This window comes from Zestomonas carbonaria, from assembly GCF_904061905.1.
GTDB classification, from domain to species: Bacteria; Pseudomonadota; Gammaproteobacteria; order Pseudomonadales; family Pseudomonadaceae; genus Aquipseudomonas; species Aquipseudomonas carbonaria.
On the sequence record NZ_CAJFCI010000080.1, the window covers coordinates 169,115 to 225,077 of the forward strand.

50 protein-coding genes (2 of these 50 cut by a window edge) are annotated in these 55,963 nt (G+C 66.6%); 34 read left to right on the top strand and 16 right to left on the bottom strand.

Going from position 1 to position 55,963, the window contains the following annotated elements:
* On the bottom strand, window positions 1-148 hold the 5' end (the start) of the coding sequence (locus PSEWESI4_RS21785) for a Bug family tripartite tricarboxylate transporter substrate binding protein (protein WP_187673315.1). The gene continues 866 nt to the left of window position 1, outside the view; 148 of the gene's 1,014 nt are visible here — the first part of the coding sequence; the start codon lies at window positions 146-148; its stop codon lies off the left edge, out of view.
* A gap of 344 nt (window positions 149-492) precedes the next feature.
* On the opposite strand from PSEWESI4_RS21785, the gene PSEWESI4_RS21790 reads away from it, so the two are divergent.
* The 12 genes from PSEWESI4_RS21790 to efp all read left to right on the top strand — a co-directional run bounded on the left by PSEWESI4_RS21790 (window position 493) and on the right by efp (window position 15,124).
* Window positions 493-1,818 (top strand): MFS transporter, encoded by a 1,326-nt coding sequence (locus PSEWESI4_RS21790; protein WP_187673316.1) that lies wholly within the window; start codon window positions 493-495, stop codon window positions 1,816-1,818.
* The gene (locus tag PSEWESI4_RS21795; protein ID WP_187673317.1) at window positions 1,811-2,770 is read left to right on the top strand and encodes an amidohydrolase family protein; all 960 of its coding nucleotides are present in this window, start codon (window positions 1,811-1,813) and stop codon (window positions 2,768-2,770) included. Before PSEWESI4_RS21790 ends, PSEWESI4_RS21795 begins: the two co-directional genes overlap by 8 nt.
* Window positions 2,767-3,780, top strand: a complete 1,014-nt coding sequence (locus tag PSEWESI4_RS21800) for a 4-hydroxythreonine-4-phosphate dehydrogenase PdxA (protein ID WP_187673318.1) — start codon at window positions 2,767-2,769, stop codon at window positions 3,778-3,780. Before PSEWESI4_RS21795 ends, PSEWESI4_RS21800 begins: the two co-directional genes overlap by 4 nt.
* 118 nt (window positions 3,781-3,898) lie before the next feature.
* The gene (locus PSEWESI4_RS21805) at window positions 3,899-5,161 is read left to right on the top strand and encodes an OprD family porin (protein ID WP_187673319.1); all 1,263 of its coding nucleotides are present in this window, start codon (window positions 3,899-3,901) and stop codon (window positions 5,159-5,161) included.
* A 518-nt stretch (window positions 5,162-5,679) separates the two neighbouring features.
* Window positions 5,680-7,002: an MFS transporter gene (locus PSEWESI4_RS21810; protein ID WP_187673320.1), complete on the top strand. Its 1,323-nt coding sequence runs from the start codon at window positions 5,680-5,682 to the stop codon at window positions 7,000-7,002.
* A gap of 31 nt (window positions 7,003-7,033) precedes the next feature.
* The gene (locus PSEWESI4_RS21815; protein ID WP_187673321.1) at window positions 7,034-8,209 is read left to right on the top strand and encodes an L-lyxonate dehydratase; all 1,176 of its coding nucleotides are present in this window, start codon (window positions 7,034-7,036) and stop codon (window positions 8,207-8,209) included.
* Window positions 8,210-8,265: 56 nt separating this feature from the next.
* Window positions 8,266-9,261, top strand: a complete 996-nt coding sequence (gene araD1, locus PSEWESI4_RS21820) for an AraD1 family protein (RefSeq protein WP_187673322.1) — start codon at window positions 8,266-8,268, stop codon at window positions 9,259-9,261.
* 144 nt (window positions 9,262-9,405) lie between these two features.
* Window positions 9,406-10,989 carry an aldehyde dehydrogenase (NADP(+)) gene (locus tag PSEWESI4_RS21825; RefSeq protein WP_187673323.1) on the top strand — a complete coding sequence of 528 codons (1,584 nt, stop codon included), beginning with the start codon at window positions 9,406-9,408 and terminating at the stop codon, window positions 10,987-10,989.
* A gap of 147 nt (window positions 10,990-11,136) precedes the next feature.
* Window positions 11,137-13,086 (top strand): DEAD/DEAH box helicase, encoded by a 1,950-nt coding sequence (locus tag PSEWESI4_RS21830; protein WP_187673324.1) that lies wholly within the window; start codon window positions 11,137-11,139, stop codon window positions 13,084-13,086.
* A gap of 63 nt (window positions 13,087-13,149) precedes the next feature.
* Entirely contained in the window at window positions 13,150-13,359 is a 210-nt protein-coding gene (locus PSEWESI4_RS21835) for a hypothetical protein (RefSeq protein WP_187673325.1), read from the top strand.
* 24 nt (window positions 13,360-13,383) lie between these two features.
* A complete protein-coding gene (gene earP / locus PSEWESI4_RS21840) occupies window positions 13,384-14,514 on the top strand; it encodes an elongation factor P maturation arginine rhamnosyltransferase EarP (RefSeq protein ID WP_187673326.1) in 1,131 nt (376 codons plus the stop codon).
* Window positions 14,515-14,557: 43 nt separating this feature from the next.
* A complete protein-coding gene (gene efp, locus PSEWESI4_RS21845; RefSeq protein WP_187673327.1) occupies window positions 14,558-15,124 on the top strand; it encodes an elongation factor P in 567 nt (188 codons plus the stop codon).
* Window positions 15,125-15,510: 386 nt separating this feature from the next.
* Here the strand turns inward: efp and PSEWESI4_RS21850 are convergent, their stop codons facing one another.
* From PSEWESI4_RS21850 to PSEWESI4_RS21860, 3 genes are all read right to left on the bottom strand, one after another.
* Window positions 15,511-16,530: an alpha/beta hydrolase gene (locus tag PSEWESI4_RS21850; protein WP_187673328.1), complete on the bottom strand. Its 1,020-nt coding sequence runs from the start codon at window positions 16,528-16,530 to the stop codon at window positions 15,511-15,513.
* Between the two features lie 38 nt (window positions 16,531-16,568).
* The gene (locus PSEWESI4_RS21855) at window positions 16,569-16,994 is read right to left on the bottom strand and encodes an organic hydroperoxide resistance protein (protein WP_187673329.1); all 426 of its coding nucleotides are present in this window, start codon (window positions 16,992-16,994) and stop codon (window positions 16,569-16,571) included.
* 144 nt (window positions 16,995-17,138) lie between these two features.
* The gene (locus PSEWESI4_RS21860; RefSeq protein WP_187673330.1) at window positions 17,139-17,576 is read right to left on the bottom strand and encodes a MarR family winged helix-turn-helix transcriptional regulator; all 438 of its coding nucleotides are present in this window, start codon (window positions 17,574-17,576) and stop codon (window positions 17,139-17,141) included.
* Window positions 17,577-17,715: 139 nt separating this feature from the next.
* Here PSEWESI4_RS21860 and PSEWESI4_RS21865 point away from each other — a divergent pair, with 139 nt between their 5' ends.
* Entirely contained in the window at window positions 17,716-18,219 is a 504-nt protein-coding gene (locus tag PSEWESI4_RS21865) for an RDD family protein (protein WP_187673331.1), read from the top strand.
* A gap of 3 nt (window positions 18,220-18,222) precedes the next feature.
* On the opposite strand, the gene PSEWESI4_RS21870 is transcribed toward PSEWESI4_RS21865, so the two are convergent.
* Window positions 18,223-19,077: a LysR family transcriptional regulator gene (locus PSEWESI4_RS21870; RefSeq protein ID WP_187673332.1), complete on the bottom strand. Its 855-nt coding sequence runs from the start codon at window positions 19,075-19,077 to the stop codon at window positions 18,223-18,225.
* A gap of 97 nt (window positions 19,078-19,174) precedes the next feature.
* Between PSEWESI4_RS21870 and PSEWESI4_RS21875 the strand changes: the two genes are divergently transcribed.
* From PSEWESI4_RS21875 to PSEWESI4_RS21890, 4 genes are read left to right on the top strand one after another with little or no spacing between them, the layout of a single operon-like run.
* On the top strand, window positions 19,175-19,408 hold the full coding sequence (locus PSEWESI4_RS21875) for a DUF1127 domain-containing protein (protein ID WP_187673333.1): 234 nt from the start codon (window positions 19,175-19,177) through the stop codon (window positions 19,406-19,408).
* A 50-nt stretch (window positions 19,409-19,458) separates the two neighbouring features.
* The gene (locus PSEWESI4_RS21880; RefSeq protein WP_187673334.1) at window positions 19,459-19,929 is read left to right on the top strand and encodes a DUF3291 domain-containing protein; all 471 of its coding nucleotides are present in this window, start codon (window positions 19,459-19,461) and stop codon (window positions 19,927-19,929) included.
* Window positions 19,926-20,849, top strand: a complete 924-nt coding sequence (locus PSEWESI4_RS21885) for a DMT family transporter (RefSeq protein WP_187673335.1) — start codon at window positions 19,926-19,928, stop codon at window positions 20,847-20,849. Before PSEWESI4_RS21880 ends, PSEWESI4_RS21885 begins: the two co-directional genes overlap by 4 nt.
* Window positions 20,850-20,879: 30 nt before the next feature.
* Window positions 20,880-22,088, top strand: a complete 1,209-nt coding sequence (locus PSEWESI4_RS21890) for a winged helix-turn-helix domain-containing protein (RefSeq protein WP_187673336.1) — start codon at window positions 20,880-20,882, stop codon at window positions 22,086-22,088.
* A 369-nt stretch (window positions 22,089-22,457) separates the two neighbouring features.
* On the opposite strand, the gene PSEWESI4_RS21895 is transcribed toward PSEWESI4_RS21890, so the two are convergent.
* The 4 genes from PSEWESI4_RS21895 to PSEWESI4_RS21910 form a co-directional block, all read right to left on the bottom strand.
* The gene (locus PSEWESI4_RS21895) at window positions 22,458-23,804 is read right to left on the bottom strand and encodes a class II 3-deoxy-7-phosphoheptulonate synthase (protein WP_187673337.1); all 1,347 of its coding nucleotides are present in this window, start codon (window positions 23,802-23,804) and stop codon (window positions 22,458-22,460) included.
* 157 nt (window positions 23,805-23,961) lie between these two features.
* The gene (locus tag PSEWESI4_RS21900) at window positions 23,962-24,690 is read right to left on the bottom strand and encodes a sulfite exporter TauE/SafE family protein (RefSeq protein ID WP_187673338.1); all 729 of its coding nucleotides are present in this window, start codon (window positions 24,688-24,690) and stop codon (window positions 23,962-23,964) included.
* A 94-nt stretch (window positions 24,691-24,784) separates the two neighbouring features.
* The gene (locus PSEWESI4_RS21905) at window positions 24,785-25,570 is read right to left on the bottom strand and encodes an SDR family NAD(P)-dependent oxidoreductase (protein WP_187673339.1); all 786 of its coding nucleotides are present in this window, start codon (window positions 25,568-25,570) and stop codon (window positions 24,785-24,787) included.
* On the bottom strand, window positions 25,567-26,904 hold the full coding sequence (locus PSEWESI4_RS21910; RefSeq protein WP_187673340.1) for a flavin-containing monooxygenase: 1,338 nt from the start codon (window positions 26,902-26,904) through the stop codon (window positions 25,567-25,569). The genes PSEWESI4_RS21905 and PSEWESI4_RS21910 overlap by 4 nt, the downstream gene beginning before the upstream one ends.
* A gap of 152 nt (window positions 26,905-27,056) precedes the next feature.
* On the opposite strand from PSEWESI4_RS21910, the gene PSEWESI4_RS21915 reads away from it, so the two are divergent.
* The gene (locus PSEWESI4_RS21915; protein ID WP_187673473.1) at window positions 27,057-27,803 is read left to right on the top strand and encodes a spermidine synthase; all 747 of its coding nucleotides are present in this window, start codon (window positions 27,057-27,059) and stop codon (window positions 27,801-27,803) included.
* Between the two features lie 226 nt (window positions 27,804-28,029).
* Window positions 28,030-30,189, top strand: a complete 2,160-nt coding sequence (locus PSEWESI4_RS21920) for a methyl-accepting chemotaxis protein (RefSeq protein ID WP_187673341.1) — start codon at window positions 28,030-28,032, stop codon at window positions 30,187-30,189.
* Between the two features lie 79 nt (window positions 30,190-30,268).
* Here the strand turns inward: PSEWESI4_RS21920 and PSEWESI4_RS21925 are convergent, their stop codons facing one another.
* Window positions 30,269-31,060 (bottom strand): crotonase/enoyl-CoA hydratase family protein, encoded by a 792-nt coding sequence (locus PSEWESI4_RS21925; RefSeq protein WP_187673342.1) that lies wholly within the window; start codon window positions 31,058-31,060, stop codon window positions 30,269-30,271.
* 353 nt (window positions 31,061-31,413) lie between these two features.
* On the opposite strand from PSEWESI4_RS21925, the gene PSEWESI4_RS21930 reads away from it, so the two are divergent.
* Window positions 31,414-33,075, top strand: coding sequence for a DEAD/DEAH box helicase (locus PSEWESI4_RS21930; protein WP_187673343.1), 1,662 nt, complete (start codon window positions 31,414-31,416; stop codon window positions 33,073-33,075).
* A 120-nt stretch (window positions 33,076-33,195) separates the two neighbouring features.
* Here the strand turns inward: PSEWESI4_RS21930 and PSEWESI4_RS21935 are convergent, their stop codons facing one another.
* Window positions 33,196-33,963, bottom strand: a complete 768-nt coding sequence (locus PSEWESI4_RS21935) for a DODA-type extradiol aromatic ring-opening family dioxygenase (RefSeq protein ID WP_187673344.1) — start codon at window positions 33,961-33,963, stop codon at window positions 33,196-33,198.
* A gap of 100 nt (window positions 33,964-34,063) precedes the next feature.
* Between PSEWESI4_RS21935 and PSEWESI4_RS21940 the strand changes: the two genes are divergently transcribed.
* On the top strand, window positions 34,064-34,723 hold the full coding sequence (locus tag PSEWESI4_RS21940; protein WP_187673345.1) for a thiopurine S-methyltransferase: 660 nt from the start codon (window positions 34,064-34,066) through the stop codon (window positions 34,721-34,723).
* A gap of 49 nt (window positions 34,724-34,772) precedes the next feature.
* Here the strand turns inward: PSEWESI4_RS21940 and htpX are convergent, their stop codons facing one another.
* The 3 genes from htpX to PSEWESI4_RS21955 form a co-directional block, all read right to left on the bottom strand.
* Complete coding sequence (gene htpX / locus PSEWESI4_RS21945; protein WP_187673346.1) at window positions 34,773-35,660, bottom strand: protease HtpX; 888 nt, start codon at window positions 35,658-35,660, stop codon at window positions 34,773-34,775.
* 240 nt (window positions 35,661-35,900) lie between these two features.
* Window positions 35,901-36,350, bottom strand: a complete 450-nt coding sequence (locus PSEWESI4_RS21950; RefSeq protein ID WP_187673347.1) for a hypothetical protein — start codon at window positions 36,348-36,350, stop codon at window positions 35,901-35,903.
* 17 nt (window positions 36,351-36,367) lie between these two features.
* Window positions 36,368-37,579, bottom strand: a complete 1,212-nt coding sequence (locus tag PSEWESI4_RS21955; RefSeq protein ID WP_187673348.1) for a pyridoxal phosphate-dependent aminotransferase — start codon at window positions 37,577-37,579, stop codon at window positions 36,368-36,370.
* Between the two features lie 180 nt (window positions 37,580-37,759).
* On the opposite strand from PSEWESI4_RS21955, the gene msrB reads away from it, so the two are divergent.
* The 12 genes from msrB to fdhA all read left to right on the top strand — a co-directional run bounded on the left by msrB (window position 37,760) and on the right by fdhA (window position 50,781).
* Window positions 37,760-38,161 (top strand): peptide-methionine (R)-S-oxide reductase MsrB, encoded by a 402-nt coding sequence (gene msrB, locus PSEWESI4_RS21960; protein ID WP_187673349.1) that lies wholly within the window; start codon window positions 37,760-37,762, stop codon window positions 38,159-38,161.
* Window positions 38,162-38,428: 267 nt separating this feature from the next.
* Complete coding sequence (locus tag PSEWESI4_RS21965; RefSeq protein WP_187673350.1) at window positions 38,429-38,914, top strand: glutathione peroxidase; 486 nt, start codon at window positions 38,429-38,431, stop codon at window positions 38,912-38,914.
* Entirely contained in the window at window positions 38,911-39,378 is a 468-nt protein-coding gene (locus tag PSEWESI4_RS21970; protein ID WP_187673351.1) for a MarR family winged helix-turn-helix transcriptional regulator, read from the top strand. The genes PSEWESI4_RS21965 and PSEWESI4_RS21970 overlap by 4 nt, the downstream gene beginning before the upstream one ends.
* Window positions 39,379-39,504: 126 nt before the next feature.
* Complete coding sequence (locus PSEWESI4_RS21975; protein ID WP_187673352.1) at window positions 39,505-40,395, top strand: ATP-binding protein; 891 nt, start codon at window positions 39,505-39,507, stop codon at window positions 40,393-40,395.
* Window positions 40,392-40,871, top strand: coding sequence for a GAF domain-containing protein (locus PSEWESI4_RS21980; RefSeq protein WP_187673353.1), 480 nt, complete (start codon window positions 40,392-40,394; stop codon window positions 40,869-40,871). The genes PSEWESI4_RS21975 and PSEWESI4_RS21980 overlap by 4 nt, the downstream gene beginning before the upstream one ends.
* A 473-nt stretch (window positions 40,872-41,344) precedes the next feature.
* A complete protein-coding gene (gene glyA / locus PSEWESI4_RS21985; RefSeq protein ID WP_187673354.1) occupies window positions 41,345-42,598 on the top strand; it encodes a serine hydroxymethyltransferase in 1,254 nt (417 codons plus the stop codon).
* Window positions 42,599-42,721: 123 nt separating this feature from the next.
* Window positions 42,722-43,972 (top strand): sarcosine oxidase subunit beta, encoded by a 1,251-nt coding sequence (locus PSEWESI4_RS21990; protein WP_187673355.1) that lies wholly within the window; start codon window positions 42,722-42,724, stop codon window positions 43,970-43,972.
* A 306-nt stretch (window positions 43,973-44,278) separates the two neighbouring features.
* Window positions 44,279-44,590, top strand: coding sequence for a sarcosine oxidase subunit delta (locus tag PSEWESI4_RS21995; protein ID WP_187673356.1), 312 nt, complete (start codon window positions 44,279-44,281; stop codon window positions 44,588-44,590).
* Entirely contained in the window at window positions 44,587-47,622 is a 3,036-nt protein-coding gene (locus PSEWESI4_RS22000; protein ID WP_187673357.1) for a sarcosine oxidase subunit alpha, read from the top strand. The genes PSEWESI4_RS21995 and PSEWESI4_RS22000 overlap by 4 nt, the downstream gene beginning before the upstream one ends.
* A 63-nt stretch (window positions 47,623-47,685) precedes the next feature.
* The gene (locus tag PSEWESI4_RS22005; protein ID WP_187673358.1) at window positions 47,686-48,318 is read left to right on the top strand and encodes a sarcosine oxidase subunit gamma; all 633 of its coding nucleotides are present in this window, start codon (window positions 47,686-47,688) and stop codon (window positions 48,316-48,318) included.
* A 251-nt stretch (window positions 48,319-48,569) separates the two neighbouring features.
* The gene (gene purU, locus PSEWESI4_RS22010; protein WP_187673359.1) at window positions 48,570-49,433 is read left to right on the top strand and encodes a formyltetrahydrofolate deformylase; all 864 of its coding nucleotides are present in this window, start codon (window positions 48,570-48,572) and stop codon (window positions 49,431-49,433) included.
* Between the two features lie 148 nt (window positions 49,434-49,581).
* Window positions 49,582-50,781, top strand: coding sequence for a formaldehyde dehydrogenase, glutathione-independent (gene fdhA, locus PSEWESI4_RS22015; protein WP_187673360.1), 1,200 nt, complete (start codon window positions 49,582-49,584; stop codon window positions 50,779-50,781).
* 218 nt (window positions 50,782-50,999) lie between these two features.
* Here fdhA and betA read toward each other — a convergent pair whose 3' ends face one another.
* Window positions 51,000-52,700, bottom strand: coding sequence for a choline dehydrogenase (gene betA / locus PSEWESI4_RS22020; RefSeq protein ID WP_187673361.1), 1,701 nt, complete (start codon window positions 52,698-52,700; stop codon window positions 51,000-51,002).
* Between the two features lie 109 nt (window positions 52,701-52,809).
* The gene (betB, locus tag PSEWESI4_RS22025) at window positions 52,810-54,282 is read right to left on the bottom strand and encodes a betaine-aldehyde dehydrogenase (protein ID WP_187673362.1); all 1,473 of its coding nucleotides are present in this window, start codon (window positions 54,280-54,282) and stop codon (window positions 52,810-52,812) included.
* Window positions 54,283-54,565: 283 nt separating this feature from the next.
* Between betB and PSEWESI4_RS22030 the strand changes: the two genes are divergently transcribed.
* A protein-coding gene (locus PSEWESI4_RS22030; RefSeq protein ID WP_187673363.1) for a BCCT family transporter crosses the window boundary here: on the top strand, window positions 54,566-55,963 show its 5' portion. Its footprint extends 195 nt past the window's final position; the window shows 1,398 of its 1,593 coding nt (coding positions 1-1,398); it begins with the start codon at window positions 54,566-54,568; its stop codon lies beyond the right edge, outside the window.

The window sequence follows — 55,963 nt, forward strand, 5'->3', positions numbered from 1 at the left end:
CGGTGCCGCCGCCGGGACCTCCGGCCACGACGATCTCGACGTTCTTGCCGGGTTTCCAGGCATCCGCCAGGGCGGGCAGGGCGCTGGCGCAGAGCAGGGTGCAACCGGCCAGGAAAGAGGAGGCGTAGCGCGCATATGCGGTTCGCATGGGGTGGACCTCTTGTTGTCTTTGTTATGGATGGCCGGAGTGTGCGAAGCGCACCGATAAGCGTCTACTCAAAATAAGGCATACATCGATAGCCCAGGGTTATCGCTGGAAGACCTGGGCTGAATCGACATTCCCAGGCAAGGCACCGCTTACCGTAGGACCACGCACCGTGAGGTTCCGGGTTGAATGTCGAGCCGTCCCGGTGCCTGGTCGAGCGATAACCTCAGGCAATGGCCATATGAGCAGGTTTGATTAGACGGTTATAGATCCACGGCCGGATAGTTCGCCTACCGGACCGGTCGCTCTCGCCGGGACTACAAAAACAACAAGCAGAGGTACTTTCCATGGCACAGGCCAATCCTGCCGTCATACAGGCTCGCCACGCGGATGACCAAGTGGTCGCGGGCAAGGCGAGCAACGTGCGTTGGCGCATCTTCGCCATCATCTTCGCGCTCACGGTGATCAACCTGGTCGACCGTGTCTCGCTGTCCATCGCCATGCCCACCATCGCCGGCGAGTTCGAGCTGACGCCGAGCATGCAGGGGCTGATCCTCAGCAGCTTCTTCTGGGCCTACGCGCTGCTGCAGATTCCCGGCGGCTGGCTGATCGACCGCTACGGGCCTCGCCGGGTGATCGGCTGGTCCACCGGCCTGTGGGGCACTTTCCAGACTCTCGCGGCGTTCGCCACCGGCGGCCTGTCGCTGATGTTCGCCCGTGTCGCCCTGGGCGCGGCGGAGGCACCGCTGTTCCCGTCCGGCGGCAAGCTCAACTCGCTGTGGCTGGGTTCCGGCGAACGCAGTCGCGGCGCCGTGCTGATGGATTGCGGCGGCCCGCTGGGCGTGGCTCTTGGCGGCTTGATCATCGCCTACCTGATCGCGGTGCTCGGCTCCTGGCGCATCGCCTTCTTCATCGCCGGCATCGCCACCCTGGCGATGGCCTGGCTGGCCTGGTACTACCTGCGCGACAACCCGGCCGAGCACCCCCACGTCAATGCCGCCGAGCTGGAGAAGATCAATGACGGCCGCGCCACCCCGCTGGCCGAGTCCGCCCGGCAGCCCGCCAAGGGACTGGGCATCGCCAGCCGCTCGCTGACCGGCATCCTGCTCGGCCGCGCCAGTTGGGCGATGGTGTTCTTCGGCCTGCTGACCTGGGGCCCGAGCTACCTGGCCCAGGCGCGCGGCTTCGACATCAAGGGCATCGGCGCCGCGACCTTCATCATCTTCCTGTGCGGCGCGGCGGGCTCCCTGGTCGGCGGCTTCCTCTGCGACCTGCTGATCCGCAAGGGCGTGGCTCGCGGCCTGGCGGCCAAGGGGCTGCTGACGGTATCCGGACTGGTGGCGCTGGCCGCTTTCCTGCTGCTGCCGAGCCTGGCCAACCCCTACACGGCGGTGGCCCTGCTGTCGCTGACTGCCTTCTTCCTGATGTGGGGCAGCCTGTACTGGAGCTTCCCGGCGCTGCTGGCGGCGCCGGCGCGGGTCGGGCTGGTCGGCGGCGTGATGAACATGGCCGGCAGCCTGGGCGGGATCGCCGTGCCGATCCTGGTCGGCGTGCTGCTCCAGTACCTGGGCGGCTACTCGGCGGTGCTCGGCTTCTTCGCCCTGTGCTCGGCGCTGTTCATCGCCGGCACCCTGCTGATCTCCCTGGACAAGACCGAGGTGAACCATGGCTGAGTTGTACGACGGGCCGATCGTCGATGCCCATCATCATTTCTGGGACCCACAGCGCAACTACCATCCCTGGCTGTCGGGCTGCGAAACCATCCCGTTCCGCTACGGTGACTACAGCGCGATCAAGCGCCGCTACTTCCCCGAGGACTACCTGGCCGATGCCGGCGAGCACCGGGTGGTGGCGACTGTCTACGTGGAGACCGAATGGGACCCGCGCGACCCGATCGGCGAGACCCGCTTCATCCATGAAGTCGCCGCCCGCTACGGCGCACCCAACGCGGTGGTGGCGCAGGCTTGGCTGGACGCCGCCGATGCCGCCGAGGTGCTGGCTGCCCAGGCCGGCTTCGAGCGGGTGCGCAGCGTGCGCCACAAGCCCGGCGGCCCGGCGCGTCCGGACGAAGTGGGGCAGTGCCGTACCCTGATGAGCGACGATCGCTGGCGGCGCGGCTACGCCGAACTGGCACGCCACGGCCTGCACTTCGACCTGCAGACGCCCTGGTGGAACCTCGCCGAGGCCATGGACCTGGCGCGTGACTTCCCCGAGACCCTGCTGATCCTCAACCACACCGGCCTGCCGTCGGACCGCAGCGAACAGGGCCTGGCCGGCTGGCACGCGGCCATGGCGCGCTTCGCCGATTGCCCCAACGTGGCGGTGAAGATCTCCGGCATCGGCCAGGCCGGCAAGCCCTGGCGGGCCGAGGACAACGCCTGGATCGTGCGCGAGACCATCGCCATGTTCGGCGCCGAGCGGGCGATGTTTGCCAGCAACTTCCCGGTCGATGGCCTGTGCGGCTCGTTCGACGACATCTACGGCGGCTTCAAGCGCATCGTCGCCGACTTGCCGAGCGATCGACAGGAGCAGCTTTTCCACGGCAACGCGCGGCGCCTCTATCGCACCGTGCCGGATGCCATCCGCCTGCAAGACGCAGAGACCGACATGAGGACCCCTGCATGAGCAACCAACCCCTACCACGCCTGGCCATGGTGCTGGGCGATCCCGCCGGCATCGGTCCGGAACTGATCGCCCGCCTGCTGGCCGAACCGGAAGTGCGTGGCAAGGCCCATATCGTGCTGATCGCCGATGAAGAGGAAATGCGCCGTGGCATGCGCATCGCCGGCCGCGAGTTTCCCTATCGCCGCATCGACTCGCTGGAGTCGCTGGACTTCGTCGATGACACGCCGCTGTTCCATCCGTACCGGGGCCAGGCCGTGGGCGAGTTCCCGCGCAGCGAGGCGAGCGTGGTCGGCGGCCGCTACAGCCTGGATACCTTGGCAGTGGCGCTGGACCTGACCCGGACCGGCAGGACCGATGCGATCCTCTTCGGCCCGCTGAACAAGACCTCGCTGCACATGGCCGGCATGGCCCACAGCGACGAGCTGCACTGGTTCGCCGAGTACCTGGACTTCAACGGCCCGTTCTGCGAGTTCAATGTCCTCGACGATCTCTGGACCTCAAGGGTGACCTCGCACGTGGCGCTGGCCGACGTGCCAGGCCTGCTCAGCCAGGCGCGGGTGGTGGAGGCGATCCGCCTGATCGACACCGCGCTCAAGCGCAGCGGCCTGGAAAAGCCGCGCATCGGCGTGTGCGGCCTCAACCCGCACAACGGTGACAACGGCAGCTTCGGCCGCGAGGAGCTGGACATCATCGGCCCGGCGGTGCAGACGGCGCGGGAGCAGGGCATCGATGCCGACGGCCCGTACCCGGCGGACACCATCTTCCTCAAGGTGCAGGGCGACGCGCGGGCTTTCGACGCGGTGGTGACCATGTACCACGACCAGGGCCAGATCGCGATCAAGCTGATGGGCTTCTCCCGTGGCGTGACTGTCCAGGGCGGCCTGCCGATCCCCATCACCACGCCGGCCCACGGCACCGCCTTCGACATCGCCGGGCAGGGCAAGGCCGACGTCGGTGCCACCCGGCAGGCGTTCGAGATCGCCTGCCGGATGGGGCGCAGCCGCCGCTGATTTCCTGAAGCCTCCCCGCGCCGTGCGGGGAGGTTTTTCGCAACCCGACCGGATTCCAACTCCGGGCATTTCGCTCGGAGCGGGAAGGCTTTATCCGCAGAAAAGGAAAACAACAAGAATGAACCGCATCCGCACCCGTTCCGACTCTTTCCTGCCACGCGCCTCGCTGTCGCTGCTGGTGGCCGCTCCGCTGGCGCACGCCATGGCCGGGGAGGGTGGCTTCATCGACGACGCCAGCGTGACCCTCGGCATGCGCAACCTCTACTTCAACCGCGACTTCCGCCAGCCCGGCGCGGCGCAGTCGAAGCAGGAGGAATGGGCCCAGGGTTTCCTGCTCCAGGCCAAGTCCGGCTACACCCAGGGCACCATTGGCGTTGGCCTCGATGTGATCGGCCAGTTGGGCCTGAAGCTGGACAGCAGCCCCGACCGGGCCGGCTCCGGGCTGTTGCCCAAGCATGACGATGGACGTGCCGCGGACGACTATTCGCGGCTGGGCGTGGCGCCGAAACTGAAGCTGTCCAACACGGAGCTGAAGGTCGGCGAACTGATGCCGGAACTGCCGATCTTGCTGCGTAACGACGGCAGGCTGCTGCCGCAGACCTTCCAGGGCGGCATGCTCACCTCCAGGGAATTCGATGGCCTGACCTTGCACGGCGGGCAGATGCGCTCGCTGAGCCAGCGCAACTCCAGCGACCACCAGGACCTCTCGGTGGACGGTCGTAACGGGGCCTTTTCCGACCGCTTCGATTATCTCGGCGGCGAGTACCGCCTCAACGCGGAGAATACCCAGGTCGGGCTGTGGCAGGCGGAGCTGGAGGACATCTACCGGCAGCGTTTCTACGGCTTCAGCCACAAGCACAAGCTCGGCGACTGGAGGCTGAGCGCCAACCTCGGCCTGTTCACCACAGAAGAGGAGGGCAACGCCGAGCTGGGCGACCTGGACAACCGGGCCTTCACCAGCTTCGTCAGCGCCGGCCATGGCGGGCATACCTTCGGCGCCGGCTACCAGCGCATGTCCGGTGACGACGGCATGATCTACATTGCCGGCACCAGCACGCCTCTGGTCAACGACGTGCAGGTGCGCAACTTCACCACGGCCGGCGAGCGCTCCTGGCAGGCGCGCTACGACTACGACTTCGCTGCCCTGGGCGTACCCGGTCTGACCGCGCTGGTCCGCTACATCAGCGGCGACCATGCCGAATTTGCCGGTCGCGACGACGGGCGCGCCTGGGAGCGCGACATCGACGTCAGCTACGTGGTGCAGAGCGGGCCGCTGAAGAACCTGGGCATCCGTTGGCGCAACGCCATGGTGCGCTCCAACCATGTGGCGGACGTCGACGAGAACCGCCTGATCCTCTCCTACAGCCTGCCCCTGTTCTGAGCCCCGGGCGGCCTGCCAAGGTCGCATGCAGCGATGCATGCGACCTTTTTTTGGTTCCCCGCGTTAGCGAGGACGACGGGGGATAGCGAGTGCGTACCCCGAACCCCGTCATTCCCGCGAGCGCGGGACGGTGCTTGCACCGAACGCCCTTCAGGGCGGCCCGAAGGGCGAGCAAAGCGAGTAATCCAGATGCGACGCCTTTGAAAACTCGTCCACGGGGGTAGGAGCGAGCTTGCTCGCGATCCTGACGGCAAAAGCTCGCGAGCAAGAACTGGGCGTCCCCCTCGCGCCTACAGGCCTCCATCCCCTCTCAGAAATCCACCCCGCATCGATAACCACCTTCGGGCATATACCCAGGATGGTATTGCCTGTGGTTATCGGTGGATGTGGAGAAGTGATTAGCCGCTGCGGTGGGGCGTGGATAGAGTCGACCCGTCACCACAGCCGTGGCGACTCCCGACAAGAGGCCCGTCTTGAGTCTGCGCAAGACGAGTGCCGGAACAACAAAGGAAGCACGCATGACTACCATGAGCGATCAAGCCAAGGTCCTGGCCTCGGCTATTTCCACCAGCCGGATGCGGCTACTGCCATTCCTGATCCTGATGTACATCCTGGCCTTCATCGACCGGGCCAACGTCGGCTACGCGCGGGCCTTCCTGCAGGCCGACACCGGGCTCAGCGATGCCGCCTTCGCCTTCGGCGCGAGCATCTTCTTCATCGGCTACGCCTGCTTCGAGGTGCCCAGCAACCTGATGCTGCACCGCCTCGGCGCCAAGGTCTGGCTGTGCCGGATCATGGTCACCTGGGGCCTGGTCTCGGCGGCGATGATGTTCGCCGACAACGCCATGACCTTCTACGTGCTGCGCTTCCTGCTGGGCGTTGCCGAGGCCGGTTTCTTCCCTGGCATCATCCTCTATCTTACCTACTGGTTCCCGGCGCAGAGCCGCGCCCAGGCGCTCGGCCTGTTCTACTTCGGCCTGCCGCTGGCGCTGGTATTGGGCGGTCCGTTGTCCGGCTGGCTGCTGGAGTTCCATGGCGTGTTCGGCCTGACCAACTGGCAGTGGCTGTTCGTGGTCGAGGGACTGATGGCCTCGGTGGTCGGCGTTGCCGCCTACTTCTACCTAGTCAACCGGCCGCGCGACGCACGCTGGCTGAGCGAGGCGCAGAAACAGGCGCTGGAAGGCAAGCTGGCCGAAGAGGACGCGCAGAAGCAGGGCCACAGCCCGCACGGTTTCCTCAGCGCCCTGCGCAGCGGCCAGGTGATGAAGTTCTGCCTGGTCTACTTCACCATCCAGATGAGCGTCTACGGCGTGGTGTTCTACCTGCCGACCCGTATCGCCAGCTTCCTCGATGGCCAGGTCGGCCTGAGCGTCGGCCTGCTCACTGCGATTCCCTGGGCCTGCGCCTTGGTGGTGACCCGCCTGGTGACCCGTCATGCCGACCGCACCGGCCAGCACTGCCTGCTCGCGGTGGCCATGCTGACCATGGCGGCCGCCGGCATCGCCGCCTCGGCCCTGGCCGGCAGCCTGCCCCTGGTGGTGATCGCCTTCTGCTTCGCCGCCGCCGGTTTCGTCGCCGTGCAGCCGCTGTTCTGGACCCTGCCCACCGGCTACCTGAGCGGCGCCGCGGCGGCCAGCGGCATCGCCCTGATCAACTCGCTCGGCAACCTCGGCGGCTTCGTTGCGCCGAACCTCAAGACCCTGATGGAAAACCTGTTCGCCGATCCCCGCGCCGGCATGTTCGCCCTGGCCGTGGTGGGCGTGCTCGGCGCCTGGCTGCTGGTTCGCCTCAATCCTTCCCGACCATCGTCCACCCCGCTGAAAACCGCGCGGGTCGGCTGACCAAAACTACGCAGTGATAGGAGCTGTGATCATGAAAATCAAATCCGTTCGCACCCGTGTCTTCGAGTGGAAAGGCAAGGTCGTACCGCCGCAGGCGCACTTCTGCACCAATGCCAGCGACATCCTGTTCGAGAGGGGCGACGCCATGGGCTCGTTCCGCTTCCATGGCTGGCTGGTGGTGGAGATCGAGACCGACAACGGCATCGTCGGCATCGGTAACTGCGCCCTGGCGCCGCGCGTGGCCAAGGAGATCATCGACCTGTACCTGGCGCCGATCTGCATCGGCGAGGACCCGTTCGACAACGAATACATCTGGCAGAAGATGTACCGCCGCACCCATGCCTGGGGCCGCAAGGGCATCGGCATGGCGGCCATCTCGGCGGTCGACCTGGCGATCTGGGACATCATGGGCAAGGCGGTGAACAAGGCGGTGTTCAAGCTGCTCGGCGGCCGTACCAAGGAAAAAATCTGGACCTACGCCTCCAAGCTCTACGCCAACGACAACCTCGACCTGTTCCTCGAAGAGGCCCAAGGCTACCTGAACCAGGGCTTCACCGCGTTGAAGATGCGTTTCGGCTACGGCCCGAAGGACGGCCCGGCGGGCATGCGCCGGAACATCGAGCAGGTGCGCGCGCTGCGCGAACTGGCCGGCCCGGATGTCGACATCATGCTCGAGTGCTACATGGGCTGGACCCTCGAATACGCCCGCCGCATGCTGCCGAAACTGGCCGAGTTCGAGCCACGCTGGCTGGAAGAGCCGGTGATCGCCGATGACATCGAGGGTTATATCGAGCTGAAGAAGATGGGCATCATGCCGATCTCCGGCGGCGAGCACGAATTCACCGGCCACGGCTTCAAGGACCTGCTCGAACGCCGCGCGGTGGACGTGATCCAGTACGACACCAACCGCGTCGGCGGCATTACCGCCGCGCGCAAGATCAACGCCATGGCCGAAGCCTGGTCGGTGCCGGTGATCCCCCACGCCGGGCAGATGCACAACTACCACCTGACCATGGCCAGCACCGCCTCGCCGATGGCCGAGTTCTTCCCGGTGTTCGACGTCGAGGTCGGCAACGAGCTGTTCTACTACGTGTTCAAGGGCGAGCCGCAGCCGGTGGGCGGCTACATCCAGTTGGACGACGACAAGCCGGGCCTGGGCCTGGAGATCTCCGACGAGTACCTCAGCGACTTCAACATCATCGAGTGATAGCGCGTTGCGCCATCGTTCGATGGCGCTTCGCGTCGTGCAGGAGGAAGCCTCAGATGCGGCTCATTCAATTCGAGAATCAGGCAGGACAGCGCCAGGTCGGCGTCGTCGAAGGCGAGCGGATACAGGTGGTTCGCGGCGTGCACAGCACCCGCGAGCTGGGCCTGGCCGCCATTCGTGCGGGCCGCAGCCTGCGTGACGAGGTGCTGGCCCGTGGCTGTGAAGCCGGCCCGGACTACGCCGGCCTGCTGGAGGCGGGGCGCGTGCTGCCGCCGCTCGACCACGAGGACCCGGCGCACTGCCTGGTCAGCGGCACCGGCCTGACCCACCTGGGCAGCGCCGCGACCCGCGACAAGATGCACCAGCAGGGCCAGCAGGACGAGGCCACGCTCACCGACACCATGCGCGTGTTCAAGTGGGGACTGGAAGGCGGCAAGCCGGCGGCGGGCGAGGCGGGCGCGCAGCCGGAATGGTTCTACAAGGGTGACGGCAGCATCGTCGTGCGGCCCGGCGCCGACTTCCCGGTGCCGCCCTTCGCCGAGGATGCCGGCGAGGAACCGGAACTGGTCGGCCTCTACCTGATCGGCGAGGACGGCCGCCCGTACCGGCTCGGCTACGCCCTGGGCAACGAATTCTCCGATCACGTGATGGAGCGCCGCAACTACCTGTACCTGGCACATTCCAAGCTGCGCTTCTGCGCCTATGGCCCGGAACTGCGGGTCGGCGAGCTGCCGCGTCACCTGCAGGGCCGCAGCCGCATCCTGCGCAACGGTGAGGTGTTTTGGGAGAAAGAGTTCCTGTCCGGCGAGGACAACATGTGCCACAGCCTGGAAAACCTCGAGTTCCACCACTTCAAGTACGCGCAGTTCCTGCGTCCCGGTGACGTGCACGTGCACTACTTCGGCACCGCCACGCTGTCCTTCGCCGACGGCGTCAAGGCGGCGCCTGGCGATACCTTCGAGATCGCCATGGGCGAGTTCGGCGCGCCGCTGCGCAATGGCATCGCCCCTACCGAAGCGCCGCTGGCGCCGGGGCGTGTCGCGGCTCTTTAGAGAGTCCCTGGCGTTTGCCGCGCGTCAGCCGTGTTTCCACGAGAGGCACGCAGCGCGGTTCTTTTTCATTCCGGAGCCTCCGGCTCCAACCCCGTCACCACCCTCGGCGGGGCATCCCGAACCCACGAGGTCAAGGAGATCTTCATGACTGCCATCCTCGGTCACAACTACATCGGCGGCGCACGTAGCGCCGCGGGTGAGGTTTCCCTGCGGAGTCTCGACGCCAGCAGCGGCGAGGCCCTGCCATACGCTTTCATCCAGGCCACGGAGGCGGAAGTGAACGCCGCCGCCGAGGCTGCTGCTGCGGCCTATCCAGCCTATCGCAACCTGCCGGCCGAGCGCCGCGCGGCCTTCCTCGACGCCATCGCCGCCGAGATCGATGCCCTGGGCGATGACTTCGTGACCATCGTCTGCCGCGAGACCGCGCTGCCGGCGGCGCGCATCCAGGGGGAGCGTGGCCGCACCAGCGGCCAGATGCGCCTGTTCGCCCAGATGCTGCGGCGTGGTGATTTCCACGGCGCGCGGATTGACCGGGCACTACCCGAGCGCACGCCGCTGCCACGTCCTGACCTGCGCCAGTGCCGGATCGGCCTCGGCCCGGTGGCGGTATTCGGCGCCAGCAACTTCCCGCTGGCATTCTCCACCGCCGGTGGTGACACTGCCGCCGCGCTGGCCGCTGGCTGCCCGGTGGTGTTCAAGGCGCACAGCGGCCACATGGCCACCGCCGAGTTGGTGGCCGACGCCATCGTCCGCGCCGCCGAGAAGACCGGCATGCCCAAGGGCGTGTTCAACATGGTCTATGGCGGCGGTGTGGGCGAGTGGCTGGTCAAGCACCCGGCGATCCAGGCGGTCGGCTTCACCGGCTCGCTGAGGGGCGGCCGCGCGCTGTGCGACATGGCGGCGGCGCGCCCGCAGCCGATCCCGGTGTTCGCCGAGATGAGCAGCATCAACCCGGTGCTGTTGCTGCCCGAGGCGCTGAAGGCCCGGGGTGAGACGGTCGCTGCCGAACTGGCGGCCTCGGTGGCGCTGGGTTGCGGGCAGTTCTGCACCAATCCTGGCCTGGTCATCGGCATCCGCTCGCCGGAGTTCTCCGCCTTCCTGGAACGCTTCGCCGCGCGCATGGCCGACCAGCCGGCGCAGACCATGCTCAACGCCGGCACCCTCAAGAGCTACGAGAAAGGTTTGGCGGAACTGCATGCCCATTCCGCCATCCGCCATCTGGCCGGCCAGCCGCAGGAGGGCTGGCAGGCGCGGCCGCAGTTGTTCCAGGCCGATGCGCGTTTGCTGATCGAGGGCGACGAACTGCTTCAGGAAGAAGTCTTCGGCCCGACCACCATCGTCGTCGAAGTGGCCGACCGGGCCGAACTGCTGCGTGCGTTGCACGGCCTGCGCGGCCAGCTCACCGCCACGCTGATCGCCGAGCCGGCCGACCTGGAATCCTTTGCCGAACTGGTGCCGGTGCTGGAGCAGAAGGCCGGGCGCCTGCTGGTCAACGGCTACCCGACCGGTGTGGAAGTCTGCGACGCCATGGTCCACGGTGGCCCTTACCCGGCCACTTCCGACGCGCGCGGCACCTCGGTGGGCAGCCTGGCCATCGACCGCTTCCTGCGCCCGGTGTGTTACCAGAACTATCCCGACGCGCTGCTGCCGGATGCCCTGAAGAACGCCAATCCGCTGGAAATCCTGCGCCTGGTGGACGGCAAGCCGACCAGGGAAGCCCTGTCCTGACTGGAAGGCGGCCCCGTTCCGGTGTCAGCCGGGGCGGGGCGCCGACCGAGCGCAAGCCTTGCCCGTTCCTCGGGCCGTTTACCAGTCGCCCGCCAAAAGCACTTATCATTCAAAGGCATATCTTCTGCCCAGGATGGAAATCGCGGGATGCTGTCTGCCGTCAAGCGCTACAAACTGCTTCTCTCCGGCGCATTGGCGCGTTATTTCCCACGGACCACGGCCTATCTGCGCGCCGAGCGCGAGGCGGGCCTGTTGCAGAAGAAGTCCAAGGTGCGGGGGAAGAAGGCGGCCACCGGCAAGCCACGGACGCCCGGCGCGAAGAAACCTTCCGGTTCCCGGAGCAAGTCGGCCAGCGAAGGCATCTACAGTCCCGCGCAGTTGCCGGTCGACGAACAGCAGGTCAAGGCGATGCGCGAGCGCGTGGCCGAGGCCGTCGCCGCCGGGGTGATCAGCGCTCCCTCGGATGAGCAGTGGGCGATGATCCTGGGGCGCCACCCGGTCACCCGGATCTTCGCCGGGGCGGGGTCGGGGAAGTCCACCACGCTGGTGCTGCGGGTGGTGTTCATGCTCTGCCACATGGGCATCGAACCTGGCCGGCTGACGGTGATTTCCTTCACCAACGCCTCCTGCGCGCAATTGCGCGAGCAACTGATCAAGGTCCTGGGGTTCTGGAAGTACCCCTTCGACGCCGCCCAGGCCCGGCAATGCGTGCGCACGTTCCATTCGTCCATGGGCGTGCTGGCCAAGGAGGTGCTGGACAACCCGGTCTGGTTCGAGCAATTGGACGAACCGGGCACCGGGGACAAGGAACCGGACAACCCGCTGACCGCCGCGCGCCTGCGCCCGGCCCAGCAGCGTCTGCTGAAGCAGGTCTACCAGGATTGCTACGCCCGGGAGGAGGGCTTTCGCGAGCGGGTGCACGCCTTGCTGGGGCTGCCGCCGCTGCCGGCCAGCGACGGCGAAGGCAAGCGCACGCGGGTGCCCAGGGCGCCGCTGGATGGCTTTCAGTTGGCCGGGGAGTTCACGCCCTTGCCGTTGTTCGAGGCCTTCTACGTGCAGGCGGGGTTCATGGAAAGCATCGGCATCCGTGTCGACCAGTTGCAGGCCGGGGCGTTGTCCTGTTCGACCCGCGAGCGGCAGTTCGTCGAGGCCCTGGTGCCGTTCTGGAAGCGTTTCGAGGAGCGCCTGCGGGAGCAGGGGATGATGACCTTCAATGCGGCGTTCCAGCGACTCGGCCAGATGCTCGCCGGCGGCGGGGAGGGGATCGCACTCCGCGCCCTGGCGCCTTTCAGCCATTTGCTGATCGATGAGTTCCAGGACATTTCCCCGCAGATCGTCCAGTGGCTGCAGGCCGTCCACCGGGCGTTGGCGCGCCAGGGGCAGGCGGTCAGCCTGATGGCCATCGGCGACGACTGGCAGTCGATCTACGGCTGGCGCGGCAGCTCCCCCGAGCTGTTCATGGACTTCGACAAGTATTTCCCCGGCAAGGGCCGCGCGAAGAAAAGCGCGGTGCTCATGCTGGAGACCAACTACCGCTCCATCGAGCCGGTGATCCGCGATGGCGAGGCGGTGCTCGCCGGCGTCGAGTACAAGCAGGCCAAGACCAGCAAGGCGTACAAGGCGATGCAGGCCGGGGATCACGGCGTCAAGGTGGTGCAGCGTTTCGACCTGAAGGCCCGCCTGCCGGAGCTGATCGCGGAAATCCGCGCCCAGTGCGAACACGTCGCCAGCCGCAAGCTGGCCGACCGTAACGCGGTGCTGGTGCTGAGCCGGCGCAACGAGCCCTTGCAGGCCATCCAGGCGCAACTGGACAAGCAGTTGCCGGTCAGGGCCTACACCATCCATCGCGCCAAGGGCTTGCAGGCCGAGGTGGCGATCATCATCGACGACTGCGCGCCACCGGAAAAGCACCCGCTGCGCAATGCGCTCTACGCTTACTCGGGATTCTTCCGCAACAGCTACGACCAGGCGATGCGGGACGAGAGCCTGCGCCTGGCGTACGTGGCGATTACCCGGGGCGTGAGCCGGGTGCTCTGGTTCACCCGCAAGACCCAGGGCGCGACGCAGTTGCTGGTGGAGCGCGCGCGCCGGCCGTGAGGTCTGGAGTTCGATGGAGCGCGGCGGTATGGTGCCTGGCTTCGAATGGCCGGTCGGAGCGCCATGAACATCGTCGAGGGCCTGTGGTTCGCCCTGAGTCTTGCGCTGGTGTGGACGCTGCTGCTCCTGCCTTACTCCGCCGTGCCGCTGGCGGCCCTGCTGGGGCTTGGCTGGTGGTTTCGCCGCCACCGCTGGGCGAAGGTGTTGCTGGCCGCGACCCTGGCCTGGCTGGCGCTGATGGCCTGGGGCTGGTTCGCGCTGTCTTCTATGTAACTGCTGTCTTTTGCCTGGCCATCCATGAAAAACACTTGGGACATCTTCTGCAGCGTCGTCGACAACTACGGTGATATCGGCGTGACCTGGCGCCTGGCGCGGCAACTGGTCGCCGAGCACGGCCAGGCGGTGCGTCTGTGGGTGGACGACCTGCGCGCCTTCGTGCGGCTATGCCCGGACGCCGATGCGCAGGCCGACAGCCAGTGGCGGCAGGGCGTGGAGGTCCGTGCCTGGCACCGGGACTGGCGGCCGGTCGAGCCGGCCGACGTGGTGATCGAAGCCTTCGCCTGCCACCTGCCGCCGGCCTATGTCGAGGCGATGGCCCTGCGGCCCGGCAGCCTGTGGCTGAACCTGGAATACCTCAGCGCCGAGGACTGGGTGGCGGGCTGCCACGGCCTGGCGTCGCCGCAGTCCAACGGCCTGTCCAAGTACTTCTTCTTCCCCGGCTTCGGCGACGACACCGGCGGCCTGCTGCGCGAACGGGACCTGCCGGCCACGCGCCAGGTCTTCCAGGCCGACCGGCAGGCGCAGGCGGCGTTCCTGCTCGGCCTGGGCGTGCAGCGTCGGCCCGATGCCCGGCTGATCTCGTTGTTCAGCTACGAGAACCCGGCGCTGGGTGGCTGGTTGCAGAGGTTGAGCGAAGAGGCGGAGGCGACCCAGTTGCTGGTGCCGGAAGGGCGGGTTCTCGGCGATATCGAGACCTGGCTCGGCACGGATGGGCTGCGCGCGGGCGATTGCCACCAGCGCGGCGCGCTGGGCATCCATGTGCTGCCGTTCGTGGAGCAGGACGACTACGACCGCCTGCTGTGGTGCTGCGATTTCAACGTGGTGCGCGGCGAGGACTCCTTCCTGCGCGCGCAATGGGCCGCGCGGCCGCTGCTCTGGCACATCTACCAGCAGGAAGAGGGCGCCCACTGGGCGAAGCTGGAGGCGTTCCTCGATCTCTACCTGGCGGACCTGGACGCCGACGCGGCGGCCGCGCTGAGCGCGTTCTGGCGCGCCTGGAATGCCGGCGAGGCGCTGGCGCCGGCCTGGCCGGCGGTGCAACGGGCCTGGCCGGCGCTCTCCCGGCATGCCGAACACTGGGCCCGGCAGTGGGCCGCGCGGGGCGACCTGGCGGCAAAGCTGGTGCAGTTTTGTACAACTCGGCTATGATATGCGGCCTGTTTTTTGTCACTCATCCAAAACGGATATCCGTATGAAAACCGCACAAGAGTTCCGTGCCGGCCAAGTGGCCATCATCAATGGCGCGCCCTGGGTCATCCAGAAGGCCGAGTTCAACAAGTCCGGCCGCAACAGTGCCGTGGTCAAGATGAAGCTGAAGAACCTGCTCAATGGTTCCGCCACCGAGACCGTATACAAGGCCGACGACAAGCTGGAGCCGGTGATCCTCGAGCGCAAGGAAGTGACCTACTCCTACTTCGCCGATCCGCTGTACGTGTTCATGGACAACGAGTTCAACCAGTACGAGATCGAGAAAGACGATCTGGAAAGCGTGATGGCCTTCATCGAAGACGGCATGCAGGACGTCTGCGAAGCCGTGTTCTACAACGACAAGGTGATCTCCGTCGAACTGCCGACCACCATCGTCCGCCAGATCGCCTACACCGAGCCGGCCGTGCGCGGCGACACCTCGGGCAAGGTGATGAAAACCGCCCGCCTGAACAACGGTTCCGAGCTGAAGGTTTCCGAATTCTGCGAAATCGGCGACTTCATCGAGATCGACACCCGCACCGGCGAGTACAAGGCCCGCGTCAAGGCCTGATTCGCGTTTCGCGGACAAGGAAAAGCCCGGCAGATGCCGGGCTTTTTCGTTTCCGTGGAGTGATGGGTTGCACCCATCCTACGGCCGAGCGTGTCTTCTGGGTCCCCGCATTCGCGGGAATCCAATGAGCTTCCGGGTACCCGTTACCGCTTCGCCCAGACACCGGACCTCTACGTAGGATGGGTGTAACCCATCATGACCGAGGTCGATGGGTTTCACCCATCCTACGGCTGGAGCGTGTTCTCTGGGATGACGGGGGGAGGCAGAGTGCGTTCCCCCAAACTCCGTCATTCCCGCGAGCGCGGGAGTCCAATCACCATCTCCCTCCGCCCGTATCGCGCGCATGAAAAAGCCCGGCATTGCCGGGCTCTTTCGTTGTTGAGGGCTTACTGCAGGTGCTTCTTCAGCTCCTCGCCGGCCTGGCGCATGGCCGTGCGTACCGCCGGGACTTCGTTGACCACGTTGAGCAGGCCGTAGTCGTGGATCATGCCGTTGTAGCGCACGGCGGTGACTTCCACCCCGGCCGCGTCCAGCTTGCGGGCGTAGGCTTCGCCTTCGTCGCGCAGCACGTCGAACTCGGCGGTCTGCACCAGTGTCGGCGGCAGGCCCTTGAGCTGCTCGGTGGTGGCCCGCAGCGGCGAGGCGTAGATCTCGGCGCGCTGTTTCAGGTCAGTGGTGTAGCTGTCCCAGAACCACTTCATCATGTTGCGGGTGAGGAAGTGACCCTCGGCGAACTGCCGGTAGGAGCCGTTATCGAAGCTGGCGTCGGTCACCGGCCACAGCAGCAGCTGGTAGCGCAGCTTCGGCGTGCCCTTGTCCTTGGCCATCAGGCTGACCACCGCGGCCATGTTGCCGCCGACGCTGTTGCCGGCCACCGCCAGGCGCGAGCCGTCCACGCCGATTTCCTTGCCGTGCTCGGCCACCCATTTGGTCGCGGCGTAGGCCTGGTTGATCGCCACCGGATACTTGGCTTCCGGCGACGGCGTGTAGCCGACGTAGACCGCCGCCGCGCCGGAGTTGACCACCAGGTCGCGGATCAGCCGGGCGTGGGTGGGATAGTCGCCCAGCACCCAGCCACCACCGTGGAAGAACATGAAGACCGGCAGTTCACCCGTGACGCCCTCGGGGCGGACGATGGTCAGCGGGATCGCCTGGCCATCGGCCTGGATGGTCTTTTCCGAGACGCTGATGCCGGAGAGATCGACCTTCACCGAGTCCTGGGCGCCCACCAGTACGGCGCGGGCATCTTTCGGCGAGAGGGTTTCCAGCGGCTTGCCGCCGCCGGCTTCCAGGGCTTCGAGGAAGGCCTGGGTATTGCGCTCGACGCCGGGGCTGCCGGCGGCGAAGGCGGTGCCGATGGACAGGGCGAGCAGGCTGCCGGTGATCAGGGTGCTGAACGGTTTCATGTCGGGTTCCTCGTGAATGTTGTGGCTGGGGCGGAGGCTCAGATGACGTTCAGGCGAACGTCGATGTTGCCGCGGGTGGCGTTGGAGTAGGGGCAGACCTGGTGGGCCGCGGCGACCAGGTCTTCGGCGACGGCGCGGTCGATGCCCGGCAGGCTGATGTTCAGTTCCACTTCCAGGCCGAAACCGCCGGGGATCTGGCCGATGCCGACCTTGCCGGTGATCGAGGCGTCAGCCGGGAAGGCTTGTTTCTTCTGGCTGGCGACGAACTTCAGGGCGCCGATGAAGCAGGCCGAGTAGCCGGCGGCGAACAGTTGTTCCGGGTTGGTTGCTTCGCCGCCCTGGCCACCGAGTTCGCGCGGGGTGGTCAGCTTCACGTCCAGGTAGCCGTCGGAGGAAATCGCGCGGCCGTCACGGCCGCCGGTGGCGGTTGCAGTGGCGGTGTAGAGGGCTTTGATGGCTTGCATGGTGGTATCTCCAATATGTTTGTCTATTAAATTTTTGCGCGCTAAGTAAGTGCGTGAGGCAGAAGTTAGTCATGTTTTGTTTTGCGCGCAAGATATTTTTTGGAGAGTTTCGCTATAAGCGAGCCATCAGGCAGGAATAAGCGTCTAGATCGCCTGTTGCAGCCTGGCGCGCAGCTCGACGAGTTCCTGCTTGAGGGCCTGGAGTTCGTCCGTGGACTGGCCGGTGGCCTTGAGGATGCAGCCCGGCACCAACTCTGCCTGCTGTTGCAGGGCGCGGCCTTTCTCGGTCAGGCGCAGCTCGACCACGCGCTCGTCGCTGCTGCTGCGGGTGCGCTTGAGCAGGCCTTCGGCCTCCAGGCGCTTGAGCAGCGGGGTGACCGATCCGGGATCGGTGAGCAGGCGCTGGCTGAGTTCGCCGACGGTGAGGCCGTCGTTCTCCCACAGCACCAGCATGGCCAGGTATTGCGGGTAGGTGAGGTTGAGGGCCTGCAGCAGTGGCTTGTAGACCTTGGTCATGGCCAGCGAGGTGGAATAGAGGGCGAAGCAGAGCTGGTTGTCCAGGCGCAGTTGTTCGCAGGTCATGGCGGTCTCCGGAATGTGATCTGGATGCAATTTAGCGCGCATGACAATTGTGTGCAAAGGTACTGTGAGGCGCGCACTTGCCTGAGCCGCCGGCTCTCGTGCACTCTCGCCTGGCCAATCCACAAGCAAGGAGCGCTTCATGAGCCAAGCCGAAAACCCCTACCAGACCCCCGTGGCCGATCTGCAACCGGAGACCGGGGAATCCCCGCTCGCCTCGCGCGGCTCGCGCCTGGGCGCGGTGATGATCGACAGCCTGATCCTCAGCCTGATCACCGTGCCGCTGCTCTATTTCGTCGGCTTCTACGACGGCGTGCTGGAAGGGAAGGAGCCGGGGTTCGCCGAACAGATGCTGGGCCTGGTGCTCGGCGTCGGCGCCTTCCTGCTGGTCAATGGGCACCTGCTCAAGCAATACGGCCAGACCGTCGGCAAGCGCCTGCTGAAGATCGCCATCGTCGACCAGGACGGCAATATCCCGCCCTTGCTGCCGATGTACCTGAAGCGCTACCTGATCTGGACCCTGGCGGTCTACATCCCCTTCGTCGGCCTGCTGTTGCTGCTGGTCAACTACCTGTTCATCTTCCGCGGCGACCGCCGCTGCCTGCACGACCTGGTCGCCGGCACACGGGTGGTGTCGCGCGGCTGAGGTTCAGATCCGGAAGCCCTCGGCGATGTGCTCGGCGAGAGTTTCGGTGACCTGCGACTGACTGTGCGGGTTGCGTACCAGCACGATGCTCGCCATCGGCATGCGTGGCAGCCCTTCGGCCTCGCCGATGATGCGCATGTCCGAGGGGATCAGGCTCTGCAATTGCGCGGTGACCGCCAGGCCGGCGCTGACCACCGCCATGATCGCCGCCAGGCTGGGGCTGGTGTAGGCAATGCGGTACTCGCGCTCCATGGCGTCCAGCGCGTTGCAGGCCCAGTCGCGGCAGAAACATTCCGTGTTGAACATGGCCAGTGGCAACGGCTCCTGTTCGTGGGGGCTGAAGCCCTGGGCCTCGGCCCAGACGATGTGTTCCTGGCGCAGCAACTGGCCGATCTCCTTGCCCGGCTCGCGGGTGACGATGGTCAGGTCGAGGTCGTGGCGTTGCAGCAACTGGTAGGAAGGCTCGCAGTGCACTTCCACCTGGATCAGCGGAAAGCTCTGCGCAAAGCGCGAAAGGATGCCGGGCAGGAAGCGCATCACGTAGTCGTCCGGCGTGCCGATGCGCACCGCGCCGACCATGTGCGGTTCGCGCAGGGTGTTGAGCACCTCGCCGTGCAGCTTGAGGATGCGCCGCGCGTAGCCGAGCAGCACCTGGCCTTCCGGGGTGAGCCGCACCTGGCGGCCGTCGCGCTCGAACACCGGGCGTTGCAGCACGTCTTCTTCCAGCCGCTTCATCTGCATGCTCACCGCCGACTGGGTGCGGTTCACGGCGTCGGCCGCGCGGGTGAAGCCGCCGTAGTCGGCAATGGCGACGAAGGTACGCAGCAGTTCGGTATCGATACTGGGATAGGCTGCCATTCATCAATCTCCGAGATGTACCGCATCAGAAACATTCGTTGGATTGATCCTAATCCCGGCGAGAGACTAGCGCCATCCCCACATGGAGGGCGATGCGATGAAAGGTCAACTCGGTTTTGTCGGAACCCTGCCTTCGAGCAGGCAGCAACCAGAAGGGCGCAACTGGTGGCGAGCGATCGGCCTGAAAGTGCGGCGCTGGCGCGAACTGGCTCACCAGCGTCGGCAACTGGCATCACTCAGCGACGAGATCCTGAAAGATATCGGCCTGAGCCGCGCCGACATCCTGGAGGAAAGCGAGCGGTCATTCTGGGATGATCCGCTCGAGCGTTGAAAGCAGCAGCGGGCATCTGGCGCCGGATGCCCGTCCCACAAGGAAGGAACATGACCCGGAAATACCACCTGGCACAGATCAATATCGCTCGCACCCGCGAGCCCCTGGACCACCCACTGCTGAAGGATTTCGTCGACCAGCTCGACGCCGTCAACGCACTGGCCGAGCGGAGCCCCGGCTTCGTCTGGCGGTTGCAGACGGAGGAGGGCGATGCCACCTCGATCCAGGCGTTCGACGACCCGCTGATCATCGTCAACATGTCGGTATGGGAGTCGTTCGAGGCGCTGAAGACCTTCGTCTATTCCGGCGAGCACCTGCGCGTGCTGCGCAACCGTGGCGCCTGGATGGACAAGCTGTCCACGCCGGCCCTGGCGTTGTGGTGGATTCCCGCCGGCGAAATTCCCACCCTCGAATCGGCCAAGGCCGCCCTGCACCTGCTCGAACGGCAGGGACCGTCGCCGGAAGCCTTCACCTTCGCCAAGCCCTATCCTGAACCGCAAGACCAGCCGGTGTCGGCATGAGCGCCCAGCGCAAAGGCGCCGATGCCTTCCTGTTCCAACTGATGCTGTTGCTGTGCGCCATCTGGGGCATGCAGCAGGTGGCGATCAAGCTGGCGGCCGACGACATCGCCCCGCTGATGCAGGTGGCCCTGCGCTCGGGCATCGCCGCATTGCTGGTGGGCCTGCTGATGCTCTGGCAGCGCGCGGCGCGCGGCTGGCTGGGCTGCACTTGGCGGGCCGGGGTGCTGGCCGGCGCGCTGTTCGCCCTGGAGTTCTTCTTCATCGCCCGTGGCCTGCACTACACCTCGGCTTCGCACATGGCGGTATTCCTCTATACCGCGCCGATCTTCTCCGCCCTGGGGCTGCACCTGCTGTTGCCCAGCGAGCGGCTGCATGCGCTGCAATGGCTGGGAATCGCCTTGTGCTTCGCGGGTGTCGCGACGGCGTTCGGTGGCGGCCTGTCGCTGGACGAGCTCGATACGCGCATGCTGCTCGGCGACGCGCTCGGCCTGCTGGCCGGCATGTCCTGGGGCGCGACCACGGTAGTGGTGCGGGCTTCGAAACTGTCGGAAGCGCCGCCGACCTTGACCCTGTTCTACCAGCTCTTCATCGCCTTCCTGCTGTTGCTGGGGTATGCGGCGGCGGTCGGTCAACTCGGGCCGCTGCGCTGGACGCCGATCAGCATCGGCAGTGTGCTGATGCAGGGCGTGGTGGTGTCTTTCCTCAGCTACCTGACCTGGTTCTGGCTGCTGCGCCGTTACCTGGCCTCGAACATGGCGGTGTTCTCGTTCATGACGCCGTTGTTCGGTGTGACCTTCGGCGTGCTGATCCTCGACGAGCCATTGAGCCTGAACTTCATCGCCGGCTCCTTGCTGGTGCTGCTGGGGATCACCCTGGTCAGCAGTCATGGATGGTTGCGCGAGCGGTTGATACGCATCTAGGGTTGAGGGCTTCGTCAACAGGAGTTAGACATGCCCAGGGCTGAATCCATTTCCCTGCAACAGGCCCGCCGCCAGGCCCTGAGCGCCCAGGGCTTCGGCGCCCGCACACCGCGCGCGGCGATCAAGGCCGGGCATGTCGCGCAGACCATCGAGCGTCTCGGCGTGGTGCAGATCGACTCGGTCAACGCACTGGTGCGTTCGCACTACCTGCCGGTGTTCTCACGCCTTGGCGACTATCCGCAGCCTCTGCTGGAGCGGATCGCCTGGGGCCCGAAGCGCAGCCGCAAGCTGTTCGAATACTGGGGCCACGAAGCCTCGCTGCTGCCGCTCGATCTGTACCCGCTGATGCGCTGGCGCATGTGCCGGGCGGCCAGGGGCGAAGGCATCTACGGCCAGTTGGCGCGCTTCGGTCGTGAGCGCCAGGACGTGATCCAGCGCGTCCTCCAGGCGGTGCGTGAGCAGGGCGCCCTCGGCGCTGGCAGCCTGAGCACCCGTGAGGAGCGCGCCGGTCCCTGGTGGGACTGGAGCGAGGAGAAGCACGCGCTGGAATGGCTGTTCGCCGCCGGCGAGGTGACGGTGGCTGGCCGGCGCGGTTTCGAACGCCTCTACGACCTGCCCGAGCGGGTGATCCCCGCCGAACTGCTCGCCCTCGAACTGGACGAGGCGGAGGCGCAGCGCGGGCTGTTGCTACGCGCCGCCACGGCGTTGGGCGTGGCGACCGAGAAGGACCTGCGCGACTACTACCGCTTCACCCCGGCCGACTGCCGCGCGCGCCTGGCCGAACTGGTGGAGAACGGCGACCTGCTGGAACTGCGGGTGCAGGGATGGGACAAACCGGCCTATTGCCCCGGCGAGCCGAAGACACAGCGGCGCATCGAGGCCAGCGCCTTGTTGTCGCCCTTCGACTCGCTGGTCTGGGACCGCGACCGCACCGAGCGTCTGTTCGACTTCCGTTATCGCCTGGAGATCTACACCCCGGAACACAAGCGGGTGTACGGCTACTACGTGCTGCCCTTCCTGCACCATGAACGACTGGCCGCGCGAATCGACCTGCGCGCCGAACGCGCCCACAGCCGCCTGGCGGTGCATGCCGTGCACGAGGAACAACGAGGGTTGGACGAGGAGGGGCTGCATGCCCTGGCTGTCCAGTTGCGCAAGTTGGCGGACTGGCTGGGGCTGGCGCATATCCAACTGAACTGCACGCGGGTTGGTGGTGTGCGGTTGAGGGGGGTGTTGTAGCCAGGATGAAGCCTGGGGAGGATGGCTGGCTTGGTGCTTCGGAGTTCGTTACCCCTTTCTTACTCTACGGGGGAGGCGGCAATAGAGGAGAGAGTGCCTGATAGTCAGCCCCTCTCCCGAAGGGAGAGGGGACCAGTTCTGCGCCCCACATCACCCATGCATTCCCGAGTGAGGACTGGAGAAGCCTGAACCAGCGCTCCGGATTTCATTCGGGCCACAGCACCCACCAGCTCGCACGGATAGCCCCCTCTCCCTTCGGGAGAGGGCTGGGGTGAGGGGCCGAGGTTCGCCATACGATGAACCTCCAGCCCGCTCCCAGATTGCATCCGGGCTACGGAGCTCTCCCGACCTACCCCCAAACCACAAGCATCAACGTCGCACCTGCTTCAATGTCTCCGCAATCATGAAGGCCAGTTCCAGGGACTGGTCGGCGTTCATGCGCGGGTCGCAGTGGGTGTGGTAGCGGTCGGAAAGCGCGTCCTCGGTGATCGGTCGCGCGCCGCCGATGCATTCGGTGACGTTCTGGCCGGTCATTTCGATATGGATGCCGCCGGCGTAGGTGCCCTCGGCCTGGTGCACGTCGAAGAACTGCCGCACTTCACGCAGTATCTGGGCGAAGTCGCGGGTCTTGTAGCCGCTCGACGCCTTGATGGTGTTGCCGTGCATGGGGTCGGAACTCCACAGCACCTGCTTGCCTTCCTGCTTCACCTTGCGCAGCAGGCGCGGGAAGTTGGCTTCGACCTTGTCGGCGCCCATGCGCACGATCAGGTTGAGGCGGCCGGGGTCGTTGTCCGGGTTGAGGATGTCGATCAGGCGGATCAGCTCGTCCGGGTCCATGCTCGGGCCGACCTTGACGCCGATCGGGTTGCCGACGCCGCGCAGGAACTCGACGTGCGCGCCGTCCAGTTGGCGGGTGCGGTCGCCGATCCACAGCATGTGCGCCGAGCAGTCGTACCAGTCGCCGGTGAGGCTGTCGCGGCGCACGAAGGCTTCCTCGTAGTTGAGCAGCAGCGCCTCGTGGGCGGTGAAGAAGCTCACCTCGCGCAGTTGCGGCGCGGTGTCCAGGCCGCAGGCGCGCATGAACGCCAGGGTTTCGTCGATGCGATCGGCGAGTTGGCTGTAGCGCTCGGCGAGCGCCGAGTTGGCGATGAAGTCGAGGTTCCACTTGTGCACCTCGTGCAGGTCGGCGAAGCCGCCCTGGGCGAAGGCGCGCAGCAGGTTGAGGGTCGCGGTGGCCTGGTGGTAGGCCTGCAGCAGGCGGCCCGGATCGGGTACTCGGCTGGCGGCGTCGAAGCCGATGCCGTTGACGATGTCGCCGCGATAGGCGGGCAGGGTGACGTCGCCGATGGTTTCCTCGCCGGAGGAGCGCGGCTTGGCGAACTGCCCGGCCATGCGCCCGACCTTCACCACCGGGCAGCCGGCAGCGAAGGTCATCACCACCGCCATCTGCAGCAGCACCTTGAAGGTGTCGCGGATCTTCGCCGCGCTGAATTCGAGGAAGCTTTCGGCGCAGTCACCGCCCTGCAGCAGGAAGGCGCGGCCCTGGGTGACCTCGGAGAACTGGCGGCGCAGCTCGCGCGCTTCGCCGGCGAACACCAGCGGCGGGAAGCCGGCCAGGGTCTGTTCGACCTCGGCGAGGCGGGCGGTGTCGGGGTAGACGGGTTGTTGCTGGATCGGCTTGCTTCTCCAGCTTTCGGGGCTCCAGGGTTGGCTCATCACGGGCTCGATTCGACAGGTTCGCTAGATGACCGCATGGTAACCGATTGCCGGCCGGGCTGGCTGTCGATCGCCCCGATAGCCAGGCTGTATCGAGGGGAAAGGCTTGTGCCGTCGATCTTCCTGGTGGGCTGAAGCCCACCCTACGGGAAGTGGTTCAGCGTAGTGTCAGCAGGGCGCCGGTCACGCACAGCAGTACGTAGATGCCGATGCGGAAATGCTGTTCCTGTACCCGGTGATGCAGGCGCTCGCCGAGCAGCACGCCGATGCCGAGCAGCGGCAGGTAGCTGGCGATATGCGGCAGCGCGGGTTGCAGGCTGCCCTTGGCCAGGAAGCCCAGGGTCAGCAGGCTGTTCAGGCTGAACCACACGCATACCAGGGTGGCTCGCAGGCGGGCCTTGTCCAGTTCGGTGCTGGCCAGCGCGTAGACCAGCAGCGGCCCGCCGGAGGCGAACAGGCCGTGGCTGATGCCGGCGGCGCCGATCTGCAGGCGGGTCATCCAGCGCGGCGTGCGCCCGACCGGCTTGCCCTGGCCCATGCGCAGCAGTTCGCGCAGGGCGAACCAGACGATCAGCACGCCGAAGCCCTGCTTCAGAGCGGCGTCGTCGAGCCAGGGGGCGAGGGCGAAGCCGAGCAGGGTGCCGGCCAGCATGCCCGGGAGGATCAGGGCGAACAGCAGGCGGCGGTCGATCAGCGCGCGCAGCTTCCAGGTCAGGTAGCCGCTCATGCAGATGTTCAGCGCCACCAGCACCGGCAGCATGTCCTTGATCGGCAGCAGCAGGGCGCCCAGCGACAGGGCGATCACCACGCTGCCGAAACCGGTCATGGCTTCCAGGGTGTAGGCGACGAAGATGCAGGCACCCAGCCAGAGCCAGGGGTCGATCATGAAATCTTCCTTGTTCTTGTCGGCGCGAAGGGGGAGTTTCAGTCCTCCGCTCTAGATTCTTCGGTCGAGAAAGAGCTTCGCGGGCGACTTGGGGTCAACGAGGCAGTTCGCCGGCGAAGCGCTGGCTCATTTTACGGTAATAAAGGCTTGGAGCGAGACGCCAGAGCAGACTGGCGAGCCAGCTTCCGCGATCCGGGAACAGGCGTTCGCGGTTCTTTTCCGCCGCGTGGAGAGTCAGCCCGGCCATCCAGCCTGCGTCGCGCACCTTGCCGATGGTCGAGCGGGCATGGCCGGCGGGTCGGCCGTCGGCGCCCAGGGCGTGGCGTTCGATGCTGGTGTCGAGGAAGCTCGGGTAGACCAGCAGCAGACGGACGCCGTCCAGCGCCAGTTCGGCGCGCAGCACTTCGAAGAACTGCCCCAGTGCGCTTTTCGCCGCGCAGTAGCCGGCACGGCCGAGCACCGGCATCCAGCCGGCCATCGAGCCGATGGCGACCACCTGGCCACGGCTTTCGCGGAGTAGCGGCAGCGCGGCGAGGGTCAGTTCCGCCGGCGCCTGGTAGTCCACTGCCATGACCTTGCGGAACACCGCCGGGTCGGTGCGGGTGGCGGGCGAGCGGTGGGTGATGCCGGCGTTGTTGATCAGCAGGTCGAGGCGGCCGAAGCGTTCACGGCAGGCTTCCAGCAAGCGCTGGTGCAGTTCGCCGTCGGTGATGTCGCCGGGCAGTGCCTGCACGCGCTCGGCGCCCAGTTCGGCGCAGCGCGCCTGCAAGGTCTCCGCGTCGATATCGGTGAGCAGCAGGTGGTCGCCTCGGGCATGGCAGGCGCGCGCCAGTTCCCAGCCGAGGCCGTTGGCGGCCCCGGTGATCAGGGTGACGGTCATTGCTGAGCGACCGCTTGCGCCGGCGCGGCGGGCTGGGCGGAGAGGCCCTGGCGCAGCTCGTCGCTGTGCTGCCTGATGCTGGCGCGGTAGCTGTCCTTGTGCACGTAGTAGGCCATCCGTTCGAGGTCGAGGTAGTGGTAGCCGCCATCGAGGCGAATGCCCACCCGCTCGCGTTTCAGCGCCTGGAATTGCCTGGCGGCCGCGCTGCCGGCCTGGAGCTGGCGGATATACAGGGCGACCAGTTCGGCCTGCTCGTCGCGACCCTGCCAGCCGAGGCCGGAGGCTTCGACCATGCCCATCATGAACAGGTCGTCGTATTCCGGGTGGAACACGTTGAGGTAGAGCTGCGGCGCCCCGGCGCGTTCCGGCCAGTTGAGGTGGGCGCGGTCGATGAAGGGGTAGTCGAGCTTGTAGCCGGTGCCCATCAGGATCAGGTCGTACTCGGCCCGCTCGCCGTCGCTGAAGGTCACTTGCCGGCCGTCGATGCCGGCGACATCGCGGCGCGCCTTGATATCGCCATGGCCGAGGTGGTGCAGCACCAGCGAGTTCATCACCGGGTGCGATTCGTAGAGCTTGTAGTCCGGGTCGGGCAGTCCGTATTGCGATGGCTTGCCGACCAGGGCGCGCACCAGCAGGCCGTCGAGGCGCTGCTTGAGCGGTCGCGGCAGCTTGATGGCGCCGCCGAAGGTATCGGTCGGCCTGCCGAGGATGAACTTGGGCAGGAAGTAGTAGCCGCGCCGCACCGACAGGTCGACCGAAGCGGCGCGGTGCACGGCGTCGACGGCGATGTCGCAGGCCGAGTTGCCGCAGCCGACCACCAGCACGCGCTTGCCGTCGAACACCGCCGGCGAGCGGTAGTCGCTGGAGTGCAGAAGCTCGCCGCTGAACTCGCCGGGCAGGCGCGGCATGTTCGGCGTGTGCAGGGTGCCGTTGGCGATCAGCACGCCATCGAACCGCCACTCGCGGCGCTCGCCGTCGTGCTCGCTGGTCAGCCGCCAGCCCTTGTCCAGGCGCTCGAGCGAAATCACTCGGGTGCCGAACCGGTAGTGTTCGTAGAGGCCGAAGTGCCTGGCGTAGTCGCGGAAGTAGCGGCGCATCTCGCTGTGGTGCGGGTAGGGCGCCACTTCGTCGCGCATGGGGAATTCGCTGAACTCGGTGGTGCCCTTGGAGGAGATCAGGTGCGCCGAGTCGTACATGGTGCTGTGCGGGTTGTCGATGTCCCACAGGCCGCCGACGTCGTTGTGCAGCTCGAAACCGACGAAGGGAATGCCGTGCTTTTTCAGTTGCCGGGCAGTACACAGGCCCATGGGGCCGGCGCCGATGATGGCGTACATGAGGGAACCTCGACCGTCTTGTTGGAATGGAGGAATTATTCCGTGACCGGCATGGGGCGATTCAATGACAATCGGCGCCGTTAACCACGGGACGGCGGGTCGGCGATGTCACGTCGCGCCTACGGAGGAGGGGGCCGGTGGCCAATGAAGATCTGAAAGAGGAGCGCTTGCTCGCCGAGGTGCACGATGCCTTCGGGGTGATCCGCGTGGTCGAGGTGGGCGACTACCGCTTCCTCGAGTTCGGCGAGGCGATCGAGCAGAGCTGCGTGTTCACCGCCGACCCGAGCTGGCTGGAATACGACTACACCCGCGCCATGCTGATCGGCGCGCTGGCCCATCCGGCTCCGGAAAGCGCGCTGTTCCTCGGCCTGGGCGCCGGCACCCTGACCCAGGCCTGCCTGAAGTTCCTGGCGCTCGAAGACATCGAGGCCATCGAGCTGCGCCCCGATGTGCCGCGCCTGGCCATGCAGTACCTGGGGCTGGACGACGATCCGCGACTGACCCTGCGCATCGGCGACGCCATCGAGCTGCTGCCCACGGCGGAGGCCGCCGACCTGATCTTCGTCGACCTCTACACCGACAGCGGGCCGGGCGTCGGCCACCTGGCCTGGAACTTCCTCGAAGCCTGCCAGCGCAAGCTCGAACCGGGCGGCTGGCTGGTGATCAACCAGTGGGGCACCGACGGCGGCAAGCCGCTCGGCGCCGCGCTGTTGCGTGGTCTGTTCCATCGCCATTACTGGGAGATCCCGGTGAAGGAGGGCAACGTGGTGCTGCTGGTGCCGGCCGACCTGGAGCAGACGCTGGACCTCGCCGCGCTGGCCGAGCGGGCGAAGACGCTGGCGCCGCGATTGGGCTATTCGTTGCAACCGCTGCTCGACGCGCTGCGCCCCGCGACATAGCGTTCGCCGCCATTGTGCACCTGCCTGGTGCATTCCGGATAAAAATCCCGATTGCCTGCACTATCCGGGTGATTTTTTTGGAAACGTCCGGATATTCAGTGCTTTTCCCTGTCGAGGTGGAAGCAGCATTTCCGCTGGCTCTCGCGAAACCTGCGGGCTAGACGCTTTCTGGCGTGTTAATTGCTGGGTTGATGGCTCCTTGATGTCATGTAGTAAGGAGCCCCGCATGTCCAATCTGCACAGTACCGCCATGCACCTTTCGCCCGCCGAGCGCGGCTGGCTGCCCTGGTTCGGCAAGACCGGCAAGCTGGCCATGGCGCGCTCCTGCTGGCTGAATCGCGGTATCTATCCCCAGGTGGAGAAGACCTTCGAAGGTATCGCCCAGACCCGCGTGCGCATCCTGCAGAACTGGGCGCGCGCCAACTGGGAGCACATGGCCGAGCTGGCCGCCGTGCTGGCGAGCGGTTTCCCGGAGTGCGATGGCACGCTCTTGCAGGAAAAACGTCGCCAGGCAGCGGATTTCTCCGAGCTGTTCGTGGTCGAGCGCGGCGGCCGGGTGCTGGCTTCCACCCACGCCGCGCACGTCGGTGCCGGCGATCTGTCGTCGGCGGCGCTCGCCGAGGGGCTCCGGCAGCCTTTCCTGCATGGCCCGTACACCGATCCGCTGACCCTCGCCATCGGCCCGTCCAGCTCGCGCTTCCACGATGCGGTGACGCTGATGTTCTACCAGCCGATCGAGGTCGATGGCGAAGTGCGCGGCTGCCTGTGCGGGCGGGTGCCCAACGACGTGCTCGGCGACCTGATCCAGCGCGAGGCCGGGCACATCTACCCGGAGTCCGGCGACAACTACCTGTTCATGGTCGAGTCGCGCTTCGACCGTGGCATCGCCCAGGGCACCGCACTGTCGCGCTCGCGCTTCGAGGACAACACCTTCAGCCATGGCGAGAACCTGAAGAGCGGCGTGCACACCGACTGGGGCGTGGTGCGCGTGCGCGAGCACACCGAACTGGAACTGCGCTTCACCGACCCGGCCACCGGCCAGTTGCACCCCGGCGTGCGCGAGACCATCCGCAACGGCTCCAACCTGTTCGTCACCTATCCCGGCTATTCCGACTACCGCCACATCCCGGTGATCGGCAAGGGCGTGACCTTCCAGCTTCCCGGCTCGCCGGATCGCTGGGGGATGATGTGCGAAGCCGACCTGGAAGAGGTCTACCGCCGCCGCTCGCTGAGCATCGGCCTGATGAAGGCCTACCTGGCGACGGTCGGCGCGTTGTTCGTCATCCGCAGCCTGCTCCAGCATTTCAGCGGCCTGCCGCTGTGGGCGCTGGACGTGATCGACGGCGGCCTGTTGCTGCTCGGCGCCTGGTGCTTCGCCACCTTCGGGCCGAAGCGCCTCGCCGCGCGGATGGTGGGCATGACCGAGGTGATCCGTACCATCGCCGAGGGCGAGGGCAACCTGCGCCAGCGTCTCGACAGCAGCCGCCTGGTGTCCGATGAAACCGGCGACATGGGGCGCTGGATCAACAGCTTCATCGACAACCTGGACGGCATCGTCGGCCAGGTGATCCAGGCCTCGCTGAGTGTGCGGCAGACCAACGAGGCGATGCTCGACCGCAGCAGCGAGGCCGGCAAGACCACCCGGGAAGTGACCGAGGCGGTACACCGCATGTTGCTGCTGGTCGAGGAGCAACTGGGCGAGATCCAGCAGGCGTCGATGACCGCCGAGGAGATGAAGCAGGCCATGGACGAGGTGGTCGAGCGTGCCCGCGAACGCTTCGAGGTGGTGCGTGCCGGCACCCAGTCGATCCGCGACGTGGTGGCGCGTTCGGCTAGCAGCGTACAGTTGCTCGATAGTCGCATGGGCGAGATCGGCAACATCGTAGGCCTGATCACCGACATCACCAACCAGACCAACCTGCTGGCGCTCAACGCCGCCATCGAGGCGGCGCGCGCCGGCGAGCACGGTCGTGGTTTCGCGGTGGTGGCCGGCGAGGTGCGCACCCTGGCCTCGCGCACCGCCAGCGCGGCGGCCGATATCCGGGGCATGGTCGAGAGCCTGCAGAGCGAGACCCAGCAGGCGGTGGCCTTCATGCAGAGCGGGGTGCGGGACGTGGACAGCGGCCTGCGCATGACCGAGGAGGCGTCTTCGGAGAACCTGCACCTGCACCAGACGGTGGAGCGCATGTTCGAGATCATCCAGCAGCTCAACGAACGCAGCCTGCACTACGGGCAGAGCATTCGCAGCGTCGACCAGGCGTCCGGGGAGATGGGCGAGACCGTCGGCGTGCTGCACAGCAGCGCGGAAACGGTGCGGCACACGGCGAGCAAGTTGCAGCGACTGGTCGGGCAGTTCCGCGTCAGCTCCAGCGCGCTTTCGGCATGACGCAGGGTGGGCTTCAGCCCACCAATCCAGGCTCAGGCTCCGCTCGGTGGGCTGAAGCCCACCCTACGGGGAGATGGGGTTAGCGGCCCTTGAAGTTTCCTGGCCGGCGTTCCAGCATCGCCCGTACGCCTTCGGCCGCATCTTCGCTCGCCATCAGCGCCGGCACCTGGGTGGCGAAGCTGGCGATGGCCGCCGCTTCCCCTTCGGCGACCGCCTGGCGTGCGGAGGCGAGGGTGGCCTGCACGCCGAGCGGCGCCTGGGCGGCGATCCGTTCGGCGAGTTGCAGGGCGCGGGGCATCAGTTCCTCGGAGGCCAGCACTTCCTGCACCAGGCCCAGCCGGTAGGCTTCGAAGGCGTCGAACTCGTCGCCGGTGAGCAGCCAGCGCATGGCGTTGCCCCAGCCGGCGATCTTGGGCAGGCGCAGGGTGGCGCCGCCGAAGGGGAGGATGCCGCGTTGCACTTCCATCTGCGCGAAGCGCGCGTTGCTCGAACACAGGCAGACGTCGGAGGCGAGCATCAGCTCGATGCCGATGGTGAAGCAGTAACCCTGCGCGGCGACGATCACCGGCTTGCTCGTCCGTGGCCCGCCGAACACGCCGAACGGGTCGCAGCTATCTTGCGGCGGCTGCCAGCCGGCGGCGAACGCGGGGCCGATGTTGGCCAGGTCGAGGCCGCCGGTGAAATGCTCACCGTGCGCGAACACCAGGGCGACGCGCGCTTCGCTGTCGCGCTCGAACTCGCCATAGGCCACGAACAGGTCGTTGAACATGTCGAGGTCGAAGGCGTTGCGCTTGGTCGCGCGGTCCAGGCCGATCAGGAACAGGTGACCATGTTTTTCGCGGGTGACACGGCCGCTGGCGCTTTGGGTCATGAAGCAGGGTCCTTGTGCAAGGTGAGAATGGCGCCTGTATAGCGCGACTTCGGTGGACTTGTCCAAGCCCCCGGAAAAAGACCGTCCGGCAGCGGATCGCAAAAACTCGCGCCGTGGTCAGGATTTTCCGGTATAGTTCGCGCCGGTCGTTTTTCCGACCGCGTTTGAGGTAATGCAATCTCCCCCGAAGCCTCGCTTCGGCAGCGTGTCCGCCCGGCGGACTATCCTTGACGATTCATCCATTCACCATTTCGCAAATCCCCGCCAATCAGGCTGCCAGGGTGACCCTCGGGTCGTACACAGGCATGCGCAGCTTTTGGGCATGGGTCTTTGCGGATTTAGAGGCAAAACCCATGACCCAGGTAACCGGCGGCTTCGCCGAGCTCGACCTTCTTCCCAGTATCGTTGCGGCGGTGATCGCCACCGGCTACGAAGAACCGTCGCCGATCCAGGCGCAAGCCATTCCGGTGATCCTCGCCGGCCACGACATGATCGGCCAGGCGCAGACCGGCACCGGCAAGACCGCGGCCTTCGCGCTGCCGATCCTCTGCCGCATCGACCCGGCCAAGAAAGAACCCCAGGCCCTGGTGCTGGCGCCGACCCGCGAGCTGGCCCTGCAGGTCGCCACCGCGTTCGAAACCTACGCCAAGCAGATGCCCGGCGTGAGCGTGGTCGCCATCTACGGCGGCGCGCCCATGGGCCCGCAGCTCAAGGCCATCCGCCACGGCGCGCAGATCATCGTCGCCACCCCCGGCCGCCTGTGCGACCACCTGCGCCGCGACGAGAACCTGCTGTCCACCGTTCACCACCTGGTCCTCGACGAAGCCGACGAGATGCTCAAGCTCGGCTTCATGGACGACCTCGAAGTGATCTTCAACGCCATGCCGGAGAGCCGCCAGACCGTGCTGTTCTCCGCCACCCTGCCGGCCTCGATCCGTGCCATCGCCGAGCGCCACCTGCGCGAGCCGAAGCACATCAAGATCGCCGCCAAGACCCAGACGGTGACCGCCATCGACCAGGCGCACCTGATGATCCACGCCGACCAGAAGATTCCGGCGGTGCTGCGCCTGCTGGAAGTCGAGGACTTCGACGCGCTGATCGCCTTCGTGCGCACCAAGCAGGCTACCCTCGACCTGACCTCGGCGCTGGAAGCCAAGGGCTACAAGGTCGCCGCGCTGAACGGCGACATCGCCCAGAACCAGCGCGAACGGGTGATCGAGTCGCTCAAGGACGGCCGCCTGGACATCGTGGTCGCCACCGACGTAGCTGCCCGTGGCCTTGACGTACCGCGCATCACCCACGTGTTCAACGTCGATATGCCGTACGACCCGGAGTCCTACGTGCACCGCATCGGCCGTACCGGCCGGGCCGGTCGCGAAGGCCGCGCGCTGCTGCTGGTCACCCCGCGCGAGCGGCGCATGCTGCAGGTGATCGAGCGGGTCACCGGGCAGAAGGTCGCCGAAGCGCGCCTGCCCAATCCCCAGCAGGTGCTCGATGCGCGGATCCGCAAGCTGACCGCCAGCCTGAAACCGCTGGTGGGCGAGGCGGAAGCCAGCCATGGCGAACTGCTCGACCGTCTGATCGCCGACCTCGGCTGCGAGCCACGTGCCCTTGCCGCCGCGCTGCTGCGCAAGGTCACCCACGGCCAGACCCTGAGCCTCGCCGAGCTGGAGCGCGAGCAGCCGCTGGTACCGAGCGCCCCGCGCGAGCGTACTCCGCGCAGCGGCGAAGGTCGCGAGCCGCGTGAGCGTCGTGCTCCGCTACCGCTGGCCGAAGGCCGCGTGCGCTGCCGTACCGCGCTGGGTACCCGCGATGGCATCGCTGCGCGCAACCTGCTCGGCGCCATCCTCAACGAGGGTGGCCTGGCTCGCGAAGCCATCGGCCGCATCCAGGTGCGCGAGACCTTCAGCCTGGTCGAGCTGCCGGAAGAGGGCCTGGAGCGCCTGCTCGGCAAGCTCAAGGACACTCGCGTCGCCGGCAAGGCCCTGAAGCTGCGCCGCTACCGCGAAGACTGATCCCCGCCGAATACGAAGAAGCCCCGCCTGTGCGGGGCTTTTTCGTTATGGGCCCGTAGCCCGGATGCAATCCGGGAGGCAGGCGACTCCGGTTCCCGGATTGCATCCGGGCTACGGTGTTCAGTCGAACCGGTAGATATCCATCCCCAGCGCCCCCAGGGTGAATCCCTGGTGGACCAGGCCGAAACGCCCGCCGGCGCCTCGGGCGAAGAACAGCGGCAGCAGGTGCTCGTCGCTGGGGTGGTTGCGCCGCGCATGGGGCGCCTGCCGGCGGTAGTCGAGCAGGGCGGTCTCGTCGTCGCGCTCCAGCCGCTCGACGATCCAGTCGCGGAAGTCCCGGGCCCAGGGTTCGACGACCTCCGGTCCGGCGCGCCAGTCCAGTTCGCCGAGGTTGTGGGTGATGCTGCCGGAGCCGATCAGCAGGATGCCCTGCCTGCGCAGGTCGGCCAGCGCGCGGCCGACGCGGGTCTGGAAGGCCGGACCGAGCTGGCTCGGCAGCGACAGTTGCAGCATCGGGATATCCGCCTGTGGGTACATCAGCGACAGCGGCACCCAGGCGCCGTGGTCGAAGGGGCGACGCTCGTCGATGCCCGCCGGCAGGTCGTGCTCGCCGAGCAGCCGGGCGATGTCCCGTGCCAGATTAGGCTCGCCCGGAGCGGGATACTGGACGGCATGGAGCTCGGGCGGAAAACCACGGAAGTCGTGCCAGGTCGGCGGTTGCGCCGCGCCGGTGAGCAGCAGTTCGGGGCTTTCCCAGTGCGCGGACACCACCAGGATGGCGCGCGGACGGGGCAGCCCGGCGGCCAGGCGGGCGAGGGCGGGGCCGCTTTCGCCCGGTTGCAGGGCCAGCATCGGCGAGCCGTGGGAGATGAACAGGGACGGCAACATGGGAGTCCTCCTGCAATAGAATGCTGCCATCTTCAGCGCTGGAACCATCGGCTTCCAGCGTAAATTCTTGGGCTTTTCAATCGGATTTTCAGGAGAAACCGTGGAGCAGGATTTCTGGCAAGAGCGTTGGGCGCAGGGGCAGATCGGCTTTCACCTGAAGCAGGTCAACCCCTATCTGCAACGGCATTGGAGCAGCCTTGGGCTGGCCAGGGACAGCCGGGTCCTGGTGCCGTTGTGCGGGAAGAGCCTCGACCTGGCCTGGCTGGCCGCCCAGGGGCATGCGGTGCTGGGCGTGGAGCTGGCGGAACAGGCGGTGCGGGACTTCTTCGCCGAGCAGGGGCTGGTCGCCGACGTCGAGGTGCGGGGCGGGTTGCGCATCCACCGCGCCGGCCGACTGGAGTTGTGGTGCGGGGATTTCTTCGCGCTGACCCCGGCGGATGTCGCGGATTGCACCGCCCTCTACGACCGGGCAGCGCTGATCGCGCTGCCGCCGGCGATGCGTGAGCGCTATGTGGCGCACCTCGCGGTTATCCTGCCGGGTGGCTGCGAGGGGCTGCTGGTAACCCTGGAGTACGCGCAGGAGCGGATGGAAGGCCCGCCATTCTCGGTTCCCGAGGATGAGGTGCAGGACTTGCTGGCGGCGGACTGGCAGATCGAGTGCCTCGAGCGAGTGGATGTGCTGGGGGAGAACTGGAAGTTCCTCGAGCGCGGGCTGCCCCGCCTGGACGAGGCGGTCTACCGGTTGCGCAAGCGCGGCTGAATGCAAAAAGGGCGACCCGTGGGTCGCCCTTGTTCCGCAGGCGGGTGGATCAACGCAGTTGGCGCAGGGCCTCGATGCGTTGCTCCAGCGGCGGGTGGCTCATGAACAGGCTCTTCAGGCCGTGCTTGAGGCCGCCGTTGATGCCGAAGGCGGTCAGGCTGTCGGGCATGTGCACCGGTACCCCTTGCTCGGCGCGCAGGCGTTGCAGGGCGTTGATCATCGCGCCGGTGCCGGCCAGGCGGGCTCCGGCTTCGTCGGCGCGGAACTCGCGGCGACGCGAGAACCACATGACGATGGCGGTGGCGAGGATGCCCAGCACCAGTTCGGCGACGATGGTGGCGATGTAGAACGCCGGGCCACGGCCTTCCTCGGTCTTGAAGATGGCCTTGTCGACGAAGTTGCCGAAGATCCGCGCGAAGAACATCACGAAGGTGTTCACCACGCCCTGGATCAGCGCCAGGGTGACCATGTCGCCATTGGCGACGTGGCCGATCTCGTGGGCCAGCACGGCGCGCACTTCATCCGGCGAGAAGCGCTCGAGCAGGCCCTGGCTGACGGCGACCAGCGCGTCGTTCTTGTTCCAGCCGGTGGCGAAGGCGTTGGATTCGTAGGCGGGGAAGATGCCGACTTCCGGCATCTTGATGCCGGCTTCGCGGGACAGTTCCTCGACGGTTTGCAGCAGCCACTGTTCGTGGCGGGTGCGCGGCTGGCTGATGATCTGGGTGCCGGTGCTCATCTTCGCCATCCATTTGGAGATGAACAGCGAGAACAGCGAGCCGGCGAAGCCGAACACGCCGCAGAACACCAGAAGTTGCTGCAGGTCCAGATCGACCCCGTTGGCCGCCATGAACCCATCGAAGCCGAGCAGGCTGAGGGTGATGCTGGCGATCAGGATCACCGCCAGGTTGGTGGCCAGGAACAGCAGGATGCGCATCATGGTGTAAAGCTTCTCCTCACGGCGAAAAAACAGAGTTGTTTAAGTATGCGGGCTATATAAGGGTGCCCCTATGACCGTTCAAGCCGTGCACTATTTCAAACTATGTCGCCTGGCGGGTTCCTGAAAAACCGACGGTGGCGTCAAGGCCGCGCCGGGACAGGCCTTGCGCAGCTCATGCAGGGCCCGCGGGTTGCGCTTGCCCGGCCATTTCTTTCTGCGCTGGTTGCCCTGCCGTGTTGTTCAACGCTCGGCCGGGCCGCTCTGCGACGGCTCGAACAGCAGCCGGGCCAAGCGGGCGACCCGCTCGCTGTGCCGGCTGGACAGCGCCTCGCGCAGTTGGTGGGCGAGGCTGGCCTGGACCCGGCGCACGCTGGCCGGCAGCGGTTCGCCGTCGCGCACGGCGTGGGGAACGGCGCGCGACAGGCGCAGGAAGCCCTTCTCGGTGAGCACCGCCTGGTCCAGGGCGTCGTAGGCGATGGTCGACTCGTAGCGCAGGTAGCCTTCGTCGGCCAGCCACAGCAGGGCGCCCAGGCAGCTCTGGTGGCGTTTGCTCGGCAGGCCGAACTCGTCCGGCTCCTCGCGGCCGATCAGGTCCTCGACGTACAGCGCGACCTTGCGCGGGAAGGCCTGGTAGAGCGCCAGCAGGCCAGCCGCGCAGTCCTTGTAGAAGTCGTCGATCTGCAGGTCCATACGGGCGCCGTCGCGGGTTACTGGCGGTAGGACTTGAGGAAGTTGCCGATGCGCCCGATGGCCTGTTCCAGGTCATCGACGCGGGGCAGGGTAACGACCCGGAAGTGATCCGGCCATGGCCAGTTGAAGGCGGTGCCCTGGACGATCAGCAGCTTCTCGGAGAGCAGCAGGTCGAGGACGAACTTCTCGTCGTTGTGGATCGGGCAGATCTTCGGGTCGATCTTCGGGAAGGCGTAGAGCGCGCCCATCGGCTTGACGCAGCTCACCCCGGGGATGTCGTTGAGCAGTTCCCAGGCGCGGTTGCGCTGTTCGTACAGTCGGCCCATCGGCAGCACCAGGTCGTTGATGCTCTGGTAGCCGCCCAGCGCGGTCTGGATCGCATGCTGGCTGGGCACGTTCGCGCACAGGCGCATGTTGGCGAGGATGTCCAGGCCCTCGATGTAGCTCTGCGCCTTGTGCTTGGGCCCGGAGATCGCCACCCAGCCGGAGCGGAAGCCGGCCACCCGGTAGGACTTGGACAGGCCGTTGAAGGTCAGGCAGAGCACGTCCGGCGCCAGCGAGGCGGTGGAGATGTGCTGCGCGTCGTCGTAGAGGATCTTGTCGTAGATCTCGTCGGAGAAGATCACCAGGTTGTGCTGGCGGGCCAGTTCGACGATGTCCTGCAGGACCTCTCTCGAGTACACGGCGCCAGTCGGGTTGTTCGGGTTGATCAGCACCAGTGCCTTGGTGTTGCTGGTGATCTTCGCCTTCATGTCGGCGATGTCAGGGAACCAGCCGGCCTGCTCGTCGCACAGGTAGTGCACCGGCTTGCCGCCGGCCAGCGCCACGGCGGCGGTCCACAGCGGGTAGTCGGGGGCCGGGATCAGCACTTCGTCGCTGTTGTTGAGCAGCGCCTGCATGGCCATCACGATCAGCTCGGAAACGCCGTTGCCCAGGTAGATGTCCTCGATGCCGACGCCTTCCACCTGCTTCTGCTGGTAGTACTGCATCACCGCCTTGCGCGCGCTGAACAGGCCCTTGGAGTCGCTGTAGCCCTGGGCGGTGGGCAGGTTGCGGATCACGTCCTGGAGGATTTCCTCCGGCGCCTCGAAACCGAACGGCGCGGGATTGCCGATGTTCAGCTTGAGGATGCGGTGGCCTTCTTCTTCCAGACGCTTGGCGTGCTTGAGCACCGGGCCGCGAATGTCGTAGCAGACGTTGGCGAGCTTGTTGGATTTGCTGACCTGCATGTAGGGAGTCCTGAAATTGAGCGAACGCCGCAGAAAAGGCCGGGTGCGAGACGGCTGGAGACGGCTTGGCAGCCTGTAGCGCGGCTGACAGACTGGGGTCTGAAAAATGCCGCAATCATACGTGCGGCCCGATTTCCGGAAAAGGGACCGGGCCGCTTTTTTAGAACACGAGGTAAGCCCATGGAAAAGCTCGACAAACCCCTGGAAGCCTGGCGTGAGGAGCTCAGCGATACGCAGTTCCACATCTGCCGCCTGGGTGGTACGGAGCGCGCGTTCACCGGCGAGTACTACGCCACCAAGACCCCTGGCCTGTACCGCTGCGCCTGTTGCGGGAACGCCCTGTTCGATTCCGACACCAAGTACGATTCCGGCAGCGGCTGGCCGAGCTACTTCCAGCCGGTTTCCGCCGAGTCGATCAGCGAGCATGAGGATTTCAGCCACGGCATGCACCGTATCGAAGTGAAGTGCGCCAAGTGCGATGCCCACCTCGGCCATGTCTTCCCAGACGGGCCGGCGCCGACCGGGTTGCGTTACTGCATCAATTCGGCGTCGTTGAGGTTGGAGCCGCGGGAGGTCGAGTAGGCGGTTGGGGCGTGGAGCTGGATGCAAAGCTCGCTCCCTCACCCTAGCCTCTCCCGGAGGGAGAGGGGACTGATCGAGGCTGCGGTCAGGCGAGGATGTCAAGGCCGGGCCTCGTAACTCCCTCTCCCCTTGGGAGAGGGCTGGGTGAGGGGCGGACTTGCCGGCAGATATGTCATTCAAGCAATCCAGTAACCTGCAATTAAATTGCACGCAATCCAATTGCTCGCTATCTTATCGACCTTTCCTACCCTCCCAGGAGCCACCACCATGGCCGATTCGCTTCTTGACATCCCGGTCGCCACCATCAAGGGCGAGCAGAAAACCCTTGCCGATTTCGGTGCCAAGGCCCTGCTGGTGGTCAACACCGCCAGCCAGTGCGGTTTCACGCCGCAATACCAGGGCCTGGAAGCCCTCTGGCAGCAGTACAGGGACCGCGGCCTGGTGGTGCTCGGCTTTCCCTGCAACCAGTTCGGCAAGCAGGAGCCGGGTGATGAGGGCGCCATCAGCCAGTTCTGCGAGCTGAACTTCGGCGTCAGTTTCCCGCTGTTCAAGAAGATCGAGGTCAACGGCGTCGGCGCCCACCCGTTGTACGTCCAGCTCAAGAAGCGCGCGCCGGGCCTGCTCGGTAGCCAGGCGATCAAATGGAACTTCACCAAGTTCCTCATCGACGGCGAGGGCCGGGAGATCAAGCGTTTCGCGCCGACCACCAAGCCCGAGGCGCTGAAAACCGAGATCGAAGCCCTGCTGAAATGAGCGAGCTGCCTCCGGAACTGGCCTCGCTGCAACTCGACGACCAGTTGTGCTTCAAGCTGTACGCGTCCTCGCGCGCGGTGATCCGCGCCTACAAGCCGATGCTCGACGAGCTCGGCCTGACCTACCCGCAGTACCTGGCGATGCTGGTGCTCTGGGAATGGCAGGACAAACCGCCGGAGCAGCCCACGGTCAAGGCCCTGGGCGAGCGCCTGCTGCTCGACTCCGGCACCCTGACGCCGTTGCTCAAGCGCTTGCAGCAACTGGGACTGGTCGAGCGTCGGCGGGCGTTGCACGACGAGCGCGAGGTGCACCTGTACCTCAGCGAGGCGGGGCGGCGCCTGCGTGATCGGGTGCCGCCGCTGAAGGGGCGGTTGCTCTGCGACAGCGGTATCGCCATCGAGGAACTGCGCGAGTTGCGCGCGCTGCTCGGCGGGCTGCTGGATCGCCTGCTCGCCGCTTCCTGAGGTGGATTGGCGGTTGCCGGCGGGCGGTGCGCTGGCATAATCGGACTCTTTCGAAGCGGGCCGGCCCATCCCCGGGATGCGGCGCAATGCCGATGGCCAGTCCGCCGATCCGCCAAGGAGTGAACCGTGGATTCCCGCCTGAACGCTTTTCTCGAACGTGCCGAGGCCGTGCTGGCCCGCCTGGAACCCTTGCTGCCGACGCCGCGCGTGATGATCGACTGGGAGCGCTGCCTGGCGGCGCGCTGGCATCGCGAAGGGCAGGGCGGCTACTTGCAGCCGCTGGAGGTCAACCTGGACCTGCGCCTGGACGACCTGCTCGGCATCGATCGCCAGCGCGACCAGTTGGCCCGCAACACTCGCCAGTTCGTCGATGGCCTGCCGGCCAACCACGCGCTGCTGTGGGGCGCGCGCGGTACCGGCAAGTCGTCGCTGGTCCGTGCGCTGCTGGCCGAGCATGCCGGCGCGGGCCTGCGCCTGATCGAGATCGAACGCGACCACCTGGCCGACCTGCCGCGCGTGGTGGAGCAACTGGCCAAGCTGCCGCAGCGCTTCGTGCTGTTCTGCGACGACCTGTCGTTCGAAGCCGGCGAGGGCGACTACCGGGTGCTGAAGAGCGTGCTCGACGGTTCCCTGGAGCGGGCGCCGGACAACGTGCTGCTCTATGCCACGTCCAACCGCCGCCATCTGGTGCCGGAGAAGCAGACCGACAACGAGAACTGGCAGATGGTCGACGGCGAACTGCACCCCACCGAGGCGGTGGAGGACAAGATCGCGCTGTCCGACCGTTTCGGCCTGTGGCTGTCGTTCTACCCCTTCACCCAGGATCATTTCCTCGACGTGGTGCGCCACTGGGTCGGCGTCATGGCCGAGACCGCCCGGCTGGACTGGGTGTGGGACGAGGCACTGGAGAAGGAGGCGATCCGCTGGGCGCTGGGACGCGGTAACCGCAACGGTCGCTGCGCCTACCAGTTCGCCCGCTTCTGGGTCGGCCGCCAACTGCTGGGGGTACAGGCATGATCGAACTACCGCGCGATTCGGGCCTCTCGGGCTACACACTGCTGGCGGCGCAACTGGAAGCGTTGCTGGCCGACGAGCGCGACCTGGTCGCCAACGCGTCGCAGTTCGCCGCCTTCCTGTTCCACGAGGTGGAGGGCCTGAACTGGGCTGGTTTCTACCTGGCACGTGGCGACGAGCTGGTGCTTGGGCCGTTCCAGGGGCGGGTGGCCTGCGTGCGCATCCCCCTGGGCAGGGGCGTGTGCGGCACGGCGGCGGCCAGCCGGCAGACCCAGCGGGTCGATGACGTGCATGCCTTCCCTGGGCACATCGCCTGCGACAGCGCGTCGAACAGCGAGCTGGTCATCCCGCTGGTGAAGGACGGCCGGCTGATCGGCGTGCTGGACCTAGACAGCCCCTTGCCGGCGCGTTTCAGCGAGGCCGACCAGCAGGGACTGGAAGCCCTGGCGGCGATCTTCCTGCGCTTGACCGACTGCTGAGACCCTGACGCTTCAGTTCGGACTCTTCGAGCGCCGGGAGCGATCGGTGTCGCTCCTGGGTTGGTGCGTGCGCAGCCTATGGAAACTGGCGCTCACCGTATTTCCCCTGTTTCTTCCTTTCTTTCTTGGGCCTCGCTCTTTTTCTGGGTCCCCGCGTTAGCGGCGGCCCGCGTAGGGGGATGACAGGGGGGGGGGACACCGAGCGTGCCCCAACCCCGTCATTCCCGCGAACGCGGGAACCCAATGAACTCGCATCTCCTCCATCCAGGTCCGTTTGGACATTTCCACGTCGCAAATAGGCAAATGACGGCCATGGGCCTTGCGCACAATCGGTCGCAACAGGGCGGAATCGACTGGCGGTGCCATCCCCTTCGAACCGCTGGCTGCAGCGGAATGCGGAGGTGACGGCCCGCCCTGTACGACCCGGCCCACCACGACAAGAGCGACCTCAGGTTGTCGCAGGGAGATCAGCGATGTTCAGCAAGCACGACCAGATCCAGGGCTACGACGATGAACTGCTCGGCGCCATCCTCGACGAGGAGCGTCGCCAGGAGCGCCATATCGAGCTGATCGCCTCGGAGAACTACACCAGCAAGCGCGTCATGGAAGCCCAGGGCAGCGGGCTGACCAACAAGTACGCCGAAGGCTATCCGGGCAAGCGTTACTACGGTGGCTGCGAGCATGTCGACGTGGTCGAGCAGATCGCCATCGACCGCGCCAAGGAACTGTTCGGCGCCGACTACGCCAACGTCCAGCCGCACTCCGGTTCCTCGGCCAACAGCGCGGTGTACCTGGCGCTGCTCGACGCCGGCGACACCATCCTCGGCATGAGCCTGGCCCACGGCGGCCACCTGACCCACGGCGCCAAGGTCAGTTCCTCCGGCAAGCTGTACAACGCCGTGCAGTACGGCCTGGATACCGACACCGGGCTGATCGACTACGACGAGGTCGAGCGCCTGGCCGTCGAGCACAAGCCAAAGATGATCGTCGCCGGTTTCTCGGCCTACTCGAAGACCCTCGACTTCCCGCGCTTCCGCGCCATCGCCGACAAGGTCGGCGCCTACCTGTTCGTCGACATGGCCCACGTCGCCGGCCTGGTCGCGGCGGGGCTGTACCCGAACCCGCTGCCCTATGCCGACGTGGTCACCACCACCACCCACAAGACCCTGCGTGGCCCGCGTGGCGGCCTGATCCTCGCCCGCAAGAACGAGGAGATCGAGAAGAAGCTCAACTCGGCGGTGTTCCCCGGCGCCCAGGGCGGCCCGCTGATGCACGTGATCGCCGCCAAGGCGGTGTGCTTCAAGGAGGCGCTGGAGCCGGGCTTCAAGGACTACCAGCGGCAGGTGATCAAGAACGCCCAGACCATGGCCCAGGTGTTCGTCGAGCGCGGCTACGACGTGGTCTCCGGCGGCACCGACAACCACCTGTTCCTGGTCAGCCTGATCCGCCAGGGCATCACCGGCAAGGACGCCGACGCGGCGCTCGGCCGGGCCGGGATCACGGTGAACAAGAACGCGGTGCCCAACGACCCGCAGTCGCCGTTCGTCACCTCCGGCCTGCGCATCGGCACTCCGGCGATCACCACCCGTGGCTTCAAGGAGGCGCAGAGCGCCGAACTGGCCGGCTGGATCTGCGACATCCTCGACCACCTCGGCGATGCCGACGTCGAGGCGCGGGTGGCCGTGCAGGTCGCGGGGCTGTGCGCGGACTACCCGGTGTACCGCTAAAAGCCGAGCAAGCCGCTGAAGGCTGGACGCTGAACGACAGGCATACGCCGCACGCTCTTTCGTCCAGCTTTCCAGCCTCCGGCGCCTGTCGACGAGGGGCATCATTTTTAGGAGCCAGCACCCATGCAACGTTATTCCGGCTTCGGCCTGTTCAAACACTCGTTCAGCCACCACGAGAACTGGCAGCGCATGTGGCGCAACCCGACGCCCAAGCCGGTCTACGACGTGCTCATCGTCGGTGGCGGCGGCCACGGCCTGGCCACCGCCTACTACCTGGCCAAGGAGTTCGGCGTGCGCAACGTCGCGGTGGTGGAGAAGGGCTGGCTGGGCGGCGGCAACACCGCGCGCAACACCACCATCGTGCGTTCCAACTACCTGTGGGACGAGTCGGCGCAACTCTACGAGCATGCCATGAAGCTGTGGGAGGGCCTGTCGCAGGACCTCAACTACAACGTCATGTTCTCCCAGCGTGGCGTCTACAACCTCTGCCACACCCTGCAGGACATGCGCGACGCCGAACGCCGGGTGAGCGCCAACCGCCTCAACGGCGTGGACGGCGAACTGCTCGACGCCCGGCAGGTGGCCGAGGAGATTCCTTACCTGGACTGTGGCAAGCACACCCGCTATCCGATCATGGGTTCCACCGTGCAGCGTCGCGGTGGCGTGGCGCGTCACGACGCGGTGGCCTGGGGCTTCGCCCGTGCCGCCGACGCCCTGGGCGTGGACCTGTTGCAGAACACCGAGGTGACCGGCTTCCGCAAGCAGGGCGGCGCGGTGGTCGGCGTCGAGACCAATCGCGGCTTCATCGGCGCCAAGCGCGTTGGCGTGATCACCGCCGGCAACTCCGGGCACATGGCCAGGCTCGCCGGCTTCCGCCTGCCGCTGGAATCCCATCCGTTGCAGGCGCTGGTTTCCGAGCCGATCAAACCGATCATCGACAGCGTGATCATGTCCAACGCCGTGCACGGCTACATCAGCCAGTCGGACAAGGGCGACCTGGTCATCGGCGCCGGCATCGACGGCTACAACGGCTACGGCCAGCGTGGCTCCTACCCGACCATCGAACACACCCTGCAGGCCATCGTCGAGATGTTCCCGGTGCTCTCGCGGGTGCGCATGAACCGCCAGTGGGGCGGCATCGTCGACACCACGCCGGACGCCTGCCCGATCATCGCCAAGACGCCGGTGAAGAACCTGTTCTTCAACTGCGGCTGGGGCACCGGCGGCTTCAAGGCGACGCCGGGCTCGGGACACGTGTTCGCCGCCAGCCTGGCGCGGGGCGAGATGCACCCGCTGGCCAAGCCGTTCTCCATCGAGCGTTTCCATACCGGCGCGCTGATCGACGAGCACGGCGCCGCTGCGGTGGCTCACTAAAAGCGCGCGTAGCGCAAAGCTGATGACCCTCTCCCATTCATGGGAGAGGGTGCCCGAAGGGCGGGAGAGGGTGGCGAGGGTGATACCGCGGTCCCTCACCCCCGGCCCCTCTCCCGGAGGGAGAGGGGAGACAAGCATAAGGGCGGGAGAGAACGGTGCGAGCGACACCAAAGCCCTCTCCCCCAACCCCTCTCCCATAAATGGGAGAGGGGAGATTCGTTACGGGAGAGCCTGGCGTCAGATGCCTGGTTCTCCAATCCCTCTCCAGACCGGCGAGGACATAGAAGTTCATCGGAGGCCCCAACCATGCTGCACATCTTCTGCCCCCACTGCGGCGAACTGCGTTCCGAAGAGGAGTTTCACGCCAAGGGCCAGGCGCACATCGCCCGTCCGCTGGACCCGGATGCCTGCACCGACGAGGAGTGGGGCGACTACATGTTCTTCCGCGACAACCCGCGCGGCCTCCACCATGAGTTGTGGGTCCACGCCGCTGGCTGCCGCAAGTACTTCAACGTCACCCGCCACACGGTGACCTACGAAATCCTCGAAACCTACAAGATCGGCGAACGTCCCGGCGTGTCCGAGAAGAAGGCCGTTGATCAAGGAGTACCGGCATGAGCCAGGTCAATCGTCTCCCCACCGGCGGCCGCATCGACCGCAATCAGCCGCTGACCTTCAGCTTCAACGGCCAGACCTACCAGGGCTACGCCGGCGACACCCTCGCCGCCGCGTTGCTGGCCAATGGCGTCGACATCGTCGGGCGCAGCTTCAAGTACTCGCGGCCGCGCGGCATCGTCGCCGCCGGTGCCGAAGAGCCCAACGCGGTGCTGCAGATCGGCTCCTGCGAGGCCGCCCAGGTGCCCAACGTGCGCGCCACCCAGCAGGCGCTGTACGCCGGGCTGGTGGCCAGCAGCACCAATGGCTGGCCGAGCGTGAACAACGACGTCATGGGCATCCTCGGCAAGGTCGGCGGCAAGATGATGCCGCCCGGGTTCTACTACAAGACCTTCATGTATCCGCAGAACCTCTGGCTGACCTACGAGAAGTACATCCGCAAGGCCGCCGGCCTCGGCCGCTCGCCGACCGAGAACGATCCTGATCTCTACGACCATATGAACCAGCATTGCGATGTGCTGGTGGTCGGCGCCGGCCCCGCCGGCCTGGCCGCCGCGCTGGCGGCCGGACGCAGCGGTGCGCGGGTGATCCTCGCCGACGAGCAGGAAGAGTTCGGCGGCAGCCTGCTGGACAGCCGCGAGAGCCTGGACGGACGGCCCGCCGCCGACTGGCTGGCCAAGGCCCTCGACGAGCTGCGGCAGATGCCGGAAGTGATCCTGCTGCCGCGCGCCACGGTGAACGGTTACCACGACCACAATTTCCTGACCATCCACCAGCGTCTCACCGATCACCTCGGCGAGGTCGCGCCGCTCGACGTCGCCGGCCAGCGGGCGATCCGCCAGCGCATGCACCGCGTCCGTGCCAAGCGCGTGGTGCTGGCCACCGGCGCCCACGAACGGCCGCTGGTGTACGCCAACAACGACGTGCCCGGCAACATGCTGGCCGGCGCGGTCTCCACCTACGTGCGTCGCTATGGCGTGGCGCCGGGGCGCCGCCTGGTGCTGTCGACCAGCAACGACTACGCCTATCGCGTGGTGCTCGACTGGCTGGACGCCGGCCTGGAAGTGGTGGCGGTCGCCGACGCGCGCACCAATCCGCAAGGCACCTGGGTGGAGGAGGCACGCCGCCGTGGCGTGCGCATCTGCACCGGTAGCGCGGTGGTCGAGGCCAGCGGCAGCAAGCACGTCACCGGCGCGCGTATCTGCGCCATCGACCCGCAGGGACACAAGGTCGCCAGCCCCGGCGAGCGGCTGGACTGCGACCTGATCGTCAGCTCCGGCGGCTACAGCCCGGTGGTGCACCTCGCCTCGCACCTCGGCGGCAAGCCGGTCTGGCGCGAGGACATCCTCGCCTTCGTGCCGGGCGAGGGGGGCTTCCAGAAGCGTATCTGCACTGGCGCCGTGAATGGTGTCTTCGGCCTCGGCGAGGTCCTGGCCGATGGCTACGATGCCGGTGCCGCCGCGGCTGTCGAGGCCGGCTTCAAGCGGGTCGACGGCAGCCTGCCGAAGGCCGAGAAGCGCAACGAGGGGGAGAGCGTGGCGCTGTTCCTGGTGCCGCACGACAAGCCGACCTCGCGGGCGCCGAAGCAGTTCGTCGACCTGCAGAACGACGTCACCGCCGCCGGCATCGAGCTGGCCACCCGCGAGGGCTTCGAGTCGGTCGAGCACGTCAAGCGCTACACCGCGCTGGGCTTCGGTACCGACCAGGGCAAGCTGGGCAACATCAACGGCCTGGCCATCGCCGCCTGCTCGCTGGGGATCAGCATCCCGCAGATGGGCACCACCATGTTCCGCCCGAACTACACGCCGGTGACCTTCGGCGCCGTGGCCGGCCGTCACTGCGGGCCGCTGTTCGAGCCCAAGCGCTATACCGCCATGCACCGCTGGCACCTGGAGAGCGGTGCCGAGTTCGAGGACGTCGGCCAGTGGAAACGCCCCTGGTACTTCCCGAAAGCGGGCGAGGACCTGCACGCCGCGGTGGCCCGCGAATGCCTGGCGGTGCGCAACGCGGTGGGCATCCTCGATGCCTCGACCCTGGGCAAGATCGACATCCAGGGCCCGGACGCCCGCGAGTTCCTCAACCGCGTCTACACCAACGCCTGGACCAAGCTGGACGTGGGCAAGGCGCGTTACGGCCTGATGTGCCACGAGGACGGCATGGTCTTCGACGATGGCGTCACCGCCTGCCTGGGCGACGACCACTTCCTGATGACCACCACCACCGGCGGCGCGGCTCGCGTGCTGGAGTGGCTGGAGCTGTACCACCAGACCGAGTGGCCGGAACTCAAGGTGTACTTCACCTCGGTGACCGACCACTGGGCGACCATGACCCTGTCCGGCCCGAACAGCCGCAAGCTGCTGGCCGAAGTGACCGACATCGACCTGGACAAGGACGCCTTCCCGTTCATGAGCTGGAAGGAAGGGCTGGTCGGCGGCGTGCCGGCGCGGGTGTTCCGCATCTCCTTCACCGGAGAGCTGTCCTACGAGGTGAACGTCCAGGCCGACTACGCGATGGGCGTCTGGGAGAAGCTGATCGAGGCGGGCAAGAAATATGGCCTGACCCCCTACGGCACCGAGACCATGCACGTACTGCGGGCCGAGAAGGGCTTCATCATCGTCGGCCAGGACACCGACGGCTCGGTGACCCCGGACGACCTCAACATGGGCTGGTGCGTCGGCCGCACCAAGCCGTTCTCCTGGATCGGCCGGCGCGGCATGAACCGCGAGGACTGCCTGCGCGAGGACCGCAAGCAACTGGTCGGCCTCAAGCCGGTGAACCCAGCCCAGGTCCTGCCGGAAGGCGCCCAGTTGCTGTTCGACACCCAGCAGTCGATCCCCATGAAGATGGTCGGTCACGTCACCTCCAGCTACCGGAGCGCGGCCCTGGGCTGCTCCTTCGCCCTGGCGCTGGTCAAGGGCGGGCTGAAGCGCATGGGCGAGCGGGTCTTCGCGCCGCTCGCCGATGGCAGCGTGATCGAGGCGGAGATCTGCAGCTCGGTGTTCTACGACCCGAAAGGGGATCGCCAGAATGTTTGAAGGCCGGCGGCAAGCCGGGACGATGGAATTCGACGGCGCCACGGTGCGCCAGGCAGGTGAACGATGACCGCAGTGAACGTGTATCAACAGCGCCCGGACGGCGCGGCCCACGCCGAATCGCCGCTGTTCCACGCCGGCCTCGACGAACTGGCGGGCAAGGGCAAACGCCAGGCCGGGGTGAGCCTGCGCGAGAAGAAATTGCTGGGTCATCTGGTCCTGCGGGGCGATGCCAAGGACCCGGCCTTCGCCGGCGGGGTACACAAGGCGCTCGGCCTGGAACTGCCGGTGGCCCTGACCCTGGTGGCCAGCGGCGAGACCTCGCTGCAATGGCTGGCCCCCGACGAGTGGCTGCTGATCGTGCCGGGCGGCGAGGAGCTCGCCACCGAGCAGCGCCTGCGCGCCGCCTTGCAGGACCTGCATTACTCGGTGGTGAACGTCAGCGGCGGGCAGACCATTCTCGAGCTGTCCGGGGCGCGGGTCCGCGAGATGTTGATGAAGTCGACCTCCTACGACGTGCACCCGAGCAACTTCCCGGTGGGCAAGGCGGTGGGTACCACCTTCGCCAAGTCGCAACTGGTGATCCGCCATACCGCGGAGGACACCTGGGAACTGCTGGTCCGCCGCAGCTTCGCCGACTACGTCTGGCTCTGGCTACAGGATGCCAGCGCGGAGTATGGGTTGGCCGTCGAGGCTTGAACGTAGGGTGGACGACGCTTTTTTCGTCCACCGAGGGATGGCAAAGGTGGATGGGTGAAGCGTCATCCACCCTACGCGCTGCACCGCCACCGCGCGGAGCATGGGTTGGCCGTCGAGGTTTGAACGTAGGGTGGACGACGCTTTTCTCGTCCACCGTCGGATGGCAAAGGCGGGTGGATGAAGTGTCTCCACCCTATGCGCTGCTCCCTCTCCCACAAGCGGGAGAGGGATGAAAATCATTGGAGTCTGTTATGAGCCGCACCCCCGACACCTGGATACTCAGCGCCCAATGCCCAAGCGTGCTCGGCACCGTGGACGCGGTGACGCGCTTCCTCTACGAGCAGCGCTGCTACGTCACCGAGCATCATTCGTTCGACGACCGGTTGTCCGGGCGCTTCTTCATCCGCGTCGAGTTCCGCCAGCCGGAGGGCTTCGACGAGCCGGCGTTCCGCGCCGGCCTGGCCGAGCGCCTGGCGCCCTTCGACATGAGCACCGAGCTGACCCCGCCGGGCTACCGCGCCAAGGTGGTGATCATGGTCTCCAAGGCCGATCACTGCCTCAACGACCTGCTGTACCGCCAGCGCATCGGCCAGTTGCCGATGGACGTGGCGGCGGTGATCTCCAACCATCCCGACCTGGAGCCATTGGCCCGCTGGCACGGCATTCCCTATCACCATTTCCCCCTCGATCCCGCCGACAAGCCGGCGCAGGAGCGCCAGGTGCTGCGGGTGATCGAGGAAACCGGCGCCGAGCTGGTGGTGCTCGCCCGCTACATGCAGGTGCTGTCGCCGGAGCTGTGCCGTCGCCTGGACGGCTGGGCGATCAACATCCACCACTCGCTGCTGCCCGGGTTCAAGGGCGCCAAGCCATATCACCAGGCCTACCAGAAGGGCGTGAAGATGGTCGGCGCCACCGCCCACTACATCAACAACGACCTCGACGAGGGGCCGATCATCGCCCAGGGCGTGGAGTCGGTGGACCATGCCCATTACCCCGAGGACCTGATCGCCAAGGGCCGTGACATCGAGTGCCTGACCCTGGCCCGCGCGGTCGGCTATCACCTGGAGCGACGGGTGTTCCTCAACGCCAACCGCACCGTGGTTCTCAACCCGTAGGGTGGGCTTCGGCCCACCAAGCGGCGCGGAAACCGCCCTGCCAGGCTTCACCGGCGGTTTCCAGCACAACAGACGCAAGCTCCAGTACAAGGCCGCGCGGCCGTCGGTCGCGCCTTTGTATTCACGACAACAAAAGGAGAGTTACGCAATGTCTGGTAATCGTGGTGTCGTTTACCTCGGCGCTGGCAAGGTCGAGGTGCAGAAGATCGACTATCCGAAGATGCAGGACCCGCGCGGCAACAAGATCGAGCACGGGGTGATCCTCCGGGTGGTTTCCACCAATATCTGCGGCTCCGACCAGCACATGGTGCGCGGCCGCACCACGGCGCAGGTTGGCCTGGTTCTCGGCCACGAGATCACCGGCGAGGTGATCGAGAAGGGCCGCGACGTGGAGAACCTGAAGATCGGCGACCTGGTCTCGGTGCCGTTCAACGTCGCGTGCGGCCGCTGCCGGAGCTGCAAGGAGCAGCACACCGGCGTCTGCCTGACGGTCAACCCGGCGCGCGCCGGCGGCGCCTACGGCTACGTCGACATGGGCGACTGGACCGGTGGCCAGGCCGAGTACGTGCTGGTGCCCTACGCCGACTTCAACCTGCTCAAGCTGCCGGATCGCGACAAGGCGATGGAGAAGATCCGCGACCTGACCTGCCTGTCCGACATCCTGCCCACCGGCTACCACGGCGCGGTGACCGCCGGGGTCGGGCCGGGCAGCACCGTGTACGTCGCCGGCGCCGGTCCGGTGGGGCTGGCGGCGGCCGCTTCCGCGCGCCTGCTGGGGGCTGCGGTGGTGATCGTCGGCGACGTCAACCCGGTGCGCCTGGCCCATGCCAAGGCGGTCGGCTTCGCGATCGCCGACCTGTCCAGGGACACCCCGCTGCACGAGCAGATCGCCGACCTGCTGGGCGAGCCGGAGGTGGATTGCGCGGTCGACGCGGTGGGCTTCGAGGCCCGTGGCCACGGTCATGCCGGCGTGCAGCAGGAGGCTCCGGCCACCGTGCTCAACTCGCTGATGCAGGTCACCCGTGTGGCCGGCAAGATCGGTATTCCCGGCCTCTACGTCACCGAGGACCCGGGCGCGGTGGATGCCGCGGCGAAGATCGGCAGCCTGAGCATCCGCTTCGGCCTCGGCTGGGCCAAGTCCCACAGCTTCCACACCGGGCAGACGCCGGTGATGAAGTACAACCGCCAGTTGATGCAGGCGATCATGTGGGATCGCATCAACATCGCCGAGGTGGTCGGCGTGCAGGTCATCAGCCTCGACGACGCACCGCGTGGCTATGGTGAGTTCGATGCCGGGGTACCGAAGAAATTCGTCATCGACCCGCACAAGCTGTTCAGCGCCGCCTGATCCCAGGCAACTCCACGGCGTCACCCTCGAGGAGCCCACGGGCTCCTCTTTTTTATGGCGGCGGTAAAGGCCATCGCGGGCGTGGCCCGCTCCTACAGGGCGCGATTTAGGACGTAGCCCGGATGCAATCCGGGGAGGGTGGTTGGTTTGTTGTCCCGGATTTCATCCGGGCTACGGGGAGCGTCCTTGCTCCTACAGGTCGGTCTCCATGTCCGTTGTCAGGCGGACAACCGAGCGGCGGCCGGGCGCAAGACCTCGCCACGGACCGGTGCGCCGTTGGCGACGTAGTAGCTGGCGGTGCTGCGCGGCAGCGGCTGGCGGCCGCGAATCCGGTCGGCGAGCTTCTCGGCGATCATGATGGTAGTGGCGTTGAGGTTGCCGGTGATGATCTCCGGCATGATCGAGGCGTCGATCACCCGCAGGCCCTGCATGCCGTGCACGCGGCCGTGGCCATCGACCACCGCCATCTCGTCGTTGCCCATCTTGCACGAGCAGGACGGGTGGAAGGCGGTTTCCGCATGCTGGCGCACGAAGGCGTCCAACTGGGCGTCGCTCTGGCAGTCCAGGCCGGGGCTGATCTCGCGTCCGCGGAACGGGTCCAGCGCCGGTTGCGCCATGATCTCGCGGGTGATGCGGATGGCGTCGCGGAACTCCTGCCAGTCCTGCTCGGTGGACATGTAGTTGAACAGGATGCTCGGGTGTTGGCGCGGGTCCCTGGACTTCAGGTGGATGCGGCCACGGCTCGGCGAGCGCATGGAGCCGACGTGGGCCTGGAAGCCGTGTTCCTTCACCGCGTTGCTGCCGTTGTAGTTGATCGCCACCGGCAGGAAGTGGAACTGGATGTTCGGCCACTCGAACTCCGGGCGGGTACGGATGAAGCCGCCGGCCTCGAACTGGTTGCTGGCGCCCAGGCCCTTGCCGCGCAGCAGCCAGTTGGCGCCGATGCCCGGCTGGTTCCACCACTGCAGGGCGGGGTAGAGCGACACCGGCTCCTTGCAGGAATACTGCAGGTACATCTCCAGGTGGTCCTGGAGGTTGGCGCCGACGCCTGGCAGGTCGTGCACCACCGGGATATCGAGGCCGCGCAGCAGCGACGCCGGGCCGACGCCGGAGCGCTGGAGAATCTGCGGCGAGGCGATGGCGCCTGCGCACAGCAGCACTTCGCGGCGGGCGTGGACGGTCACCGCCTGGTCTCTGGAGCCGTGCAGGTAGGCGACGCCGGTGGCGCGCTTGCCGCTGAACAGGATGCGGTCGGTGAGGGCGTGGGTGACGATGGTCAGGTTCGGCCGGCCGCGTGCCTGGTCCAGGTAGCCGCGCGCGGTGCTGGAGCGGCGTCCCTGCGGGGTGACGGTGCGATCCATCGGGCCGAAGCCTTCCTGCTGGTAGCCGTTGAGGTCGTCGGTGCGCGGGTAGCCGGCCTGCACGCCGGCCTCGACCATGGCGTGGAACAACGGATTGTTGCCGGGCTTGGGCGTGGTCACGCTGACCGGGCCTTCGCCGCCGTGGTAGTCGTTGGGGCCGATGTCGCGGGTTTCCGCCTTGCGGAAGTAGGGCAGGCAGTCCAGGTAGCTCCAGTCTTCGAGGCCGGGCGCCTTGGCCCAGTTGTCGAAGTCCATGGCGTTGCCGCGGATGTAGCACATGCCGTTGATCAGCGAGGAGCCACCCAGGCCCTTGCCGCGTCCGCACTCCATGCGGCGGTTGTCCATGAAGGGTTCCGGTTCGGTCTCGTAGGCCCAGTTGTAGCGGCGGCCCTGCAGCGGATAGGCGAGGGCGGCGGGCATCTGGGTGCGGAAGTCCAGGCGATAGTCCGGGCCGCCGGCCTCCAGCAGCAACACGCTGACGTCGGCGTCCTCGGTCAGGCGGGTGGCCAGTACGTTACCGGCGGAGCCGGCGCCGATGATGATGTAGTCGTATTCCATAAAGCAGCATCCTTCGGATGAAAGCTGCAAGCCTCAAGCTGCAAGTAGAAGCGGGAATTGCTCCGGCTCTTTCTTGCGGCTTGTGGCTTGGCGCTTGTAGCTGTTTTCGTCAGAAAACCGAGACGTAGTCACCCAACTCCACCTGCACCGACTTGATGCGGGTGTAGTGGGCGAGGGTGGTCAGGCCGTTCTCGCGGCCGACGCCGGACTGCTTGTAGCCGCCGACCGGCATTTCGGCGGGCGATTCGCCCCAGGTGTTGATCCAGCAGATGCCGGCTTCCAGCTTGTGGATCACGCGGTGGGCGCGGGCCAGGTCGCGGGTCACCACGCCTGCGGCGAGGCCGTAGTCGGTGTCGTTGGCGCGGCGGATGGCTTCTTCCTCGGTGTCGTAGACGAGGATGCTCATCACCGGGCCGAAGATTTCCTCGCGGACGATGGTCATTTCGTCGGTGCAGTCGCTGAACACGGTCGGGGCCACGTAGGCGCCCTTGGCGAATTCGCCTTCGGTGACGCGTTCGCCGCCGATCAGCAGGCGCGCGCCTTCCTGGCGGCCGGCCTGGATGTAGCCGAGCACGCTCTCCATGTGGGCGAAGCTGGTCAGCGGGCCGAAGTTGGTCTCGGCATCTTCCGGGTTGCCCAGGCGGATGCGCTTGACGCGCTCGACCACCTTGGCCTCGAAGCGGGCCTGCAGGACGCGCGGGACGAACACGCGGGTGCCGTTGGTGCAGACCTGGCCGGAGCTGAAGAAGTTGGCCATCACGGCGATGTCGGCGGCGCGGTCGAGGTCGGCGTCTTCGAAGATGATCAGCGGCGACTTGCCGCCCAGTTCCATGGTCACTTCCTTGAGCGAGGAACTGGAGGCGCTGGCCATCACTTTCTTGCCGGTGGCGGTACCGCCGGTGAAGGAGATCTTCTCGATCAGCGGGTGCTCGGTCAGCCACTGGCCGACTTCGCGGCCGCTGCCGGTGAGCACGTTGAACACACCGTCCGGCACGCCGGCTTCGGTGTAGATCTCGGCCAGCTTCAGGGCGGTCAGCGGGGTGACTTCGCTGGGCTTGAAGATCATCGCGTTGCCGGCGGCCAGGGCCGGGGCGGACTTCCACATGGCGATCTGCGCCGGGTAGTTCCAGGCGCCGATACCGGCGACCACGCCCAGCGGCTCGCGGCGGGTGTAGACGAAGCTGGTCTCGCGCAGCGGGATCTGCTCGCCCTCGATGGCCGGGGCCAGGCCGGCGTAATACTCGATCACGTCGGCGCCGGTGACGATGTCCACGGCGCGGGTCTCGGACAACGGCTTGCCGGTGTCCAGGGTTTCCAGTTCGGCCAGTTCGTCGTTGCGCTCGCGCAGGATCTCCACGGCGCGGCGCAGGATGCGCGAGCGCTGCATGGCGGTCATCGCGGCCCACACTTTCTGGCCCTCCACGGCGCTGGCGACGGCGCGCTCGACGTCCTCCCTGGCGGCGCGCTGGACATTGGCCAGCACCTCGCCGTTGGCCGGGTTGATGGTCTCGAAGGTGGCGCCGCCGCTGGCGTCGACGTAGCGGCCGCCAATGTAGAGCTTCTGTTCTTCGAATCGGGCCATGGGGTGTCCTCTCTTGTCGTGTTGGGCCGCGCAAGGCTTGGCCGGACGGGGCGTGGCGCAAGGGCGCAGGCCTCTCCGGAAGCGGTTGAAATTCAGCCTACTTTATTTTTATTGATCGTTCAAACAACAAAGAATAAGCTGCGCACCACGAACCTCGCTGCGGCAGTTCGCCGCACCCGTTCCAGGCCACCGGCCGACGGTTCCAGCCGTCTCCGGCCGATGGCGCGGCACGCCGCCGACCATGAAGCGGCGTCTGTTTTCATTGCCTCGGAGCCCAACTCCAATGCGTACTGCTTCTCTGCCAACAACAACTACCGAGAAGGCGCGCTTGAATCCGGTCGTCTTTTTCGGGTCCACCGCGTTGATCCTGGTCCTCACCGCCGTGCTGATCGCTTTCCCGGAAGGTGCCGGCACCTGGCTGGGCAAGGCCCAGGGCTGGCTGTCGCGAAGCTTCGGCTGGTATTACATGCTGGCCATCGGCGCCTACCTGTTCTTCGTGCTCTACGTGGCCTTCTCGCGCTTCGGCCACCTGCGCCTGGGCGCCGATCACGAACGGCCGGACTTCAGCTACGCGGCCTGGGCGGGGATGCTGTTCTCTTCGGGGATCGGTATTTCGCTGCTCTATTTCGCCGCTTCCGAGCCGATCGACCACCTCTTCAACCCGCCGGAAGGCGAGCCGGGCAGCCAGCATGCGGCGCGCCAGGCGCTGCAACTGACCTTCCTCCACTGGGGCGTGCATGGCTGGGCCATCTATGCGCTGGTGGGCCTGGCCGTCGGCTATTTCGCCTACCGCCACAAGCAGCCGCTGGCGTTACGCTCGGCGCTTTACCCGCTGTTCGGCGAGCGCCTGATGCGCGGCTCGGTGGGCAATGCGGTGGACTGCTTTGGCATCTTCGTCACCCTGCTGGGACTGGTGACCAACCTCGGCATCGGCTCATTGCAGGTGGCCTCCGGCCTGGAACACCTGTTCGGCATGCCGCACAGCCAGAGCGCGCTGCTGGCGGTGATCCTGGTGATGAGCGTGGTGGCCACGCTGGCGGCGGTGTCGGGGGTGGAGAAGGGCATCCGCCGGCTGTCCAACCTGAACATCATCCTGTTCAGCGGCCTGCTGGTGTTCGTCCTGCTCGCCGGGCCGACGCTGCACCTGCTCAATGGCCTGGTGCAGAACCTCGGCGATTATCTCAACGGCCTGGTGCTGAAGACCTTCGACCTCTACGTCTACACCGGGCAGTCCGGCAAGGGCGAGGAGTGGATGGGGCTGTGGACCCTGTTCTACTGGGCCTGGTGGATTTCCTGGGCGCCGTTCGTGGGCATGTTCATCGCGCGCATTTCCCGTGGGCGGACGGTGCGCGAGCTGGTCTGCGGCGTATTGCTGATCCCGCTGGGCTTCACCCTGGCCTGGCTGTCGGTCTTCGGCAATAGCGCCCTGGATCTGGTGATGAACCAGAACGCCACGGAGCTCGGCAAGGCGGCGCTGGAGCAGCCGGCGATGTCCATCTACCTGCTGCTGGAACACTATCCCTGGTCCAAGGCGGTGATCGGCCTGTCGATCTGCGTCGGCTTCGTGCTGTTCCTCACCCCTGCCGATTCCGGTTCGGTGATGCTGGCCAACCTGTCGCGCAAGGACGGCGACCTGGACGAGGACGCGCCGCACTGGCTGCGTATCTTCTGGTCGGTGGTG

What these genes read in the sequence shown, in the direction of transcription:
- PSEWESI4_RS21790 (WP_187673316.1), top strand. Translation starts at nt 493, where the DNA reads ATGGCACAGGCCAATCCTGCCGTCATACAGGCTCGCCACGCGGATGAC.
- PSEWESI4_RS21795 (WP_187673317.1), top strand. Translation starts at nt 1,811, where the DNA reads ATGGCTGAGTTGTACGACGGGCCGATCGTCGATGCCCATCATCATTTC.
- PSEWESI4_RS21800 (WP_187673318.1), top strand. Translation starts at nt 2,767, where the DNA reads ATGAGCAACCAACCCCTACCACGCCTGGCCATGGTGCTGGGCGATCCC.
- PSEWESI4_RS21805 (WP_187673319.1), top strand. Translation starts at nt 3,899, where the DNA reads ATGAACCGCATCCGCACCCGTTCCGACTCTTTCCTGCCACGCGCCTCG.
- PSEWESI4_RS21810 (WP_187673320.1), top strand. Translation starts at nt 5,680, where the DNA reads ATGACTACCATGAGCGATCAAGCCAAGGTCCTGGCCTCGGCTATTTCC.
- PSEWESI4_RS21815 (WP_187673321.1), top strand. Translation starts at nt 7,034, where the DNA reads ATGAAAATCAAATCCGTTCGCACCCGTGTCTTCGAGTGGAAAGGCAAG.
- araD1 (WP_187673322.1), top strand. Translation starts at nt 8,266, where the DNA reads ATGCGGCTCATTCAATTCGAGAATCAGGCAGGACAGCGCCAGGTCGGC.
- PSEWESI4_RS21825 (WP_187673323.1), top strand. Translation starts at nt 9,406, where the DNA reads ATGACTGCCATCCTCGGTCACAACTACATCGGCGGCGCACGTAGCGCC.
- PSEWESI4_RS21830 (WP_187673324.1), top strand. Translation starts at nt 11,137, where the DNA reads ATGCTGTCTGCCGTCAAGCGCTACAAACTGCTTCTCTCCGGCGCATTG.
- PSEWESI4_RS21835 (WP_187673325.1), top strand. Translation starts at nt 13,150, where the DNA reads ATGAACATCGTCGAGGGCCTGTGGTTCGCCCTGAGTCTTGCGCTGGTG.
- earP (WP_187673326.1), top strand. Translation starts at nt 13,384, where the DNA reads ATGAAAAACACTTGGGACATCTTCTGCAGCGTCGTCGACAACTACGGT.
- efp (WP_187673327.1), top strand. Translation starts at nt 14,558, where the DNA reads ATGAAAACCGCACAAGAGTTCCGTGCCGGCCAAGTGGCCATCATCAAT.
- PSEWESI4_RS21850 (WP_187673328.1), bottom strand. Translation starts at nt 16,530, where the DNA reads ATGAAACCGTTCAGCACCCTGATCACCGGCAGCCTGCTCGCCCTGTCC.
- PSEWESI4_RS21855 (WP_187673329.1), bottom strand. Translation starts at nt 16,994, where the DNA reads ATGCAAGCCATCAAAGCCCTCTACACCGCCACTGCAACCGCCACCGGC.
- PSEWESI4_RS21860 (WP_187673330.1), bottom strand. Translation starts at nt 17,576, where the DNA reads ATGACCTGCGAACAACTGCGCCTGGACAACCAGCTCTGCTTCGCCCTC.
- PSEWESI4_RS21865 (WP_187673331.1), top strand. Translation starts at nt 17,716, where the DNA reads ATGAGCCAAGCCGAAAACCCCTACCAGACCCCCGTGGCCGATCTGCAA.
- PSEWESI4_RS21870 (WP_187673332.1), bottom strand. Translation starts at nt 19,077, where the DNA reads ATGGCAGCCTATCCCAGTATCGATACCGAACTGCTGCGTACCTTCGTC.
- PSEWESI4_RS21875 (WP_187673333.1), top strand. Translation starts at nt 19,175, where the DNA reads ATGAAAGGTCAACTCGGTTTTGTCGGAACCCTGCCTTCGAGCAGGCAG.
- PSEWESI4_RS21880 (WP_187673334.1), top strand. Translation starts at nt 19,459, where the DNA reads ATGACCCGGAAATACCACCTGGCACAGATCAATATCGCTCGCACCCGC.
- PSEWESI4_RS21885 (WP_187673335.1), top strand. Translation starts at nt 19,926, where the DNA reads ATGAGCGCCCAGCGCAAAGGCGCCGATGCCTTCCTGTTCCAACTGATG.
- PSEWESI4_RS21890 (WP_187673336.1), top strand. Translation starts at nt 20,880, where the DNA reads ATGCCCAGGGCTGAATCCATTTCCCTGCAACAGGCCCGCCGCCAGGCC.
- PSEWESI4_RS21895 (WP_187673337.1), bottom strand. Translation starts at nt 23,804, where the DNA reads ATGAGCCAACCCTGGAGCCCCGAAAGCTGGAGAAGCAAGCCGATCCAG.
- PSEWESI4_RS21900 (WP_187673338.1), bottom strand. Translation starts at nt 24,690, where the DNA reads ATGATCGACCCCTGGCTCTGGCTGGGTGCCTGCATCTTCGTCGCCTAC.
- PSEWESI4_RS21905 (WP_187673339.1), bottom strand. Translation starts at nt 25,570, where the DNA reads ATGACCGTCACCCTGATCACCGGGGCCGCCAACGGCCTCGGCTGGGAA.
- PSEWESI4_RS21910 (WP_187673340.1), bottom strand. Translation starts at nt 26,904, where the DNA reads ATGTACGCCATCATCGGCGCCGGCCCCATGGGCCTGTGTACTGCCCGG.
- PSEWESI4_RS21920 (WP_187673341.1), top strand. Translation starts at nt 28,030, where the DNA reads ATGTCCAATCTGCACAGTACCGCCATGCACCTTTCGCCCGCCGAGCGC.
- PSEWESI4_RS21925 (WP_187673342.1), bottom strand. Translation starts at nt 31,060, where the DNA reads ATGACCCAAAGCGCCAGCGGCCGTGTCACCCGCGAAAAACATGGTCAC.
- PSEWESI4_RS21930 (WP_187673343.1), top strand. Translation starts at nt 31,414, where the DNA reads ATGACCCAGGTAACCGGCGGCTTCGCCGAGCTCGACCTTCTTCCCAGT.
- PSEWESI4_RS21935 (WP_187673344.1), bottom strand. Translation starts at nt 33,963, where the DNA reads ATGTTGCCGTCCCTGTTCATCTCCCACGGCTCGCCGATGCTGGCCCTG.
- htpX (WP_187673346.1), bottom strand. Translation starts at nt 35,660, where the DNA reads ATGATGCGCATCCTGCTGTTCCTGGCCACCAACCTGGCGGTGATCCTG.
- PSEWESI4_RS21950 (WP_187673347.1), bottom strand. Translation starts at nt 36,350, where the DNA reads ATGGACCTGCAGATCGACGACTTCTACAAGGACTGCGCGGCTGGCCTG.
- PSEWESI4_RS21955 (WP_187673348.1), bottom strand. Translation starts at nt 37,579, where the DNA reads ATGCAGGTCAGCAAATCCAACAAGCTCGCCAACGTCTGCTACGACATT.
- msrB (WP_187673349.1), top strand. Translation starts at nt 37,760, where the DNA reads ATGGAAAAGCTCGACAAACCCCTGGAAGCCTGGCGTGAGGAGCTCAGC.
- PSEWESI4_RS21965 (WP_187673350.1), top strand. Translation starts at nt 38,429, where the DNA reads ATGGCCGATTCGCTTCTTGACATCCCGGTCGCCACCATCAAGGGCGAG.
- PSEWESI4_RS21970 (WP_187673351.1), top strand. Translation starts at nt 38,911, where the DNA reads ATGAGCGAGCTGCCTCCGGAACTGGCCTCGCTGCAACTCGACGACCAG.
- PSEWESI4_RS21980 (WP_187673353.1), top strand. Translation starts at nt 40,392, where the DNA reads ATGATCGAACTACCGCGCGATTCGGGCCTCTCGGGCTACACACTGCTG.
- glyA (WP_187673354.1), top strand. Translation starts at nt 41,345, where the DNA reads ATGTTCAGCAAGCACGACCAGATCCAGGGCTACGACGATGAACTGCTC.
- PSEWESI4_RS21990 (WP_187673355.1), top strand. Translation starts at nt 42,722, where the DNA reads ATGCAACGTTATTCCGGCTTCGGCCTGTTCAAACACTCGTTCAGCCAC.
- PSEWESI4_RS21995 (WP_187673356.1), top strand. Translation starts at nt 44,279, where the DNA reads ATGCTGCACATCTTCTGCCCCCACTGCGGCGAACTGCGTTCCGAAGAG.
- PSEWESI4_RS22000 (WP_187673357.1), top strand. Translation starts at nt 44,587, where the DNA reads ATGAGCCAGGTCAATCGTCTCCCCACCGGCGGCCGCATCGACCGCAAT.
- PSEWESI4_RS22005 (WP_187673358.1), top strand. Translation starts at nt 47,686, where the DNA reads ATGACCGCAGTGAACGTGTATCAACAGCGCCCGGACGGCGCGGCCCAC.
- purU (WP_187673359.1), top strand. Translation starts at nt 48,570, where the DNA reads ATGAGCCGCACCCCCGACACCTGGATACTCAGCGCCCAATGCCCAAGC.
- fdhA (WP_187673360.1), top strand. Translation starts at nt 49,582, where the DNA reads ATGTCTGGTAATCGTGGTGTCGTTTACCTCGGCGCTGGCAAGGTCGAG.
- betA (WP_187673361.1), bottom strand. Translation starts at nt 52,700, where the DNA reads ATGGAATACGACTACATCATCATCGGCGCCGGCTCCGCCGGTAACGTA.
- betB (WP_187673362.1), bottom strand. Translation starts at nt 54,282, where the DNA reads ATGGCCCGATTCGAAGAACAGAAGCTCTACATTGGCGGCCGCTACGTC.